The organism is Antrihabitans auranticaus (assembly GCF_016481275.1).
Taxonomy (GTDB): Bacteria; Actinomycetota; Actinomycetes; order Mycobacteriales; family Mycobacteriaceae; genus Antrihabitans.
On the sequence record NZ_JAEMNW010000001.1, the window covers coordinates 749,730 to 805,678 of the forward strand.

Sequence of the window (55,949 nt, forward strand, 5' to 3'; positions counted from 1 at the left end):
CCCGGCGGCACCACATCGCGTCTCCAAGACCGAACGGTGGGCGGCACGGGTCGGCGACAATCCGTGGCCGTGGGCGGTGAGCGCGCTGCTGATCCTGTTGCTGCTTGCCGCACCCGTCCTGCAGATGCGCACCTGGCCCCAGGACGCGGGCAGTCAGCCGACGTCGAACACCGCCAGGCTGGCCTACGATCTGGTCGACGCGGAGTACGGGCCCGGCGCCAACGGACCGTTTCTCCTCGCGGTCGACCTCCAGCAGGTCTCCGAGCCCGACTTGAATGCACTCGTCGCGAAGTTCGCCGCCGACAGCGGTGTGGCAGGCCTGGCACCGGCGATTCGCAACGCGGACGGAACCGCCGCGGTCGTCGCCATCCAACCCAAGACCGGTCCGCGGGACGCGGCCACCACCGAGACTCTCGAACGGTTGCGTGGTCAGTTGCCGAACGGCGCGCACATCACCGGTATGACGGCAATTTTCGCGGACATTTCGGCACGCCTGGCCGAACGGCTCTGGCTGGTCATCTGGGTCGTAGTCGCGCTCGCGGTCGTCCTGCTGACGTGCGTCTTCCGCGCGCCGATCGTTGCACTCAAAGCGGCCGCGATGAACCTGCTTTCGGTCGCTGCCGCGTACGGCGTGATGGTGGCGGTATTCCAATGGGGTTGGGGCGCAGAGCTACTCGGGCTCCCCCACTCGGTTCCTGTATCCAGCTGGGTGCCGATCCTGATGTTCACCATTCTGTTCGGACTCTCGATGGACTACGAGGTGTTCCTGCTCGCACGGGTCCGGGAACTCTGGCTGAAATCGGGAGATCCGCATTCCAGCGTCATTCAGGGACTCGGGTCGACCGGACGGGTCATCACCAGTGCAGGCGCCATCATGATCGCGGTGTTCGCCGGGTTCGCGATGGATCCCGACATCACGGTGAAAATGATGGGCGTCGGCCTTGCCACAGCGGTGCTCGTCGACGTGACGATCGTGCGAATGGTGCTGGTGCCGGCGACGATGTCGATTCTCGGCAAGGCGAATTGGTGGATCCCCGCGTGGCTCGATCGCATCCTTCCGACGCTCGACGTCGAAGGGTCACACGGCGAAGCGGATCCCGCCCCCGAACCGAAGTCGGTGCCGGTCAAGTAAGTCCGGAGCGTGCACATTCGCGCAGCGCACGATGCTGCACAACCCGGACCCGCCCGGCCGGCATGCCCAGCGCCGCGGCAGTATCGACGACGGACATGCCCGCGATCAACCGCAGGATCATGACCTCGCGGGCCATCGGTTCGAGATCGCCGATGAAGTCGCTCATCCGGTCGCCGGGGTGTAGGCCCTTGCCCTTCGGCCTGGTCGACAACGCCACCGTACGCGCGGTCACGCGGTACACGTGCACCGAAAACGGGCTGGTTCCATGGCGTTCCGGCTCGTACTGGCCGACAACCGATACGCATGCGCGTCTGGCGATGTCGTCCGCGATTGCCCACGTGCCGGCCTGCTCGCCGACGCGGGCTCGGCAATATCTGACGATCATCGGCCACACCGATGCCGTCACCGTGCGCAATGCTTCCCGGTCTCCCCGGGCTGCTGACTCTGCGGCGATATGCGCCGCTCGATCGGCCTCGCTCATGTGTTCCTCCCCGTCACGGCCGACGGGAATGCTCACGACGTCGGCCGACCCAGGAACCATTCTGGAACAAGATCGGTTGGCGCGCATCAGGGTTGTCCCCCATCTTTCGATACGCTAACTACCTCTTAGGGGTGATGCGGAAAGCCTGGCCGGCTTCCGCAATTGCTTTGCGTATCAGGGATTCGTAGCTGTGCGGGTCAGGGAGTGCCGCCGGACTCGAATGAATACACAGGGTCAGCGTGTCGCCGATCGTGTAGATCCCGTGTGTGACGCCCATAGCGGGTGAGAGGGCCGGAAAGCCCGCTGTGAAGCGGACCGGTCCGCCGCCGAAACGCAGATTCGCCGGACCACGGTCGATGCTCGTGAGGACTGTGTTGCCCGAAACCGTGGCGGGGGTGCGCGACAGGTCGAACCGGACGACTCCTGTCCGAACGAACGCTGCGGGTGTCGCATCGAGCGATTCCCCCTGGGTTGTGATCGACGGGTGTGCGGCGCGGATTCGGCGCTGTGCGAGCTCTGCTTTGATCAACCTTGCGCGCGCGGCCAGATCGGGCTCGTGTGGAAACAGGCCGACGCCGACGTTCGAATAATTGTTGCGCGAGGTTCCGCCGACGCGGTGTGCCACCGTGACCTCTGCGCCGAGCCGGCCGGGCACCTCCGCCCCGCGATCCCTCAGGTAGGTGCTGATGGCAACCGAGAGCGCGGTCAGCGCCACGATCGTGACGGTGAAGTCGGCGCTTCGCAGGGCAGCCAACGGCACGACGACGACGTTGGCGCTGTGCAGGCCGTCGGGTCGCCGATTGAAAGCCACGAGTTCGCGCCCGGGCATTTTCGGCGGGAGCTCACCCCGCTCCGCAAGTGCAACCGATTCGCGGTAGGCGCGTCCGGCCTTCACTCCGGCCGCGATCATGCGGCCGAACTGCACCGGCGCACGGACGACGGATTCGGCGACGAGGGCGGCTGCCGACGGCGTCGATTCCCGGACGAAGTCCACGCTCTCGTCCGGGCCGAACAATGCTCGCGCAAGCATGGCGGATCCTTGACCGTCGACAAGCGCGTGCGAGATCTGCAGCACGACGACGACCGCCGGACCGGTGCACTCGGGAGCGTCCCGTACGTCGGTGAAGACGTGCAGCCGCCACGGGCTCACGGTCGGATCGACCGTAGTCGCCAAGAGCCCTCCTATGCGGGCCAAGCAACCCGACCACGTCGAGTCTGCCGGTCGCTGGACGACGACGTCGTCCGGCACGATCTCGCGCGGCACCCAGTGCGGGTAATCGAGATTCCAGGGAACATTTTTGATTCGGACGTTCAGGTCTGCGATCCGCCGAGCTCGCTGGAGAAAAGCCGAGCGCAGTTCCGCCGAATCGAGCGTCGGCGAATCGAAGCAATACAGCAGAAACTGATCGTTCGGCAGCTTCGCCGACATCCAGTACATCAACGCATCGCGTGCGCGCAGGCGTGTCACGTCGTCACCGTAGCCAGTAAGCTGGCGTCTACTCGACGTCGAGGAGTAAGTGCTTTGAGTGTTGCGACCGTATCCACGGGAGTCCGGCGACCCTATGTGGATATCGCAGTCGTCATCGGCGTCCTCGTCTGCACGAATCTGATCGCGCATTTCACCACGTGGTGGGCAAGTCTCGTCGCGGTTCCGATTGCAGCGGCGGCGCTCGTCGTACTGACGCGCAAACGCGGCCTCGGCTGGGCCGAACTCGGCCTCGCTCGCGCGCATCTCAAAACGGGCGCCTGGTACGCGCTCGGGGCAGTCGTCGTGGTCGCGTGTGTCGTCGCCATCGGCGCTGCTCTGCCGATCACCCGGCCGATGTTTCTCGCCGACCGGTATGCCACCGTTTCGGGCGCTCTGATCGCGTCGATGATCGTCATCCCACTCCAGACCGCGATCCCGGAGGAACTTGCCTTCCGCGGTGTCTTGCAGGGCACGCTGTCACGCGTCTACAGCTTTCGCGGCGTAGCCGCTGCGGGTTCGCTGATGTTCGGGCTGTGGCACATCGCCTCGTCGCTCGGCCTGACCGCCAACAATCACGGGCTATCCGCGCTGTTGGGCGGCGGTGTGGCCGGACAGGTCGCGGGTATCGGTTGTGCTGTCGCCGCGACTGCCGCAGCCGGCTTCGTCTTCACCTGGCTGCGCCGCCGCAGCGGCAGCTTGCTGGCTCCGATCGCGTTGCACTGGTCCGTGAACGGCATCGGCGCGCTCGCTGCCGCGGCGGTGTGGCAGACGTCGATGGGCTAGCGCGCCAGCAGTCGAACGTGGCGTGGTTCGAGCTCGTCGAGAGTGCCCACGCCGAGCAGTTTCATCGTCCGGACGATCTGGCTCTGCAGGATTTCGATCGTGCGGTCGACGCCGGCTTCGCCACCGGCCATCAACCCGAAGAGATACGCCCGCCCGATCAGTGTGAACCGCGCGCCGAGTGCGAGCGCCGCGACGATGTCTGCGCCGTGCATGATGCCCGTGTCGATATGCACCTCGAGATCCTTGCCCACCTCCCGAACGACGTCGGGCAACAGCTGGAGCGGAACCGGCGCACGGTCCAATTGACGTCCGCCGTGATTCGACAGGACTATTCCGTCGATGCCGACAGCCGCGAGTTGTCTGGCGTCGTCGATGTTCTGCACGCCTTTGACGACCAACTTCGCGGGCACTCGTTCCTTGATCCACGCGAGGTCGTCGAACGTGATCGTCGGGTCGAACATGTGGTTCATCAGTTCCGCGACGGTGCCCGGCCAGCGGTCGAGCGAGGCGAAGGCCAACGGTTCTGTCGTCAGGAAGTCCCACCACCATCGTGGTCGGCGCGCGGCGTCCAAGGCCGCCGACATCGTGATCGACGGCGGCACGGTCATGCCGTTTCGGGCATCGCGCAGGCGCGCACCCGCGGTTGGCGAATCGACGGTCACGACGATCGTGTCGAACCCGGCGGCCAACGCCCGATCGACGAGAGCCAAGGACCGCTCTCGGTCCTTCCAGATGTAGAGCTGAAACCAGTTTCGGGCGCCGGGGCCGGTTGCGGCCGAGACGTCCTCGATTGCGGTAGTGCCGAGCGTCGAGAGCGCGAAGGGTATGCCTGCGCGTTCGGCCGCGTGCGCTCCTGCGATCTCGCCTTCGGTGTGCATCATGCGGGTGAAGCCCGTGGGGGCAATACCGAACGGCAATGCCGACACCGCGCCGAGTACGGACCGCGTCGTATCGGCAGCCGACACGTCACGAAGAATGGACGGGCGAAACTCGATGTCCGCGAACGCTTGTCGCGCGCGGGCGATGCTGACCTCGGCATCCGCAGCACCGTCGGTGTAGTCGAATGCGACCTTCGGCGTCCGGCGGCGCGCCAACTCACGCAGGTCCCAGATCGTCTGCGCGCGAGCCAGTTTGCGAGCGTGGCCGCCGAACGGGCGCTCGAACTTCAGCAAGGGGGCAAGTTCACTCGGCCTGGGTGCGCGGCGTTTCGTCACAGACCAACCCTAGGTCGCGCCGATCGGCAGCCACGGTGGAGCCAGCTTCGCCGCCCCCGGCCCGGGCAGCACCTCGACCTCGTGCGCGATCAAGTCGTCACCGCAGTGCTCGCAGACGACTCGCGCCTGGGTGCGTTCGCCGCAGGTCCGGTGCAGCAATTCCGTTGGCGGACCGTAGATCAGGCCGGTGTGCTTCTCGCCCCACTTCAGCATGGCGGCGATGACCGGGTACAACTCGAGCCCCGCTTCGGTGAGCCGGTATTCACTGAGCGTGCGCCGCTCACCCTCGGCATAGGTGCGGCGCTCGAAGATTCCGAAGTCGACCAGCTTCTGCAATCGCTCGGTCAGGATGTTTCGCGCGATGCCTGTGGCGCGCTGGTAGTCCTCGAAGGTCCGCGCACGAAAGTACGCGGCTCGCAGTATGGCGATCATCCACCGCTCACCGAGAACGGCAGCTGTTCGCGACAACGCACAGTTGACCGCCAACAGTTCGTCGTGCTTCATGAAATCCACCCTACAGGGAGTTGCAAAAAGCAACTACGAGTCTTACCGTCTAGTTTCATGTTGCAACGACGCACACTGGCCATTGCCGCGACCTGCGCGGGAGGATTTCTCGCCTTCCTCGACACGACGATCGTCAACGTCAGCTTTCCGAGCATCGCGGAATCGTTCCCCGACGCCGAGCGCGCCGACCTGTCGTGGGTGCTGGACGCGTACTTCATCGTCATCGCAGCCCTACTGGTGCCGGCAGGCGCGATTGCCGACCGCTACGGCCGCAAGCGTGTATTCCTCATCGCCATAGTGGGATTCGTCCTCACATCCATCTTGTGCGCCGTCGCGCCGACATGGGAACTGCTCGTCGGGGCGCGAGCCCTGCAGGGCGCATCGGCCGCAGTCCTCACTCCGGTCTCGATGGCCCTGATGCTCCCCGAATTCACGGCAGCGAGGCGCGCAACCGGAGTCGGCATCTGGGGCGCCGCAGCAGCTTTCGCCGCCGCCGCGGGTCCGCCGCTGGGCGGCGTGATCGTCCACCTCGCAGACTGGCGCTGGATCTTCCTGGTCAACGTGCCGATCGGCCTGGTCGTGCTGGTCATCGGCCGGAGCGCCTTGCTGGAGAGCGTCGACGAAGAGGCCACCGGCCTCCCCGACCTGCTCGGTGCCGCCTTGACGATCCTCGGCCTCGGCGTTCTCGCTCTGGCGATCGTCGAAGGTGGTACCTGGGGCTGGAGCAGCCCGGGAATCGTCGCGTCGTTCGTGATTGCCGCAGTATTGAGCGGGGTTGTCGCGTGGCGGTGCAGCACCCACCCGCGCCCGATCATCGATCCAGAACTGTTGCGCGTACCCAGTTTCCGGGACGCCAACATTGCCACTCTGCTATTCGCGATGGCCTTCTTCTCGACACTGCTCGGCAACATCCTGTTCCTGACATCCGTCTGGCAGTTCACCGTCCTCGCCGCGGGTCTGGCCGTTCTTCCGGGACCGCTCGCATCGACCGTGGTTGCCGGTCCGGCAGGTCGCCTCGCCGACCGATTCGGGCATCGGGCCGTGATCGTCCCCGGCGTAATCTTCTATGTCGCAGGACTTCTGGTGCTCAGAAGTGCCGGACTAGACACCGATTACGTCGGCGTCTGGCTGCCCGGCCAGATCCTGACGGGCATCGGCATCGGACTTGCCTTCCCGACCCTCGGCGCCGCGGCGCTGACAGCCATTTCGCAGCGGCAGTTCGGTACGGCGAGCGCCGTGTCGTCGGCGTTCCGGCAGTTCGGCGCAGTGCTGGGGACCGCGATCCTCGTTGCCATCGTCGGCTCCCCGCTGACGTTGGCCGCCGCGAACGATGCGTCCGACCGGGCCTACATCTTCAGTGCGGCAGCAGCATTGGCAGCGGGCCTGATCACGCTGACCCTGCGGCGGATACCGGAGCCGAAGGTCGTCGAGGTCAGCGATCCTGAGCCGCTAGCTGCGCGCTGACCTGCCCAAGCGCATCGTGAGGGCCGACAAGAGTGACAAGATCGTCGGCCTGGAAGACCGAGGTCGCGGTTCCGGGCAGCGCCGCATCGCCACGCAGTACCGTCAGAACGATCACCGACTCCGGAATCTCGCACTCGCCCAGAGCTTTACCGACGAAAGGCGAGTTCTTGCCGACCCTGACGTCGAGGAGGTCGGCGTGGGGCGACAGACTCGCGAATCTGTGGACATCCGCTGCCGCTGCCGTCCGGTAGCCGTGCACGATTTCGCGGGCGCCGACGATTCCACGGATCTTGCGGTCGTCGTCGAGCACGGTCACCCAGCGATGTCCTTGCGGCAGAGCGTCGACGGCATCAGCGAGATTGCCTTCGACACTGACCGTCGGGGCACTGACGTCGACACTGCGCCCGATCGGCTCGTCGGGGGCCCGACCGTACAACTCCCCCGGCGCGACGGTCCCGACGAAGCGCTCGTTGGCATCGACGACCGGTGCACCGGGTAGGTCCGCCATCGCCTCGATTGCGTCGACAACGAGCATCGACGACGTGAGGACCAACTTCGGCGGCGACATCGCGTCGGCAACCTCCAGTCGGCTGAGCAACGGGAGTTCTCGTTGCAGGCGTGCCGATCTCGCGTCGTCCCGGTTCTCGAGTTGCGACCGGTAGATCGTGTCTCCGGACCGCCGCACGATCAGATAGGCAAGCCCGACCGCGAGCATCGCCGGCGGCACAACGGTCAGGCTGCCCGTCATCTCGGCAACCATCACCATCACCGCAAGCGGGGTTCGGGCGATCGCGCCGAAGGACGCCATCATTCCGACGATCACGAAGGGCGCGGGACTGTCCGGCACACCGGGCGCGAACGGCTCGAGAATTCGCCACACGGCGGCACCGGTGAATCCGCCGATCACCAAGCCCGGACCGAAGATTCCGCCCGATCCGCCGGTACCGATCGACAACGAGGTCGCGACGATCTTGGCCAGTGGCAGCACCAGGATCAACCACAGCGGCATCGCGAGCAGATCCGTGCGTTCCATCGCTTTCTGCACCCACCCGTACCCACTGCCGAGAATTTCCGGCAGTCCGAGAGCGAGCAGGCCGACCAGCAGTCCGCCGATGGCGGGCTTGATAATCCGGCTGCCGGGCAAGCGGTGGGTGATGTCGACTGTCAAGTAGAACGTCTTCGCGAAGAGGAGCCCGACGAAGCCGGCGAGAATTCCGATGACCGCGAACCACACCAGTTGCAGCGGCTCGTCGAAGCGGTACTCCGTTCCGACATAACCGAACAGCGGATCGAAGCCGAGGAACACGCCGTAGACCGAGTAACTGACGATCGATGTGATGAGCCCCGGAACGATTGCCTCGAAGTCGAAATCGTCGCGATAGATGATTGCGCCGCACAGCAATGCGCCACCGAGGGGGGCACCGAAGATCGCCCCGATGCCGGAACCGATGCCAATCGCGACAGCGATCCTGCCGTCCTTCGGTGTCAGGTCGAGCGTCCGCGCGAGCAACGAACCGAAGCCAGCCGAGATTTGGGCGGTCGGCCCTTCGCGTCCCGCCGAGCCACCGGAGCCGATGGTGATCGCGGACGCGACGAGCTTCACGAATACAGCTCGCATCCGGATCATTCGAGGATTGGTGTTGACCGCCTCGATCGCGGCGTCGGTGCCGTGCCCCTCGGCCTCGGGCGCGAACGTGAACACGATCAACCCGGAGACCAGTCCGCCCGCGGCGACCAAAAGGGGGATCGCCCACGGCCGCGTGAAGTCACCGCTACCCGCCCCGCCGCCGTCACCCACCGGCGTCGGTGGCGTGTATCCGCCGATGGTCTCGAGCAGGAAGTGCGTCGACTGTGTGAGCGCTACAAAGAAGACGACGGCGCCCAGACCAGCGATTACGCCGATCAGCGTGCCGAGCGCCAACCACTTTTGCAGGTAACTCGTACGCCTTGTCCAGCCACCCGTGGCGGTCCCTACCAGTGCAAGTTTCTGCCTTACGGCCGTCGTGACCGGAGCTGCCATGCTGCACTGTAACGCGTCAGCGCAGGTCACACGGTGCCAGCGGCCTCCGCGACGCGCCGATACGCCCGTGCGAGCGACTCGATCGTGTCGTGTGCGTTCAACCCGCTCGGGTTGGGCACCACCCACAACTGCGCACCTGCGAAGTCGCTTTGCCGACCGGCTTTCGCGCCGCGAACCTGAAAAGCCGTCCGATACGCCGTGATGCCCAGGATCGCGACGACGCGCACTTTCGCCGACGCGACCGTGGCTGCGAGCACGTCGACACCGGCACGCAGTTCCTCCGCGGTCAACTCGTCGGCGCGCGCGGTTGCCCTGGCGACGAGGTTCGTGATTCCGATGCCGCGGCCGATGAGGTATGCGGTGTCGGTCTCCGACATCCCGTCCGCCGGCGCAATCGGCCGCTCGATGATGCCTGCCTGCAGCAATGCGGGATAGAACCGGTTTCCGGGTCGCGCGAAATGTGCGCCGGCCGCGGCCGTCCACAAGCCCGGATTGATGCCGACGAACAGCAGTGTGCAGCCGGGACCGATGAGGTCCGGCACTGTGGCATCGCGATACGACTCGAGTTCGTCGCGCCGGATCGCCATTCCCGAGACCTTTCCCTTGGCTATCGATCGGGCTTACAGTGCACCTGTGAGCGCATACCTCAACGGCGAGGATCCACTGCCCATCATCGTGCCCGATGTTTCCGGCCACGACGCGACCGCGCGCGGCCTCCCTGCCATCGACCAGCTTTCGCTACGCGACCGGGCAATCGTCAGATCGTCGGCAGCTGCCGATGTCGTCCTGCGAACCGCGGCGGCGACCATGGTGAGCACTGCCCTGGCACCCCTGGCGCTGAACCCATGGGCCGCAAGGCGACAACGCGAAGAGAGCCTGTTCTACGCCGACATCGCCGCGCAACATGACGCGGGCGTTTCCTTCCCGCGCCCGACGGTCAGGCCCCGCATCGTGCGCCGACGGGCAAACGCGCTCGCGCGCAACCTCGCTCACGGTACCGTCGAGAACCTGACGTTCGAAAGCACGTACACGCCGATCAACCCAGTTATGCGCCCTACGTGGCAGGGCCTGCAGCGCAACAACATTGCCCACGCCCAGCACTGGCGTCATCTGGACGGTCCGCGACCGACTCTGTGCGTGATCCACGGCTTCTTCGCCTCGCCTTATCTGGTCAACAGCATGTTCTTCCAGCTGCCGTGGTTCTACAAGTCCGGTTTCGACGTGCTTCTCTACACCTTGCCGTTCCACGGCGCGCGCGCCGAGCGGTCTTCGCCGTTCAGCGGCTACGGCTACTTCTCCCGTGGGATGAGCGGCTTCGCCGAATCCATGGGCCAGGCCGTGCACGACTTCCGCATCTTCGTCGACCACCTCGAATCGATCGGGGTGCAGAAGGTCGGAGTCACCGGAATCTCGTTGGGCGGCTACACCAGCGCCCTGCTCGCGACGGTCGAGGATCGGCTGCAAGTCGTGATCCCGAACGTTCCCGTAACCGACCCGGCGACTTTGCTGGACACGTGGTTCCCGGCCTCGAGCATCGTCGAGTTCGGTCGCCGAATCACCGGCACCGATCGCGCCGAGTACGAGGCAGGCATGGCCTACCACAGCCCGCTCAATTACCGGCCCGTCGTCGCGAGGGACAGTCGGCTCATCATCACCGGTCTCGGTGACCGACTCGCGCCACCGGAGCAGTCCGACAAGCTGTGGCTGCATTGGGACAAGTGCGCGCTGCACTGGTTCCCGGGCAATCACATCGTGCACATCAGTCAGCCCGACTACCTGCGCCGAATGACCCGATTCATGCGACGAAACGACTTCATTCCCGACGAGTGGCGTACGCGCGTCGCCTAGAAGAGCAGGTACCCGGCCAGCCCTAGTCCGCACAGGCCTACCGCGATCCGAAGTACTTCGGGTGGAATCACTTTGACGACAGGCGGTCCGCACCAGCCGCCGGCAAGCGCGCCCAGGGAGAGTGCCGCTGCGGCGACCCAGTGGACCGGACCGAAAATGGCAAATCCCAGTGCGGCAACCAGATTCGCGATGCCTAGCAGAAAGCTCTTGAGAATCGTTGCGCTCCACATGGTTTCCGTGGTGAAGATCAGCATCAGCGACAAATAGATGACGCCCGCACCCGCGCCGAAATAGCCGCCGTAGATTGCAATGACGAACACGGCGATCGCCACCAGACGCGGGAAGACGGCCTCGCCGATATGGCGCCTGACAACCGGCTGGACCAGCAACGCGATCGACGCGAAAGCGACGAGGAACGGCACCACCGACTCGAACGAGCCCTCCGGCGCGACCAGCAGAACCAGCGCACCCGTCAATCCGCCGAGCGCTGCATAGATCGCCCACCGCACCAACGTCGTGCCGCGCCCGACCAATTCCCGACCCGAATTCGCGGTGGAACCGACGCCTACCGCGACCATGGCGACGGTGTTCGTGACATTGGCAGTGACCGGCGACAGACCGGCGGCCAACAGGGCCGGGTACGACACGATCGATGCCATGCCGGTGACGAATCCGACGAGTCCGGTGAAGAACCCCGCGACCACCAGAAGAAGGAAGCCGACGGGAGACACAGATTTCTACTCTACGGAACAGGCTGGAGAATATTCACTAGAACGGCCTTGTTTTGAATACAGATCTGTTTCACACTGGTTGGCATGACCTCGAGCAGCACGCGCCGATACGACTCGACCCTCCGCCTGGAGATGGCCGAGCAGACTCGCGCGGCAATACTCGCGGCAGGGAGTCGACTGTTCATCGAGCGCGGGTGGGCGGGAACCTCGATGCGCGACGTCGCAAAGCGGGCCGGCTGCTCCGTCGAAACCGTCTACAGCAGCGTCGGCAACAAGCGGGACCTCCTCAAAGTTGCGCTCGACGTCGCCGTCGTGGGCGACGACGATCCGCGGCCACTGGTCGAACGCCCTGAATTCCAGGCCATGTCGGAGGGCTCGCTCGCAGATCGCGCCGCCGCAGTCGGACGGCTGCTGACGTGGATCCACCGACGGACCGCGCCGCTGAACCGCGTGCTCGACCATGCCGCGGCAGCAGATCCTCAACTCGTGGAGCTGGCCGAGAAAACCCGCGCTGACGAACGGGTTTCGGTCCGGACAGGCGTCATCGCTGTGGCGCAGAGAGCCGTCACAGAGGCGGAAGTCGACGCCATGCAGGCCGTGATGAGCAACGACGTCTACCTACTACTCACCGTCGGGTCCGGTTGGTCCGACGAGCAATACCAAAACTGGGTGGCCGACACAGTCGTGCGGTTGCTCGACCTTCGCGAGGAGTGACAGCCATGACGACAGAGACCGACCTCGACGCACCGGCTGATACCCGCGTCATGGGAATCGTGCACAAGGCCTTGCGTCGCGACCTGATTCGGGCAACCGAGGCGCTGACTACCGCGCCCTACCCGTTCGACGCCCAGCGGATCGCAATCGCCGACCATCTGCAGTGGATGATGCGGTTCCTGCATCGGCACCACTCGTCGGAGGACGAACACTTGTACCCGTTGGTTCGTGGGCGAAACGCTGCGGCAGCCGAACTGCTGGAGTCGATGGATTCCGATCACAGGTCGATCGAGCCTGCGATGGACGCGCTCGTCTCCGCAGCCGGGTCGTATCGAGATTCGGCAGCACTCCGCCAACAGGTGGTCGAAGCGATCGACAAGCTGGCCGATGTCCTGTTGCCGCACCTCGACCGCGAAGAGAACGAGATGATGCCCATCGTGTCGTCGACGATTACCGTCGCGGAGTGGGACCACTGGGACCAGGAGTACAACGTCAAACCGTTACCGCCGCTGGAGCTTTCGGACAGTGGCCTGTGGATCATGGACGGCCTCGACGACTCCGAGCGCACAGTGATCACGGACCTCGTACCCGCGATACCGCGGTGGATTATTCTCAACATCATGTCGCGGCGCTACCGGCGCGCCGCGTTCCGACGCTGGCGGACAAAGGAATTCACGTCTTTGCGGGCACCATTGCGGGGGCGCGTCGAGGCGGACGTGGCTGCGACGCCGGAGCAGGTCTGGGCCGTCCTGCGCGATGTCACACGGGTCGGCGAGTGGAGCCACGAATGCCGCTCTGCCCATTGGCTTTCCGGATCATCGGCAGCTGCGGTCGGCGCGCGGTTCCGGGGAAAGAGCAAGTCCGGATTCATGCGCTGGAGCAGACCCTGCACGATCACGTCCCTGACACCCGCCCGAGAGCTGGTGTGGGAGACACACGGTGGGATCTACGGCGACAACACGGAGTGGCGCTACGAATTGGAACCTACCGACTCAGGCACCCGGATCGTCCAGTCCTTCCGCGTCCTGAGCCTGCCTGTCTGGTTCGACCGCCTCATCTGGCGGATGGTGCCTCGTCACCACGACCGCACCGACGCCCTGCGGGGAGACCTCTCTCGCCTCGGCGAGCTGGCCGCACGGGCGGACTGAAGGAATTGCCCCGGAAAACGGTGCTTTTGCTTCAGCCTTGCACAAGAGCCGACATCACCTCGGCGAGAACGACGTCCGGCTCGTATGTGACGTGATGCCAGGTGAATCGCAGTACACGCCAGCCTGCGTTCACCAACGTGTTCTGCCGCTCCAGGTCGTGTGCGAACCGGTCGGCGTCACGGTGCCACGCCCAACCGTCGACCTCGATAGCGAGGCGCTGCTCGGGAAAGGCAACGTCGATCTCGAAACCACGCGTCTTATAGTGCGCCTCCCAGCCTGTTACCCCTGCGCGACGCAGAATCTCCTGAAATCTGCGCTCGGCTTCGGACGCTCCGCCCTCACCTGCGGCCGCGAGGAGCGCTGCGGCTTTGGCAGCGCCACTGCGCGTCGAGTTGCGCTCGTGCACTACCTCGAGCATCCGCAGACTGGTGCGCTTCTGCAGTGCGCGGTCCATCATCACCGACCCACTCCGCAATTCGACAGCAGCCTCGAGAACCGTCAGCGGAAGGATCGTCACAGGCATTGACCGCACCGTTTTCGTGTCGATGCTGTGCAGATCGCGATGCCTGAGACGAACATTCGAACTGCGTCTGAGCCGGCGATGTGTGGGGATCGTGATCCAATGCTTGTGCGGCGGCCGGTCGATCAACTTCTGCCACCACGCTGCACTGGGGCCATATGCGACGGCGCCCTCGCCGGCGGCGTAGACGGCGGCCCGCAAGGAAACCGCGGAAGTCCTTTCCCGATCCGCTCGGATGAAGACACCGGAATGCAGTCGTGCCCACTCGCCCGACGAGACACGCCGGTTGACGGCCGTGCTGGACATGCCGGCGTCGCGAGCCTGTGCGAGCGTGACAACGCCGTCCTGCAGGGCCATCGTCCTGTGAATTTCTTTCGGGGTCACAGTGTGCTTGGACGCACGCTGATCCCGCGAGGTTCCTTGTGTTCGCCACTCTGAAGCAAAAGCACCGATTTCCGGGGCTTTTGCTTCACTCTTGCCGAGGGTGGCCCACTCCTACCCCACGGGTATCTGGATTCGGGGTCGAGAGCGGGCCAAGCTCGAGGGATGACTACACGCCGTCTCGCGGTTGCGCTGACTCCGATGGAAACCCGCCGCGACGTCATTGTCGAAACAGCCCTGCTCGCCGAGCGACTCGGGTACGAGGTCTTCTCCCTCGCCGAAGGCTGGGGTTACGACTCGACGCTGCTGCTGACCGAGATCGCGATGCGCACCGAGCGGATCAAACTGCTGCCGGGTGTTCTGTCGGTATGGAGCCGCTCACCCGCGACGCTGGCGATGGGCGCGTCGACGCTGCACGAAATCAGTGGTGGGCGGTCGATCCTGGGGCTCGGCACGAGCAGTCGCGCATTGACGGAAGGACTGCACGACCTCGAATTCACGGGGTGGACCAGCAAGTTGCGCGAGGTCACGACGGCTGTCCGGACGATGCTGGACGGCGGCAGGGCGCCGATCGACGACTCTCGCACCGCGCGGGCCCTCAAGCTCGGCCTCTCCCCCAAGCCCGACCTCCCGATCTGGATCGCGGCGAGCGGCAAGACTGCAATCGAGGCCACAGCCGACCTCGCCGACGGCTGGTATCCGCTGTTTCTGACGCGGGAACGGCTGCGCAAGACTGCTGCCGAAATCAACGCGCGCCGAGGCGATCGCGCACCGATCACCGTCGTCGCCGGGCCCTTCGCCGTCGCCGACCCCGATCCTGTTGTCGCACGCAACATTGCGGCGAGTTGCCTCGCCTGGTACATCTGCGCGATGGGCGACGGGTACGCGCGGCTCATCGCCGGACAGGGTTTCAGCGCTGAGGTCGACGCCATCCGGGTTGCCAATCCGCGCCCGAGCCCGACCCACTCCGTGGTTCCGCCCGAGGCCCGTTCCGCCCTCGATGCACTGACCGCGTATGGCACCCCTACCGAACTGAAGGCGCAACTGGACGGATGGTCGACCGACGCCGACATCCTCGGTATCGTGCTTCCTGCTGGAATACCCTGGGAGACAATCGAAGCCACGCTGACGGCGGCGGTCTAGAGTTTCCCGGCCGCCATCCCGATCCGGCCCATCACGCCGAGCCACCCGAACGCTTCGGGGTAGACGACGGGCTTGCCGCTGGTGACGAAGCCGACCGCCAGTCCGCGACTCGGATCCGAATAGCCGACCACGTTGGTGTAGCCGAGGTGCCCATATGCGTTCTCCGAGTCGGTACCGAAGAGGCTGAGCCGTTTGCCACCGAGCATGAAGCCATAGCTGTACCCGATCGGGAAGCCGAGCGTGAAGTCGACGCGCTGATACGACTGCTTCACAACGGCTTTCCCGATCGTTTCCGGCTCGAAGATCCGGACGCCGTCGAGCTCCCCGCCGCGGCGCAGGAGCTCGTAGAAGCGGGACAACTCGTCCGCGGTCATCACCACGTTGCCGCCGGGGACGACCGCCGTCAGAAATCGCGGGTCATTGCTCATCTCGACGGCCTTGTTGACGCTGGTACCGAGCAGCCGCGTCAACATCGTCGACACCGGAGGAAGAACGGGGAAACCCGTCACGTAGTTCGTCGCGACGGCCTGCAAATCCTCTTCCGCGACGCCGTAATTGCCCCACCGAAAGCCGAGCGGTTCGCAAATTTCGCGGGCGAGAACGTCGTGAATGTTGGAACCCGTCACGCGTTGGACCACTTCGCCCATGATCGCGCCGCCACTCAGCGCGTGGTACGCCTGCAGGCTGCCCGCCTTGCTCTGCGGTTTCGCATCGCACAGTGCTTCGAGAATGACCGCACGGTCTTGCACCGCTTCGAGGTTGACGACCTCCGACGGATGCAGTGGGACACCCGCACGATGGGACAGCACGTGCCCGATAGTGATGTCGCCCTTGCCATGTCGGCCGAACTCCGGAATGAAGTCGACGATGCGATCGCTCATCGAGAACTCGCCCCGCTGGGCGAGCAGATGGACGACCATCGCCGTGACTGCCTTGGACGCCGAGTACAGGAGGAACGGCGTGGCCGTCGTCGCTCGAACTTTCGGGGTGTCGGGTTTGTCCTTCGGACCATTGCCGTGCGCGTAGCCGATCGATCGATGCAGGACGACGTGGCCGTTGCGACGCACGCACAGTCCCATCGCAGGATGCGCTCCGCCGCGATAGACGTCGACGACCCCATCCCAGATGTCGTCGATGCCCTTTTGGGTCATTCCGGCGGCCGCTGGATCTTCTTCATCGCCGATATCGGTGACCAAAGCGATGTCGTCCGGCGTTCTGGACCGCCGCAACGGGTCGGGAAGGTAGGGCAGTCTCGGCACCGTCGGCAGTCGCACGATTTCGATCGTAGTTTCTCGAGCCGCCGCGATGGATCATGTTTGCTATGACTGCGAAAGCCGGCCATGACAGTTCGGGGGTGATGCTCGGTGGCGTCTACCGCGACGAGTCCGAAACCCAGCACGAGGCGGCCGCGGTCGGCTACCGACTGATCGGTCCGGCGCTCGCCGATGTGAACCTGCCGGACGACCCCATCGTCATCGCGGACTTCGGTGCCGCGAACGGCAACAACAGCTTGCGGCCGCTGAACCTCGCGCTCGATTCGCTGTCGAATCGCAAGGTGCTCGTGCTGCACACCGACCTGCCGAACAACGACTTCGCGACCCTCTTCGACGTCGTCGAACACTCCCCCGACTCGTACCTTCGGGACCGCAGCGGCGTTTTCCCGCTTGTGTCCGGACGCTCCTTCTACGAGCGGGTTCTTCCCGAATCGACGCTGACGTTCGGCTGGAGTTCGTCGGCGCTGCATTGGTTGAGTTCGGCGCCGGGCCCGATCCCCGACCACTTCTTCGTTCATCGGTCGGCGGACCGGTCTGCGGTCGACGCATATCACCAACGCTCACAACAGGACTGGTCGGCATTTCTCGCGCACAGAGCCGCCGAACTCGTGTCCGGCGGCGGGCTGGTGATCGTCGATGTGCTGCGCGACGACGATGGCCTGATGGGTGCCGAGGCCTTGTTCCAATGCCTTGCCGACACACTCGCCGAAGAGCATGCGAACGGCAGGATCACCGACGACGAATTCGCACGAGTCGTGTACCCGACATGGTTCCGCTCGGTGGCCGACATCGAGGAACCGTTTGCGCCACGTTTTGCATGCGATGCAGGCGAACTCGAACTGCTCGACTGCGTCACGACGACACTGGCCGACCCGTTCGCCGCGCTTCTGACAAGTGACGACGTCGGCGCGTATGCGGCGAAGCATTCCGGATTCCTGCGCGCTTTTCTGACCCCGAGCTTCGAGTCGGCGCTCGACCCTGCTCGCGACTCGACAGCGAAGACCACTCTTCTCGATGGCGTGTGGCGCCGCACGGCCGAGTTGATCGCGGGGGCGCCACGCTCGGTTGCGCCCGCATACAAGCTCTCGGCCGTGCGGATCCGGAAGGTCTAGCTGGACGGAATCTCGAAGTTCGCGAACAGCACTGCGGCCAGGCCCAGCGCGACCACGATGTTCACCACCGTCGCGGACCCGAAGACAACCAACGGCCGCCACCCGGCGTCTCGCAGGCCCCTCGCGGAGAACTGCAGCCCGATGGAGACGAACGCGAATATCAAGAACCACGTCCGGAGGTCGTTGATGATCGTGATGTCGGCCTTCCCGCCGTCGGCGTACTTCACCCACAGGGTTCCGACGATCGACGCCGCGATAAATCCGAGCACGAACTTCGGGAAGCGCTCCCAGAAGTCGCGAACGGTTGGGCGCGGCGAGTTCTCGGTGCGGTCCACGCGCAAGGCGAAGTAGGCCGTCAGCGCGATGGCGACGAAGCCGATCAGCGCGTTTTGCGTGGTTTTGACGATCGTCGCGATTGCCAGCGCATCTTCGCCCACGATGGCGCCGGATGCCGCAACTGCCGCCGTCGTGTCGATGTTGCCGCCGATCCAGGCACCGGCGACGACGTCGGACAAGCCGAATACGCCTGCCAGCCAGGGCAAGATGAAGATGGACGGCAGAGCGAAGACGATGACCAGCGATGCCGCGTAGGCGAGCTGCTCACGCTTGGCTTGCACGGCGCCGGCGGCAGCGATCGCGGCACTGACACCGCAGATCGACACTGCCGCCGACAGCAAAGCACGCAGCTTCTCATCGAGGCCGAGCACGCCGCCGAGCCACCACGTGAAAAAGAACACCGCGCTGATCAGCAACAGGGCCTGGATGATCGCCGGCCCGGCAGCCGTTGCGAGCACGGACAGATTGATCGACGCACCGAGCAGCACCAGCCCGGTCTTGATGAAGAACTCGGTACGGAAGCCTTCCGCGAGCCGCTCGCGTAGATCGAGTTTGCTGAGCACAAAGTTGCCGACCAAGCCGAGAATGATTGCGTAGACGGGGAACTCGATGGATTTGGCAACTCGTTCGAGTGCAGTTCCATCTGCCCAGCCGGGTGCGCGGTCCTCGATGAGTCGTGTCAGGGCGCCGAGCACGAACACGACGGCGACGCCCCCGACCGCCAGGGTGTGCTTCGTCTCGATCCGCTTGTTCGCCAGGGAGATGCTCATGGGATCACGCCGGCGGGGATGAGCCCGATGAACACGAGCGCGATGAGGGTCAGGCCCGCGATCACCGCGGCCCAATCTTCGGTGAACCAGGAGCGCGGGGGCTCGGCACCGGTCTCGTTGTCAGTCATGGCCTAGACAACACCAATCGTGGCCCGCGCAGTCACGGTTTATGCGCGACCTGATCCGAAGCGCGCGTGACGCACGGGGCAGTCGAGGTTGTGGCCCCGGCCGAGCGGGTCACCACGGCGGCGAAACGCCCGTGATCCCGCGACCACAGCCCACTCGAAACGGTCAACCACCCCCGCCCGGAGCGAAGCGCAGGGCACATGTCGTTGACACAAGATCCGAATTAGCGTTCACTTCTTGCATGGCCTACCGCCGAACCCCCGCTGTCCGGAAGCGTCTGGACGAGACGCGCGTCCGGATTGTTACTGCCGCAACGAGGTTGGTTGTGGAGGCCGGGTACGGCGGCTGCTCGGTCGCGGCTGTCGCGGAGGCTGCGGGGGTCGGGACGGGCACCATCTACGGGTTCTTCCCGAGCAAGGGCGAGTTGTTTGCCGAGGTGTTTCGGCACCGCGTATCGCGTGAGGTGGCTGCCGCTTCCGATGCGGGGCGGCAGGCGCTCGAACAGGGGACGATCCGCGATTCGATCATGGCGTCGGTGAGCACCTTCTGCTCACGCGCGATGCGATCACCACGCTTCGCGTACGCGCTGATGGTGGAACCTGTCGACGCTGCCGTCGGCGCCGAACGCCTCGCGTTCCGGGACACGTTCAGCGACCTCCTGGCGAGCGCGATCGCGATCGGGATCGCCAATGGCGAACTGGTCGAACAAGATCCGCGGGTTACCGGCGCGGGAATCATCGGGGCAATCTCGGAGGTACTCATCGCGCCTTTGGCGCACGGGGTTGCCGAACCAGAGGTCGTGGCCCAATTGCTCGCATTTGTCGACCGTGCTATCGGCCACTCCGAAGGGAAATCTGTTGACTGACTACGCGAACCACTCCGGCATGCGTCCGGCCGCCTGGCGCGATGACCTCACAGCAGGGCAGGACTCACTGTTTGCCGACCGGCCGAGTCCGGCTGCCGAAATCACCTACCGCACACTGACATACGAGGTCACGGGCCGTATCGCCCGCATCACCTTCAATCGGCCCGAGCAGGGCAACGCGATCACCTCGGACACCCCGATCGAGTTGGCGGCGGCCGTCGAGCGCGCAGATCTCGATCCACGAGTGCACGTGATGGTTGTTTCCGGCCGAGGCAAGGGGTTCTGCGGCGGGTACGACCTCTCGATCTTCGCGGAGAACGGCTTCGACTCCGGAGACCAAGATCCCACCGGGACTGTGCTGGATCCGATCGTGCAGGCGCGCAATCACAATCCGTGGGGAACGTGGGATCCGATGGTCGACTACGCGATGATGAGTCGCTTCAACCGCGGCTTCGCGAGCCTGTTGTACGCAAACAAGCCAACGGTAGCGAAATTGCACGGCTTTGCCATCGCCGGCGGCACCGACATCGCCCTGTACGCCGACCAAATAATCTGTGCGGACGATACGAAGATCGGCTATCCACCGACGCGAGTCTGGGGTATCCCCGCGGCCGGGATGTGGGCACACCGGCTGGGCGATCAGCGGGCGAAACGGCTCCTCTTCACTGGTGACTGCCTCTCCGGCAAGCAAGCCGAAGAGTGGGGCCTGGCAGTCGAAGCTCCACCCGCAGACCGCCTCGATGAGCGCACCGAGGAACTGCTGCAACGTATTGCGCGGATGCCGATCAATCAGCTGATCATGGCGAAGCTCGCTTTGAACAGCGTCCTGCTGGCACAGGGTGTCGCCAATTCCGGAATGATCAGCACTGTGTTCGACGGCGTCTCGCGCCATACGCGCGAGGGCTACGCCTTCCAACTTCGTTCGGCAACAGCAGGTTTCCGCGAGGCAGTGCGAGAACGCGACGAGCCCTACGGTGACTGGAAACGCGCACAATTCGAGAAGGGCGAGAAATGACCACGGTGAACGTTGCCAAAGACGGACCGGTAACAACGATCTCGATCAATCGCCCCGAGGTCCGGAACGCGGTCGACGGTGCGACGGCTCAGGCGCTTGCCGATGCCTTTCGCGAGTTCGACGCCGACGCGGACGCGTCCGTAGCGGTTCTGTACGGCGAGGGCGGGACCTTCTGCGCCGGAGCAGATCTCAAGGCGATCACCAGTGGTGGGGGGAACCGCGTCGCACCCGACGGCGACGGCCCGATGGGGCCGACGCGGATGAAACTCGGCAAACCGGTGATTGCGGCGATCAGCGGCTACGCTGTCGCGGGTGGACTCGAACTTGCGATCTGGGCGGACCTCCGCGTTGCCGAAGATGACGCGGTCCTCGGCGTCTTCTGCCGACGTTGGGGGGTGCCGTTGATCGACGGTGGCACGATCCGGTTGCCGCGGCTGATCGGGTCAAGTGTGGCAATGGATCTCATCTTGACCGGACGACCGGTGGGCGCCGACGAAGCGCTGCGGATCGGACTCGTCAACCGCAAGGTCGCGAAGGGCACAGCACTGGCCGAGGCGCAGAAACTGGCCCGCGAGCTGGCGGCATTCCCCCAGGTCTGCATGCGTCAGGACCGCCTGTCCATGCTCGAACAGGATGGCCTGGCCGAAGACCAAGCCATCCTGAACGAGCTACGCCACGGCTCGATTTCCCTGCAGAACGGAACCCTCGACGGCGCCACCAAATTCGCCGGCGGCGCCGGAAGGCACGGTTCGTTCACCGAGCACCAGCAGGCTTAGCCTGCCTGGCGTTGTTCGCGGACTTCCAGATCCGCCACCGGATCCGGTTCGGCGAAGCCGGGTCGCGCAGTACCGGCGAATGCGTACAGCCACGACGCGATCGCCGCGAAGCGGTTCCGGAACCCGACCAGGTAGAACAGGTGCACGGCCAACCACGCGAACCAGGCGATGACGCCGCGGAACTTGATGTGGTCGTTCAGCTTTGCGACGGCGCTGAACCGGCTGATCACCGACATGCTGCCCTTGTCCCAGTAGGAGAATTCGGCCGCGGCCTTCTTCTTCCCACGGATGATGTCGGCGGCATGGCGTGCTTCTTGCATCGCGACAGGAGATTGCCCCGGGTAGCCCTTCAGCGACGTCATATCGCCGACGGCATAGATATTGTCGTATTCACCGACGGTGAGGTCGTCGTTGATCAACAACCTGCCCGCACGGTCGGTCTCGACGCCCGTGGCCTCTGCCAGCACCTTCGCGAAACCGCCGGCCTGCACGCCCGCCGACCAGACAACCGTGTCAGCGGCGATCCGTCGTGTGGTTCCGCCCGGTCCCTTGACGGTGACAACACCCGCATCGATCGCGGTCACAAAGGTCTCCAGCAGCACCTCGACGCCGCCCTTGACCAGGGACTTCTTCGCGTACTCGGACAGGCTGCCACCGAAGGGCGGCAGTACCTCACCCACACCCTCGACGAGGGTGACGGACACTTCCTGCCGGTAGTAGCGCTTCGCGAGTTCCTTGATCTGGCCGGCAACCTCGACGCCGGTTGCACCGGCGCCGACGATGACGAAGCTCAGCAGCTTGCGACGACGGTCCTCGTCGGCGCTGCGCGCTTCGGCGAAGACACGTTTGATCTGCGCACGAAGCAATCGTGCGTCGTCGATCGTCTTGAGCGCGAAGGTCTGCTCCGCGAATTCGTCATGCCCGAAGTACGACTGTGCCGCACCGGTCGCCGCAATGAGCGAACCGTACGCGATCTTGTGCCGTTTACCGTCTGTCTCGTACGTCACAACAGCTGCAGCGGGGTCGATGTCGACGACTTTGCCGAGCCGAACGTCCGCATCCTTGTTGCGGCGCTGAAGGACCGTCTTGATCTGCGGTGCGATCTCGTCGGACTTCAAGACACCCGTTGCGACCTGATAGAGCAGCGGCTGGAACAGGTGCTCCGGTGTGCTCGAGATCAGCACATAGCTGATACCCGACTTGGTCAGTTGCTTCGCCGCTGCCAACCCACCGAAACCCGATCCTACGATGACTACCTCTGCGCGCTCCATGAGAATCCTCCCTTTCACTCATGACCAACCTCCATGTAGCCACCAGATATTTCGCTACACAAACGCATCTTTCAGATGACTCTTATCTCGATTCGTCATGAATAGAATCGTGGACGTGGAACTACGACAGCTCACGTACTTTGTCGCGGTCAGCGAAGAACTCAGCTTCAGCCGTGCCGCGGCCCGTTGTTTCATCTCGCAGTCCGCGATCAGTCACCAGATCACTCGACTCGAACGCGACCTCGACGTTCAACTCTTCGAGCGCACCACTCGATCGGTTGTTCCCACCGAAACCGCGGCGCGGTTGCTGCCGCTGGCGAAGCAGATGCTCGGCCTCGAAACCGCGATCTACGCGGCTGCCCGCTCGTCGAATCAGCGAATCCGGCTGGCGGCGAACATGTCCTTTGCCACCCAATCGCTTTCGGCGATCTCGCGGGTGCGCGCGGACAACCCGGACACCGAAATCGAGTTCGTCATAAAGAGTTTCCGCCAGCGCATCGCCGCGGTCGCGGACGGCGACTGCGATCTCGCTCTCATTCGCGGGACCGTCGACCGACAGGGACTGCGCGTCGAACATCTATGGACCGAAGATCTGACGATCGCGACAGCAGCCGCACATCCGTTGGCGGCCAACACCGAGGTCACGTTGGGCGAGTTGCTCACCTACCCGCTTCTGCTGCCACCCGAGCGCGATCAGGTGTTGCTACACAACGTGATTCGTGCTGCATTCGCGGATCTCGGTGCGGTACCGAACTACGGTCCGCCGATTCCGCCCGACCACACCGCAACCCTCGAGCTCATCAATCGACCCGACTCGTGGACCGTGCTGTACGCCGACCGCCCGACCGCCGGAATTGCCCTTCTCGAGGAGGCCGATCGACGCTTGCGCATTCCGGTCTCTGCCGTCATCAGCGCCGACGCTCGGCCGTCCAAGATTTTGCGCGAGTTGCTCAGCGCTCTGCGCGGTACCTGATCACGCGCTCATGGAAACCGTTCTCGCGTGCGGATACTCGGCAGAACGGCGCTGGAAGGAAAGGATGCTCGGATTCTGGATCACACCGTTGCGGATCTCGATCGCACGGCGGATCGTCTCGTCTCGATCCCACTCGGAGGGACCGCTCAGCACGGTCCGAAGGTAGGGCACGACCGCTTCGCTGATTTCCCAGGTGGCGGAGTTCCAGAGGTAGGACGGGCTGTGATCCACCGCGTAGTAGACGACGTTGTTTCCGACGACGAACGTCGGTTCATCGAAGGTGGTCGGCTTCGCCCAGCTGAAGCCCATTGCCTCGTCACATGACACGTCGACGATCATCGTGCCGGAAGCGAGCATCGGCAGGTCCTCGTCGGCAAGAAATGTCAACGGCGAATCCGTGTCCTGCAGAACACAGTTCACGATGATGTCGTGCTGCGCGAGAAATTCCGGCAGGGGCACGAGTCCGTCGTCGGTATGGACACGACTGCACCGCGTATTCGTATCGTCGTGGTCGACCTGCACCATTCGCGCCGACGGAATCGGCGACGCGACCGCACTGATGCCACGCACGGTCAACACGTCGACATCGTGCACACCGTGCGCGTTCAGTGCTGTGATAGCGCCACGAGCAGTCGCACCGAAGCCGATGACCACTGCACGCAAGCGCCGACCGTAATTGCCCGTCGTCCCCGCCAGGGAAAGCGCGTGCAGCACCGAGCTGTAGCCCGCCAGTTCGTTGTTCTTGTGAAAAACGTGCAGGCTCAGCGAGCCTGACTCGGTCCAGTGGTTCATCGCCTCGAAGGCGATCAGCGAGAGCTTGCGGTCGATAGCAAGCTGGGTGAGCCGCTCGTCCTGCACGCAATGCGGCCAGCCCCACAGAATCTGGCCGTCGCGGAATTCGGCGAGGTCCTCCGCTTGCGGCTTGGCGAGCAGGATGACGTCACAGTCCTCGATCAGCTCACCTCGCGGCTTGATTCCGGCGACAAGATTGCCGAGCTCAGCGTCGGATACCCCGAAGTACTCGCCGTAGCCCTGCTCCACATAGATGCGTTCGCGCAGTTCAGGGTCGATTCGCTCGAAGTGCTGCGGATGAATCGGCAGACGATGTTCGTTCTCTTTGCGCGATTGCGACATTATTCCGAGCTTGTACATGAGATCCCCTTGGGTTACCGATGCACACCCAGAATGCTTCGAATCGGAGGTGGCGCAGTCTTGAATGACCGCGCACGAACGCCGCCGATACGTCGAGCCTACCCGTGCTGTGCCGTCGGCACGACCAGAGTACGGGTGCCAGCATGGTGTTGACACGGCACCATTGTGGTGCCATATTGGTGCCATGAATCTTTCGCCCTACGTCGAGAACCTTCGCCGCGAGCTGGCGGTCGCATCCGAAGCCGGCGGCGAGGAGTCCCGGGCTCTCGCCGAACGCCTCAGCGCCGCTTTGGAATCCGCTACTCGCCTGACCCTCCTCGACGCGCTGACGGCAGCGTCGGACGAGATCACACGCGATATGGCACCTGGCTCCGTCTATGTCAGGCTGCGCGGCCGCGACGCCGAATTCGTCGTCACACCCCCACCTGCACCGCACGAGCCCGCGCCGACTCTCACCACTTCGGCCGTCGTGATCGATTCCGATGACACCAACATGGTCCGCATCAACCTGCGCCTACCCGAGCAGCTCAAACAGCGTGTCGAAGAGGCCGCCGGCGGCGAGGGCATGTCAGTTAACGCGTGGCTCGTCCGCGCGGCGACCGCAGCCCTCGATCCCGGCGCGTCACGCACCGAACGCAAGAGCGCGTCCAGCAGCAATCATTTCTCCGGCTGGGTCCGCTAGCACCCCTCCGGCTCCACTTTTGCACACGAGAAGGGCACAGCCATGCCAACTTTCGATACACCCGAACCCGTTTCCGTCGCAATCGAACTCGCAGTCGGTGACGCCCGACTGACGGCGGGCGACCGCGTCGACACCGTTGTCGAGGTCCTCCCCCGCAACTCGGCCAAGAAGGCAGACGTCAAGGCGGCCAACGAGACAACTGTCGACTTCGCCGGTGGCCGCCTCCGCATACACGGACCCAAGGCCGGCATCTTCGGCTCGGTCGGATCGATCGACGTGACGATAGAAACGCCGTCGAAAGCCCAACTCGACGTCGATCTTGCGGTCGGTTCGCTGCGCGCGAACGGTACGTTCGGCGATTGCCGCGTCACGAGCGGCGTCGGCAACGTGCACCTGACCGACGCCGGAGCCCTTCACGTGAAGACCGGCGCCGGCGATGTCACGGTCGGCCGGGTCGGCGGGCGCGCAGAGGTGACCACCGGATCCGGCGACGTACAGATCACGCGGATCGACGGGTCGGCAACGATCAAGAACTCGAACGGGCGCAGTTGGGTCGGCACAGTCACCGGAAATGTGAACGCAAAGTCGGCAAACGGCAGCATCGTCGTCGACAGCGCACACGGCACCGTCTCGGCGAAGACTGCCAACGGCAGCGTCCGGATCGGCGAAGTAGTCCGGGGCTCGGTCCTGCTCGAAAGCGCAATGGGCGAAATCGAAATCGGCGTCCGCAAAGGCACCGCCGCGTGGCTCGACGTGAGCACCAAGTTCGGCAATGTGCACAACACACTCACGCAGGCCGCTGGACCGGAGACGAGCGACGAGACCGTCGAGGTCCGCGCCCGGACCGCGTACGGCGACATCGTCATCCATCGGACAGGAAGGGCAAGCAAATGACCACTACCCAATTCGCCATCGCCGCAGCGGGACTCCGCAAATCCTATGGTGCGAAGCTGGTTCTCGACGGCATCGATCTCCACGTTGCCGAGGGCACGATTTTCGCGCTCCTCGGCCCGAACGGCGCGGGGAAGACGACCGCGGTCCAGATTCTCTCGACCCTGATCGAACCGGACGCCGGCGTTGTGCGCGTCGCGGGACACGACGTGGCTGCGGATCCGGAATCGGTGCGGTCGGCGATCGGCGTCACCGGTCAGTTCTCAGCCGTCGACAACCTCTTGACGGGCGAGGAGAACCTCCTTCTCATGGCGGATCTGCATCACCTGCCGCGAGCGCAGGGCCGCGCCCGCGCGGCCGAGCTGCTCGAACAGTTCGACCTGATGGAGGCGGCGACGAAGACAGCCGTCACATATTCGGGTGGCATGCGACGCCGGCTCGACCTCGCCATGACGCTCGTGGGCGCACCCCGCATCATCTTCCTCGACGAACCGACGACCGGGCTCGACCCGAGAAGCCGTCGCAACATGTGGCAGATCATCCGCGATCTCGTTGCCGACGGCGTGACGATCTTCCTCACGACTCAGTACCTCGAGGAGGCCGACCAGCTCGCCGACCGCATCGCTGTGCTCGACCACGGCACGCTCGTCGCGGAAGGCACTCCGGCCGAGCTGAAGCGTTTGGTCCCCGGCGGGCACATCAGCCTCCAGTTCGCGGATGCGGACGAACTCGAAGCAGCGGCGCACGCCCTCGGCGCTGTGGCCCGCGACGACGCCGCACTCACCTTGGCGGTCCCCAGCGATGGCGCCGTCCAATCGCTGCGCACGGTGCTCGATCGACTGCATTTCGAATCCATTGCAGTCGAGAGCCTTTCGATTCACACGCCCGATCTCGACGACGTATTTCTCACTCTCACAGGCACAGCGAAGGAAGCGGTCCGATGAGCACTCTCACCTACGCGGTCAGCGACTCGGCAACGATGTTGCGGCGCAACCTGAAACACGCCAAGCGGTATCCGGCCCTCTCCCTCAGCACCGCCGGCATGCCGGTGATATTTCTGCTGCTGTTCGTGTACGTCTTCGGCAATGCGCTCGGTGACGGCATCGGGGGCGGCGGCCGGGCGGGCTACGTCAACTATCTCGTCCCCGGCGTCATCATGATGACCGTCGCGTCCGGCACGATGTCGACGGCGATCTCGGTGTGCACCGATATGGCCGAAGGTATCGTCGCCCGCTTCCGCACTATGGCGATATTCCGGCCGTCGCTGATGACGGGTCACGTGATCGGCAGCATGATTCAAACGCTCGCCAGCCTCGCAGTCGTCTTCGGAATCTCGGTACTGGTCGGCTTCCGTCCCACTGCCACACCTGTCGAATGGCTCGCGGTGTTCGGCTTGCTCGCGGCGCTGACATTTGCGCTGACCTGGCTGGCGGTAGCGTTCGGCCTCGTCTCGAAGACGCCGGAGGGTGCGAGCAACCTGCCGTTGCCGCTGACGCTTCTGCCGTTGATCGGAAGCGGCTTCGTCCCAACGGATTCGATGTCGAGCGGCCTGCGCTGGTTCGCGGAGTACCAGCCGTTCACTCCAGCGATCGAGACCTTGCGCGGACTGCTGATGGGCACCGAAATCGGCAACAGCGCCGTCATCGCCCTCGGGTGGTGCGTCGCGATCACACTGATCGGATACTTCTGGTCGCGAAGTCTTTTCAATCGCCCCATCTAGCGAACACCCCTACCCAGCGTGCACTCTGAAAAGGCCACCATCGCAAGGGAGACAGATGACCGACCTACTCCACGCCGGCGTCGAAGGGCAGGCAGCGGCAATCCGCGCCGATGACGTGAGTGCAACCGAACTCACGGACCTGGTTCTCGGTGCCATTCGCCGACTCGATCCGATGGTGAATGCCTTCTCCGAGGTGCTCGCCGACGCGGCGTTGGAGGACGCGGCACATTTGGACACGATCCCCGCCGCGAAACGTGGGCCACTGCACGGTATACCCATCGCCATCAAGCAGGAGAACGACGTTGCGGGGTCGGTGACTACCTTCGGTGGCCGATCCAACGTCACTCCTGCCGCACATGACAGCGAAGTGGTGCGGCGACTGCGCCGAGCGGGCGCCGTCATCGTCGGGAAGACGACGATGCCTGAGTTCGGCCTCTGGCCGCTGACCGAGTCGGAGACAACCGGCATCACCCGCAATCCCTGGAGTCTCGCCCACAGCACCGGCGGCTCGAGCGGTGGGTCTGCCGCCGCGGTCGCGTCCGGGATGGTCGCGACCGCCATCGGCGGAGACGGCGGCGGATCGATTCGCATCCCTGCTTCGTGTTGCGGGCTCTTCGGCCTGAAACCCTCTCGCGGCCGGGTGAGCACGGCCCCGAACCCGGACCTCTGGCATGCGCTAGGCGTGATCGGCCCCTTGACGAGGACCGTCATGGACAGCGCGATCGTCAACGACGTGATCGCCGGCTCACGCCCGACGGACCGCTACCACGCGCCGCCGTTGCGCGAGTCGCTGGTAAACGCCGTCGGCCGCGAGCCTGGACGTCTGCGGATCGGCGTGTCGATGAAGCCCACCGCGTTGGGCGCAGCCTGCGACGCAGAGATCGAGGCCGCGACCCGCGCTGTCGCAGAAGCCTTTTCGGCCCTGGGCCACGAGGTCCGAGAAGTCGATCCGAAATATCCCGACGTGACGATCGCGTTCGTGCCGCAAGTTTTCGGCGGAGTCCGCGAAGAAGCCGCCCGCGTAGAGCACTACGACCGACTCGAAGGGCGCACCCGCACCGTGCTGCGCCTCGGCACCTGGGCGCGCCCGTTCGTCACCCGGTACGCGGTCTCCGAGAGCAGCCGAGTCGCGGCGAAAGTCAACACGATCTTCGACGACATCGACGTGCTACTGACACCGACCTTGCCGCGCGTGCCACCCAAGACACCCGCCCTGCCCGGAAACGCGATACGGGCGTTGTTCACAGCGCTGCCGATGACCGCCTACACCGCAATGTGGAACTTGTGCGGCAATCCTGCGGCCTCACTGCCAGCGGGTTTCTCGAAGTCCGGCCTGCCGATCGGCGTCCAGATAGTCGGCAGGCCCAACGACGAGCCGACTCTCATGTCCCTTGCCGCGCAGATCGAACGGGCCGACCCGTGGGTCGGCTGTTGGCCGAGCCTCTGAACCGCGTGCTTTGATCGAAGTATGGCGATTCCTCCATACCTGCATCCGTTCGTGGTTCCGGTAGCCGAATGGCCGCGACAGCGCGAGGGCAGCATCGACGTGTACCGGCCGGCTGAGCCTGGCGGCGACCCGCTACCGGTCGTCGTCTTCGTTCATGGCGGACCGCTGCCGCCCGGTCTCGAAGTGGGCCCACGTGATTGGCCGATCTATCTCGGCTACGGCGCCCTCGCGGCCGGAAGCGGCGTAGTCGGTGTGACGGTCGAACACCGACTGCAGTCGACTCTCGAATATGCCACTGCCGCAGCCGATGTCGCCGACGCAGTCACACAGTCCCGCGAGCTGCCGGGCGTGGATCCGGATCGCGTTGCCCTGTGGTTCTTTTCGGGCGGCGGTTTACTCTCCGCCGATTGGCTGCGCAAGCCACCGCCGTGGCTACGGTGCGTCGCGCTGACCTACCCGATCCTCTCGCCGCCGCCCGGCTGGGGCGTCGACGAAAAGTTCGACCCGGCGGACGCGGTGGCAACGGTCGGCGGCCTGCCCGTCCTGTTGACACGCGTCGGCCGGGAGCGCCCCGAATTCGCCGCCACCGTCGAAGCGTTCACAGCAGCCGCGAGAGAGCACGAGGTTGACCTGGAGGTGATCGACGTGCCGAACGGCCAGCATGGGTTCGACACGTTCGATCACACAGAGGAATCGCGCGACGCGGTGGTCGAAGCAATGAAATGGGTGACGGCGACGCTACAGAAGTAACTCAGCGATCCAGCTGCTGCTGCAACCGTTCGAGCCAGGCGACCAGCGCGTCATGCTGAGACGAGTCGATGACATCGTCGGCATGGTCGGCAGCTTGGTCGATGTAATCCTGTGCTTCGGCACGGTTGCCCACTGCGATCAGGCGCTCGGCCTCTTCGAGGTCCGACCGCGCGTCGAGATTCGCAACCGTCGATTGGGCTTGCTCGTTGAACACGACTTGCTTGACCACCCACAGTGCGTCGCCGGGTCCCGAATCGAAGGAGAACGCCATCGTGGCACCTGCAACGATCGCGATCGCCGACGCAGCCGCGGCAATCGGGCGGAGGCGGCGCCACCGACCGCTACTGGCAATGCGGGCAGTACGTGCGCCGATCTCCTGATTCACCGCGTCGATCACGTCGTCGACGGTCGGCCCTGCCGGCAGTTCCGGCGAAACGATCTCCGTACGCCAGTTCGACAGCAATGTCGCCAGCTCGTGATCCTCGCCGGCAACTGGGACTAGCGGACGGCCTTTGATGATCGCTTCGATCAACTCGTCGTCGCGGTGGATCGCTGAGACGTCCGGGAAAACGTCGTCTTCGCGCGCCGAACGACGGGTGTCCTGGCTGGTCAAAACGACATCACCCGCCTCACCTATCCGCCGTCGGTTCGCGCATCGCAATGCGCGCTCGTTTTGTTAATCGTCGCGCACCGCGTGTCGTTACGGTAGCTCGAAAAGAAGATTTGCATCGACTTGACATCGGCAACGTAGCGTTTGAATCAATTTCGCGATGATCTAGGCAGATCGTGGGTACTCCACCGCTAACGTGCCGTGGACGGCGCGCCCACAGTCCTGGAGGTCGCGATGCCAAGTCTCGGTGACCGCGCACAAGCGCGGACCTTCTGGATCGTGCTGTGCAAAGAACTTGTCGGCGTGAAATACGCACTGATCCATGCCGAGCAGGACGGTCACCGGGAACTCGTGAATCTACTCCTCAAAGAGCGACACGAGATTCGGCGAATGCTCGCCGTACTGGTCGAGCAGTACCCCGAACTTTCTCGCGAGTCACACAAAACCGCACGCACCGTCGCGCAGGCACACGGCCGGCCGCATGCCTGGAACGTGCGAGCGCAGAACCCGATTCGCTGATCCCGCGGTTCGATCGCGGTTCGGTCTCGACGCCGCGTGTCTGCAAGTCTTCTCGCCCGTCGGCGGGCTAGCCTCGGGCTTCCGCGTCCGCCGAGGGGTGCCATGGGTATACGAGTTCAGGTAGGTGTCGGACCGCTGCAGTGGTCGCGACCTATTCGGATACCCCGTGCCCAGCGCAATGCATTGAACTTGATCGGCAGCCTGCTCTACCTCGTGTTGCTTGCCGCGCTGTGGCTCGGCTATGCCTTGGCACTGCTCAACAGCTGGCGTTTCGCACTCGTCCTGTTCGTTGCGATCGGGGTAGTTCTCGGCGGCGGCCTGTGGTGGCTCGGACGCCGGGCCTGGGAACAGTGGGGCGTCGGGTTAGTGGCCGGTCGCGGCTAGGGTCGCACAGATCCGATACAGCGGGCTTGCTGGATCCGCGTGGTCCAGCGCCGGTTGCCGATGCGCGCCAACAGAGTGAATCGCGCTCTCCGCAGCGTCGACAAGCGCCTTCGGTGGCGCCATGCCGGCTGCGGCGACCTCGAAAGACAGGTCCGTGATGTCGTCGACGACGTCCTCGAGGGCGAGCGCGACAGGCGAGTCGGATCGTGCAGTCGGGCTGAGTGCGGCGGGTTCGAGAGCCGCCTCTTGGAGAGATCGGCGGAACATGTGCGCGCTGTCGTATGCCGCGCGCCGCAATTTCCGGAGTGCGACCGCGGAGACTGCGGGATCGGCCGCCGCTCGAAGGTACGCGGCGACCGCCTGCGTGGTGGCGTGCAGCGGAGTGTGCGGTGCGAACAATCGCGCCGGAAGCAGCACGTACCCGATGACGACCGCGATTGCGCAGCCGATCAGCGTGTCGAGCAATCGCAACCCGGGCGCGAGCGGATTGATCTCACCGATGCTCGCGCTCAGCAAGGTCGACGTCGTGACGCCTATGACGAACAGGCCGTACACCTTCGGCGCCGCAAGGGCCGAGAGGCCCATCGCGATCGCGGCCCCTGATGCCAGCACCCAGTTCCCGGGCGCAGCGAGCAGCAGAGCGGCGGCGAGAACTGCTCCGACAACGCTGCCGGCAACTCTGTTCACCACCCGAACGAAGACGGACTGCAACTCCGGACGCACAACGACGGCGACCGTCAACGGCAGCCAGAAGGCGTGATGCTCGCCGTGGAGAACCGCCGCGGCGGCGGTCGCCACAGCCATGCAGATCGCGAGTCGAACACCAGACCCCACGGATGTCCTGCTCGTCGCGACTGCCATTACCGATCGCAGAGTCCGCGACGCTTGCACAGCTTCGGTCTCGTCGACCGATGGGTGCCGGGCGGGCCTCGTCAGCGCCGCAAGGACCAGGTTTGCGGATCGGTCGTCGGCGGCGACCGAAATAGGCTTTCCGGCTGCGACGTCTGCGGCAGCGGCACGCAGGATGTCACCCGCACCGGGCGGTTGAGCCTCGCCCCGCGCGTACAGAATGTTCGTTGCGATGGTGACGCGCCGTGCTGCCTGCGCTGCCGCTTCGATCGCGTCGACGGCGACGGTGCCGCGTCGGATGTTCAGGCGATAGGCGTAGAGCGTCGCCCGGCACTCGCCGGCGGCGTCCCCCACAGCGCGGCGCGCGCTGGGTGCGTCAGCGCCGCCGATCACGTCGAGCAATTCCGCATTTCTGAGCAGCAACGCGCTGATCGCCGCGCGCTCGCGGCGAGGTTGCCACGTGATCGATTCGGAAGCGACGATCACAGCCACGACCGCCGAGCCGATCAGGTACCAGAGGACCAGCGGCCCCAGCGTGAGCGGCGATCCGCCGAACTGCCCGTAAGCCGTACCCACGACCAGTAGCAGTGAGAACGCCGAGAACGCAGGACCGATGGCACTGACCGACCCGGCCAACAGAGCCATGACGGCGGCCACCAGCACCGCGGGACCGAGGCTGTTCGACGTGGCAGCCGCGACGGCAAAGCCCGCCACGGCTCCCGTCGCCTGCATCGCCATCGCGGTCAGCCGAGAGCGATGAGACCCGCTGATAGCGAACAGAATTGACATCGTTGCAGCGAAATACGCGACACCGATCGACGCCGGCTCCCCGAATCCGACGCCGGCGAGTGCAATGATTCCCGCCGCCGCCAGAGCGCGAATTCCCGCACCGACCGCCCACGGAGCGCCCGACGGGCGCAACGCATCCCAGGCCCGCGCCGAGGCAACGTCGTAACGGCGGGCGAAGTCGTCGGTCACGCCTTGCATTCTGACCGATCTAGCGTGCCCAGAACGCTTCCAGCTGCTTCGCAACCAATGCTGGATCCACGAGAAGCGGCGCAAGGTGGCCTGCACCCGGGACGGTTGCAGCGGATCCGCACGACATTGTCGCGACGGCTTCTGCCGCCTGCTCCCACGTCCAGCCCTCCTGCCCACCTGCGCCGACAAGCATGAGCGTGGGCGCAGTAATCGACGAAATGAGCGTGCGCACCGACCTGCGCCGAATCATCAGACACGTCATGGCACGAAACATTGCTGTGCGGTTGGCATTTCGGAACGCATCCATCGTCACGCGCGCATGCACCGGTTGGGCGGCGATCGCGTCCTTACCGAGGAGCGCGCCTTCGAGGGTTCGAGTCAACGGAGCGACCGGTCCGGCGAGGCGGTACGCCTGCACGAGCGGAACGATCCGCGTCCACCGTTCCACGAGGCCGAGCGCGTCCAGCGGGGTCCCGATCGTTACCAGACTTCGGACTCGGGCCGGCGAGGTGGCCGCGAGAACAATTCCGACGTGACCACCCAGCGCGTTGCCCACCCAGTCGACCGGCTCTGAAATCCTCAGGTGATCAAGCACTTCGACGGCCGCGGTGGCGCACTCTTCGATCGTGAAGTCGCGATCGATCGGCTCGCTGCGACCGTGATTCGGGGCGTCGATCAGGACCACGCGGCGACCCGGCGCGAGCGCGGCGACGACGAGCTCCCACGATCGCTGATCGACGAAAAGGCTGTGCCAGAACACGGTAACCGGACCGGAACCGAAAGTCGTGACATACAACTGGCCGACGGCGGTGGTGACGAGGTTCGGCATCGGACTTCCCTTCAGATTTACTTCGGAAGCCGAAGCTTCACCTTCCGAAGTATTCTCTGAAGTTGTGACATCGTCAATAGATCTGCCGAAGGACCGGCAAGCGATCGGGCAGCTGCTCGTGCGACTGCTCCGCGAGTTCAGGGCGGAGTTGGCAGCCCCTCGCGCCGAACACGGGTACGGCGATCTGCGCGACGCACACATGCAGATTTTCGGGAACATCGGCACCGGCGAGATGCGACTCACCGAGTTGGCGGCGCGCGCACAGCTCAGCCTGGCGGCGACGTCGGAACTCGTGAACGAACTCGAAACGCTCGGCTATCTCGAGCGGCGCCCGGACCCGACCGACGGCCGCGCAAAGCAAATCGTGCTGACGGCGCGTGGCCGCAAGCTGATGGCCGACGCCGGTGGGCGGGTCGGCGAAATCGAAGCCCACTGGGCGTCGATCGTCGGCGCCGAGCGCTTTCACGCGACCTGCCAGGTGTTACAGGAACTGCTCGACGGTCTCGATCCCAGTCATTGACCGGCCACCGAGACGCCGCACTCATCGAGTGCATAGTTCTGCAGGCCGACGCGCCGACCGGCAACCTGTAAAACCGCACTCTCGACGCAGCTTCGGCTGTCCACCGGACTTGCATCCGGGCCTTAGCCCGCTCGAACGAACTCGCGCGCAAACATCTCGACGCACTGGTCGAGTAGACGCCGCCAGCGGTCACCGCCGGGCTCGTTGCTCATCTGTTGCGTGACGAGCCCGCTCAACATCGCTGTCCAAGTGTCCAGAGCGGCGGGCTCGGCGATTCCGACTTCGAAGAATCGTTGCTCGAACAACTCCATCACTTGGCGCGACACCGCGTATGAGCCCTCGGACGGCTCGAATCCAGGGACTACCCGCCAGAACATCAGTTGCAGCCGAGCAGGATTGGCCACGGCAAAATCGAAGAACCAGTAGGCAATCGCCCGTAGCCGTCCAATCGGGTCGTTTGGTAGGTCCAAGATTCGGGACTGTTCGAGCAGTTCGGAGTAGGACCGCGAAAACATTTCGTCGTAGATCTGATCCTTTCCCGTGAAGTAGACGTACAGCGACGGAGCTCGGACGCCGACCGCTCCCGCCAGTTCACGCAGCGACCAACCCGTCAGACCGTGCTCGCCCGAAAGCCGCCACGCGGCCGCAACGATGTCGTCCCTAGTGGCGAGATGCCGTTGCCTGCGGTTGTCCAACGCAACTTCCTAACACTGTTCGGAAAACTCTTGCCCACTCAGATCCATGGCGATATCCTAACGGTGTTAGGAGGTTCGTGACATGACCCAGATCATGGAAATCCGACCCATCAGCCGCGAATCCGACGCGAAGGAAGTCGCGCTCGCCAGCTACGACGATCTGCTCGATCTCATCGATTCGCTTGCGGACGAAGACTGGCGCATTCCGACGGAATGTCCTGGCTGGACCGTCGAGGACATGGTTGGACACCTCATCGGTGCGGCAAAGGCGAACGCGTCGAAACGCGAAATGCTGCGTCAGCAACTGTGGGGATATCGCCACTCGCGTGATTTCGACGGCAACCCACTCGATGCGGCAAACGCACTCCAGGTCAGGGACCACGCCGACCTCACAGCAACCGAGCGAAAAGCGGCCCTGCGGACGTTAGCGTCGGACGCGGTGCGCGGTCGCATGAGCATCCCGAAGCCGCTCCGAGCCGCGAGCGTCTCAGTCGCCGGCACCGGATCCACATCGAGCATGCCCAAGAAGGCGAAGCTCGGGCACGCGATGGACGTCGTCCTGACCCGCGATGTGTGGATGCACCGAATCGATATTTCCCGGGCTACGGGCCGAGACATCGCCTATTCGGCGGTCGACGCGCGAATCGTCGAAGACGTGGTCAGCGAATGGGCGCGCGCACACAACGAGTCCTTCTCCGCTGTGCTGAGCGGACCCGCGGGCGGCACATTCGAGCATGGCAGCGGCGGACCTCGTATCGAGATGAACGCCATCGAATTCTGCCGGACGCTCTCCGGACGCGCCCACGGGACGGGGCTGCTGGCCACGAAGATCTGGTTCTAGCCGACCCCGTCAGACCACACCGAGGTAACCCAAGAACGCCGCAATACCCACAATGACAATCGGGTTGATCTTGGTGCGCACGAAGATGAGAACGCAGACGGCCGTGAGAAGGTATGCGCGCCAATCATGATCGGCTGCGCGGCTCATGACGAGGGACGTCGCCAGAATGAGGCCGACGGTTATCGGCGCGAAACCCTTCTCGACAGCCTGGCGAAATTTCGATTCTTGGGCCTTCTGCCAAAACAGGGTGACGGTGTACACCAAGCTCGCAGCGGGAACGACCATCGCAACGGCGGCAATCACACCGCCGAGAATTCCGCCGAGCACACCACCGACCGAAAGGCCCGCGCCGTAGCCGACCATCGCAACGATCAGGATGCTGGGGCCCGGCGTCGTTTGCGATATCGAGAAGAGGTCTGCGAACTGGGCGCTCGTCATCCAATGCTGCTGTTCGACGGCCCGCTGGTGCATGTCGGGCAGAACAGTGTTTCCGCCGCCGATCGACAACAACGACAGCGAGCCGAACAGCACCGCAATATCCACGAAGGTGTTCATGAGACCTTCTTTCTCGGCCATGCCCAGATGAGGCTCAACGGAGCGAGGATCGCCAAGGTCAGCATGAGTGGCCACCGCAGCAATCCGTTCAGAACGAATGCCGAGACGAAGAACAGGACCGGCACCACAGCAGTCAGGCATTTCTGCCCGGTCTTGATCACCATTGCCAACGTCAGCGCGACCGCCGCAGCCGATGCGCCGTGCAACGCGCCTTTGACGGCCGGGATCTCCTTGAAACGAAAGTAGGCGAATGCCAACGCAATAACGATCGTGACCGGTACGAGGCAGAGTCCGACAATCGCAGCGATCGCCCCCCGCAGACCGGCCAGTTTCGTGCCGGTGAACACGGCGAGATTCACCTGGTTCGAGCCCGGCAAGATGCGGCACATCGTCATCGCGGAAAGGAACTCTTCCTCAGCTAGCCATTTCTTCTGCACGACAATCACTTCGAGCGACCAGGCAGAAAGTCCGCCGCCGAACGATGCGAGCGCGATGTGGTTGAACGTCCACGCCAGTTCGACGAGTGATACACGCGGTGCGGTGACCTCACTCATGCATGAGCTGTTCGTCGTGCGGAAAGTCGTCCTCCGCATGCTGTGCCGAGCCGAGCGGATCCGGCGGGTCGTAATGATGGGAAAGATCCCAGTCGGTGTCGAAGACACCCTTCAGCCGTTGGACGATGGCCAGGTCGCCCGTTTCGATGCCGAGTTCGCGTCGGAGGTCGAACGCGCTGCGGTCGATGTTCATGGATCCGACGAGGGCGCGAGTGTTATCGGCTATGAGGACTTTGGCGTGAACGCGCAGATTCTTCTGCTTGTGCACCTTGACGCCGAATCGTCGCAGGGTCCGCAACGACGCGAACGTATCCAACATGTCCCACTCGCTGATGCCGTGCGCGCCACCGCAAAGCACGTGGACGTGCACGCCACGGTCGGCCGCCGCAAGCAGGCGTTCCAGAATGACGGCGTCGACGTACTTCGGGTGCTGCACGTCGAGACGATGCTGGGCGGAGTCGATGAATCGCGCCATGTGCAGGCGTGAATTCGAGTTGCTCCAGAGCAGCCCCTCATAGGCCGAGGGCGTCCAATCCTTGTGCTCCCAGTCGGCGTCGAAAACTTCGACGACCTGCTCGATATGGCGGGGATCCTCGGTGACGACACCGTAGTCGCGTGTTGCGGTGAAGTACTTGGTGCATAGGTTGAAGGTCGCGACCAGGGCCCTGACGCCGTCTACGACGATCGACTTCTCGTGCGTGACATAGAACTTCGGGCTGCACCACTGCACCGGGACACCGGCGGTTTCGAACGCGTCGAATGTCTCGTCGTTCGCCCGATCACCGCCCGAACGTTTCGGATTGAGCATGACGCGGACGGCGACACCACTCTTGTGCCGCTCGATCACCGCCTGGATCAACTCTGGTTCAGTGAAGGTGAATTGCTTTACGAGCAGCGACGTTTGGGCAGCGTCGATGAAGTCGCGAACTGGGCGGATTCCGTCGTCCGGCTCCACGATGAGCCGCGACGCGAGCGAAGGCATGGCGGAAAGCTAGCACCGATTCCATCGGTTTACGACGGTATAGCGCGCCGAATCTATCCGGCTGCAACGCCCTTCATGCCACCGAAGAATGCCTCCGACTCGATGAGGCCTTCATCGCTCGGCGCCTCGTGTCTGCCGAAGACGCGCTCGGCTTGTTTGCGCCGCAGGTCCATGTGCGCCAACGGTGGTATTTCGTAGCCGTACAACTTCTGGGCCTCACGCGGCGTCATCGTGACCTCCGAGACTGCCGGTATTCCCAGGACCGCCGGCATCATGATCGGCGCGGTCCCCGGCACCAGCCACGACCAGACGGCGTCATAGAGATGCAGGTTGCTGTTCACCGCTGTCATCAGCGCACGCATCGCCGTCTGGACCACTTTGTCTTCGACCGTCGACTGCGTGATGCCGAACATCTGGCGCATGTACTGCGGATACGTCGAAATCGTTGCCGCAGCGACGAATCGGCCGATGAGACTCATGATCGGCGCCGTAATCTCGGGCATGTCCTGGGGCATCGCCAGCTCGGGGTGCAGGATCATTCGCGTCATCGACTGGGCAAGCGCGGACGCAGCAAGACGGGGTCGCCACGATTCGAAGAACTCGATGACCGCTTCGCGACTGCGTGGTACGTCGTCGGGATCGATGGTCTGGCACTGCGCTGCCACGGCACACTGCGCCCAATACTGCGTTTCCTCTTCCTCGGACAGCTTGCCGGGACCGAAGATCTCATAGCAATAGAGGATCGAGTGCCACGCCGTCATATGAATCCACAGTTGGGATTCAGGCGAGTTGGAGTCGTAGCGACCGCCGGTGACGGGATCTATACCGATCCCCTTCGAGTGGACCTTCACGAGAATGTCGGCAGCCTTCGTTGCCGACGCGGTGTCGCCGCTCGCGACAAGCGCGAAGTACCGCATCGTGCGTTCGTACCGCGTTCGAGTGCGCGCGCGAACGCCGCCGGAGGCTTCGACGGACGCGTTCAGATTTGGATCCAACTGCTCGATCGTCACCGCGCGCATGAAGCCCATCAGGGCCGAACTCGGGTAGGTCCACACTTTCCAGGTCACCGAGCCAGGACCGAAAAAGCCGTAGTCAGCGGCTGGTTCGTACTTCTTTTTGATGAGGTCCAGACGCACTTCCCCCACCTTGCCGATCTTGTCGATCGCCGTGAAGACCGTGTCGATATCGAGGAGACCAGCCATTGGACCACTCCTGAATGTGCTCGAACAGGACGCCTTCGTCCTGAAACGAGCGTACGCACGAAAACCGGACTCATTGCCGGTTTTCGTGCGTATTGCCTATATCGAGACCTGCACTCGCCTAGTGCATGCTGACCGCTGCACCCTCGCGCTTGGCCGGGAGCAGCAGGGAGAGCAGTACGACGATCAGACCGCAGACCGCGCCGGCGATGAACGCCCATTGCAGCCCGCCCACGAACGCAGCGTCAGGCGGGGAACCTTGCTCCGCCAGCGCGCTGGACCGGTTCTCCAGGATCACGACCAGCGCAGCGGTACCGACCGCGCCCGCGACCTGTTGCAACGTGCCGAGCAGCGAGCTGCCGTGCGAGTAGAGGTCCGGTGTGAGGTCGCCGAGGCCGAGGGTGAAGACCGGCGTGAAGATCGCCGCCAGGCTCACCATCAGGATCACGTGGACCGCCAGGATCAGCGCGTACGGGGTATCCGCCTCGATCTGGCTGAATGCGCCGAGCGCCAAGCTCATGACGATTGCGCCCGGGATGACCAGAATCCGCGCGCCCTTCAGGTCGTAGATACGGCCCACGCGCGGACCGAGCACGCCCATCGCGATACCACCGGGCATGACCAGCAGACCGGTCTGCACAGCGGACAGACCACGCAGGTCCTGGAGGTAGAGCGGGAGCAAGATCATCGAGCCGAGGAACGCCATGAACGCGACCGCCATCAGCACCAACGTGACTGCATAGTTGCGGTGCTTGAGCGTACGAAGATCCATCAGCGGGCTTCCCGAGGACTGCAGACGCAGCTGGTATGCGACAAACGCCGCAACCAGAACCACACCGATGCCGATGATCGCGCTCAGCTGGCCACCGCTGCGGGCACCGATCTCGCTGAGACCGAAAACCAGAGCAGCGAACCCGAAACCGGCCAACGCGACACTGAGCCACGACACCGGGCCGACCTTCGTCTCCCCCACGTTCTTCAGGTGCCGCAAGCCGAACGCCGTCATGCCGGCCGCGACCGGCAGCACGAACGCGAAGATCAAACGCCACGAACCGAGTTGCAGGATGAGTCCCGAGATCGCGGGGCCGAGTGCCGGCGCCACCGAAATGGCCAGCGTGACGTTGCCCATCACTCGTCCGCGGTCCGCCTCGGGAACGACCTGCATCAACGTGGTCATCAGCAGCGGCATCATCACCGCAGTTCCGGCGGCCTGAATTCCGCGGCCGGCCAGGAGCACTCCGAACGTCGGGGCCAGTCCCGCCAGCAAGGTACCCGCGCCGAACACCACCATCGCAACCGTGAACGCGGTGCGGGTCGTGACGCGCTGCAGGAACCAACCTGTGATCGGGATGACCGCGGCCATCGTGAGCATGAAGACCGAAGACAGCCACTGCGCGGTGCGAGCCGTGACGTCGAAATCGACCATCAGCCTCGGCATCGCGTTGATCATGATCGTCTCGTTCAGGATCACGACGAACGTCGCGCCCACGAGCAGCTTGATGATCAACGGCGTTTTGCCGGTCGCAGCCTGGCTGGATTCGCCTGAGTCAGGAACTTCGACTACGTCGGTAGCGACAGTCATGAGACCCCCTAAATCGGTGTTGCGGAAGCCCCTGTGACCACCCGCTTATAGATACGTCGAACGCGGTGCCCCCAATTCGACACGACCCGCGTCTAAAAATCGAACGATTTTCGAGCGCGCCGAGGGGTACCAACCGCGCGGGCGCCGTTCGTATTCCCGCGCTCTCCTACAATCCGAGTGATGGGTGACACCACGATCCGACGCAGTTACACCGAAATTGCCGACCTTTACATTCGGCTGTTCGGTGACGTGAGCAGTGTCGATCCCGACGACCTCCGGTTCCTGGAGCGCAATTTCGGCGGCTGCGGTGGGGTCGTGCTCGACGTCGGTTGCGGGCCCGGTCACCTCACCGCATTCCTGGTAGACCTCGGTGTCACTGCCCACGGCATCGACCTGGTACCTGCGTTCATCGATTACGCGCGCGCGAATCGGCCCGAGATCACATACGAGGTCGGATCGATGAGCACACTCGACGTTCCCGACGGATCAGTATCGGGAATCCTCGCCTGGTACTCGCTGATTCACTGCGAACCGACCGAACTATCTGCGGTGCTCGCCGAGTTCCGCAGGATGCTGTCGCAGGGCGGCATGCTGGTCGTCGGCTTCTTCGAGGGCGAAGGCTCCTTCGCCCACAAGGTGACTACCGCCTACCGCTGGCAGGTCGACGAAATGTCGGCGACGTTGCACGTTGCCGGCTTTGCCGAGGCAGACCGCCTGCACCGGCCCGCGACCGACACGACGCGCCCGCACGCTGCACTCGCCGCTCGGGCGAAATAGCAACGGTCAGCCAGGCAAATCCGCCGGACTGATCGGCGCGTCGGGATCCAAAGTCGAGTTTCCTGGCTCCGGCGCAAATGCGACGCAGTTGAGCGGACGAAGGGACTCCCAATACGAACCGGATGCCGGGGCAGCGCCGGACAGCAACTCCGTGCCGTGTCGCACGATTCCATCGTCGCCGACGATGCCCGAGAAGACCCAGACGTTGTCCGGCTTGTTGTTCCACTTGATCCTGAAATTGATGACGTGACGGTTGATCTCGCCACTGATAATCGTCCCGTCGACAATGCCGCCGTCGTCGAATTTGACGCGCGCCGAACCGCCCGGCACCAGGCCCGTCGAGGTGAAAGTAACCGTCCAGGGGAAGTCGATGCCGTCGCCTCTGGCGATGAACTCCCCGTCGAAGGCGTACTGGGTACAGTTTGCGCTGGGTGGCGCGGCCTGCGCGGACGGTGTGACGGCGAGCACGGAGAACGCGGCCAACGCCGTCGCGGCCATGCACAGCCGGCTTGCTAGTGACATCGAAAATCCCTTCGGGCGTGAGGTTTTCCAAACGGGTGTTCATCGCGGCACGTCCGCTGGACTGATCGGAGCGTCGGGATCCAACGTCGTCCCCGGCTCCGGGGCGGTCGATGCGATGCAGTCGAGCGGCCGCTCGGAGTACCACAGCGCCTCGTAGCCGCCTTCGGTCTGCCGCCTTTCGTCGCCCCGGTAGACGAGGCCGTCGTCACCGACAAAGCCCAGAAAGCGCCAGTAATTGTTGGGCTTGTCCTTCCACTTGATCGTGAACTCGACTTGGCGGCCACTGATCGCTCCGCCGGTCACGGTGCCGTCGACGAAGCCGCCGTCAGCGAATTTCACCCGAGCCGGACCGCTGGGGAATTGGCCCGTGGAACTGAACGTGACTTCCCATTCGGTGGGGCTCCACCCTGACGGGTAGCCCTGCACCCGGAACTCGCCGTTGAAGGCGTATTGCGTGCACGCGGAACTCGGTGGCGCGGCCTGCGCTGGTGTCGCAACAGCGAGCATCGCCAAGGGAGCAATCGCCGCCACAGCTGCGGAAATCCAATATCTGACTGACATACCTAGAGAATCCGGCAGCGCGTCGGGCGCAAACAGTCGGCAGAGGGTTGGAAACACGCCACCCTCGACCTGCGAGCGCCTGCGCTCAACTGGTCAGGCGGAGACGATCGCGTCGACCCATGTGTCTGGCTGGTCGATGTGCAAGAAGTGCGCGGCGCCGGCCAGGGATATCAACCGCGCCCGCGGTAGCAGACGTAGGACGAACGCATCGATCGCACGAAATGCCGGGTCGCTGAGGTCGCCCTCGATCACCGTCACCGGGCAGGTGATCGAGCGAATCGCCGCTCGCGAGGGATACGGCAGGATCAGCTGATCCATCTCCCGCACGGTGCTCGCGGCGTGTCCGGTCATCTGGTCTCGCCACTCTTGCGGCAAACGGTCGTACGCGTTGCCGCCCGTCGTGTGGCTACTCGCCCACCGGTACATCGTCTGCGCCGCCGCTACCGTGTCGCGCCGCAGGTATCGCCGGGCCCAGGACTGGGCTTGCATCATGAGCGTCCCGAGTCTCGGGTGGGTCGCCACGTGCACAGCGGGCTCGGCCAGGAAGAGTTCGGTAACAGATTCCGGAAACGTCGCGGCAAGATCCAGTGCGATCACCCCGCCGGCACTCCAGCCGACGACGGCGGCGGGCGATGCCTCGAGCGCAACGAGCAGCGCGGCCGCGTCCACGGCGTGGTCGGCGATCCTAGCTCGTGGCTCTGTGGACGAACTGCCGAATCCCCTTCTGTCGTAGGCGATCACACGATAGGAACGGGCGAGCCTCTCGATTACCGGAGTCCAGAGATCGATACATGCACCGGTGCCGAGCATCAGGAGAAGGGGTGGCCCACTTCCTCGCTCCTCGTAATAGAGCTCGACTCCGTTTGCCTTCACGGTCGCCATCAGTGGGCCTTTCCAGCAGTACCGAGGAGGATGGGCTGCGCCTCAGGATCCCACGCCGATGGCCTACGAAGGCAAACTCCGCAACATCTGACTGCTCTGCCTATATCCCCCGTTTGAGCCCGACGTGGGCGGAGCGATAACCGAGGCGGGTGTAGAAGACGCGTGCACGTTCGCGGGCTTCATCCGTGGTCACCTGCGCGAGCTGTGCCCCACGTGCGCGCCCGTAGTCGTGCGCCCACTCGAGCATCGCGGTGCCGAGTCCTTTGGAACGTTCCGCGGCCGCGACTCGCAGCCCCTCGACCTGCAACCGGACCGAACCACCCCGGGAAAGTCCTGGAATGACGGTCAATTGCATCGTGGCAACGACGCGATCGGCACCGTTGCGGACAACCCCCAAATAGTTGGCACTGTCGCGAGCGACCACGTCGTAGGCAGCCTCGTATCGCTCGAGCTCTGCGCTCTCGCGATCCTGGCCGAACTGGTCGTCGGACAGCAGAGCAGCGATTGCCCCGACGTCATCGCGACTGGCGCGTTCCAGCCTGAAGGTCCGGCCTCCCACTCGCAGCAGTCCCCGAACCGAGGAGCGCGCCAGTGCCTGCAGACGAGCGACCAGCAGGTCGAGCCATGCGCCGACGTTGGCTCGCGCCTCATCCGTATCGGGATAACGACACCGCAGGTGCAGACCGGACTCGTCGAGAATGAACCACAGCATGACGCCGTCGGTGTGGATGGTTGCGCTTACGTATTGTGCGTCGAGCCCGACGGAATCGATCCGCACCGGCAGTCTCCGCAGGTCCAACCAGGAGATCGCGAACATGCCGGGAGCCACGGGCATACCGCCCCATGGCGCAAGCACGTCGGCGAGCGGCCACGAGCCAAGCTGCACAGCCTCTTTGACCGCGGCTGCCGCCGCGCGCGGTTCTGCAACCGCCGACTCGAGGACCGCGTTGGTGATGAACCAGCCGACCGAGTCATGCCAGTTGTCGTCGAAGCGGCTGTGCACGGGAAATACGGCTCGCAGCGGGGTTCCCGCCAACTCACGGGTCACCGCAGTCATTGCAACAACGGCGAGTGCGAGCGTCGAGACGCCGTCGTCACGGGCCTGCGCAGCAAACGCGGCACCGTCGTCGAGATCGAACACATCGCGCACTTCCACCCGCTCACGCTGGGGCTCGGGTGCGCCGAGGGACAGCGGAAACCGCGGCATCACGCCGCCGCTGTCCGAGATGATGTCAGCCCATCGGTGGCGCACGTGGTCCGGCGCCGCAGGCCGTTCCAGCAACGTTTGCGTGTGTTCGACGAACGCCGGCACACGGCCCGGCAACGGCTTACCGCCCGACCGTCCAGCGGTCAGCACGGAAAGCAGATCGCGCGCGATCACGAGCATCGACCACATATCGACGTGGGCGTGGTCAGCCCCGATCAACACCGTAAGTCCGGCGGCAGTCTCCAGTACGCACAGTCGGTGTGAGGGTTGCTGGTGTGGCGCACACGCGGCATCCAGAACGTCCCGCACCGCGTCGTTGACGGCTTGCCCAGGAGCTATCCGATGCTCGACCCACGCTCCCGGACCGACGTCGAGTTCGCGGAGTTCCGGTTCGCCATCCGCGCCGACCAGGAACGCCGTTCGCAGCGTGCCGTGCCGGGCGATCACAGCCAGCCAGGCATCAGCAAGCGACTCACGCCGAATGGATTGGGGCAGGCGGAAGGACAACGCCATCCAGGAACCGGGCCGCTCGCCCGCACCCACGTGGGCTCGCTGGTCGAAGGACACCGCTAGTCGCCGGTCCAGGACCGACGCAGTGACGTCGTAACCCCAAAGTCGCCCGAACGGCAGGCGCAGGTGCGTGACGTTGGTCAGCCGCATGGCAGTACCCTAGCGCCCCGGTTAACCTGATTGCTCCATCGAAACAAGGAGCCTGATGCCGACTTTCGAGGTTCCCGGAGCCGAACTCGCGGTCAGTCTGAGCGACGAAGGCGGACATCCGGTCGTGCAACTGCACGGCCTCACGTCGAGCCGAGCACGCGATCGGGTCCTCAACCTCGACCTCGGTCGTGGGCTCAGCGGAACTCGACTGCTGCGGTACGACGCACGCGGCCACGGTCGGTCGACGGGACGGAAGGTCCCCGAGGACTACCAGTGGCAGAACCTCGCCGACGACCTCCTGCGACTGCTCGATCGCTGGTTCCCGGGCGAACGGGTCCACGGCGTCGGTCCGTCGATGGGTACCGCGACGCTCTTGCACGCCGCTGCCCGCGAGCCGGACCGGTTTACCGGGCTGACGCTGATGGTCCCGCCCACCGTGTGGGAGACGCGGGCCGCACAAGCGACGAACTACCGACTTGCCGCGGCTCTCATCGAATCCGACGGCGTGGACGCGTTTCTCGCCACCGCGGGCGGAGCAATACCGCCGCCCGCAACGGTCGGTGCGCCCGAAACAGTGCCCGACGTCCCCGACGCCCTATTGCCGTCGTTGTTCCGCGGAGCCGCACTCAGCGACCTGCCCGCGCGCGACGCCGTCGCGCGAATCGACGTGCCGACGACAATCTTGGCGTGGGTCGACGACGCGAGTCACCCGCTGTCGACCGCGGAATCTCTTGCTGACTTGATCCCGCAAGCAACGCTGACCGTCGCCCACACCCCGGAAGACGTACAAATCTGGCCCAAGATCCTGAGCGAGGACGTCGCCCGCCGGGGCTGACCGACTACTTGCTGACGTTGAACCGGAATTCCACGACGTCCCCGTCGTGCATGACGTACTCCTTGCCCTCCATGCGCACCTTGCCGGCAGCTTTGGCTTTGGCCATGGATCCGGCTTCGACGAGGTCGTCGAAGGCCACGATTTCGGCCTTGATGAAGCCCTTTTCGAAGTCGGTGTGGATAACGCCCGCGGCCTTCGGTGCGGTGTCGCCCTGGTGAATCGTCCACGCGCGCGACTCTTTCGGGCCCGCGGTGAGGTAGGTCTGCAGTCCGAGGGTGTGGAAGCCCGCGCGGGCGAGGGCATGCAGCCCGGGCTCGAGCTGGCCGATCGATTCCAGCAACTCCGCTGCCGACTCGGCGTCGAGTTCGAGCAGTTCGGCCTCGACCTTCGCATCCAGGAACACCGAATCCGCAGGCGCGACCGATGCCTTCAATTCGGCAACCTTGGCCTCGTCCGTCAGGATCGACTCGTCGGCGTTGAAGACATAGAGGAACGGCTTGGACGTCAGCATCGAAAGCTCGCGCAGGTGCTCGTGGTCGAGCTTGTCCCGCGCTGAATAGAGCGTGCGGCCTTCGTTCAGAACGGTCTGCGCGGCAAGCGCGGCGTCGAGGAACGGCTTGCGATCCTTCTTGATCTTGGCTTCTTTTTCCAGTCGCGGGATCGCCTTTTCGAGCGTCTGCATGTCCGCGATCATCAGCTCGGTTTCGATCACCTCGATGTCGGACGCCGGATCGACACGACCGTCGACGTGGACCACGTCGTCGTCGGCGAACACCCGAACCACCTGGCAGATCGCATCGGCCTCACGAATGTTCGCGAGGAACTTGTTGCCGAGACCGGCACCTTCCGACGCGCCCTTCACGATCCCGGCGATGTCGACGAAGGACACCACGGCGGGCACGATCTTCTCGGATCCGAACACCTCGGCGAGCTTGTTCAGCCGCGGGTCGGGCAGCGGAACGACACCGACGTTGGGCTCGATCGTCGCGAACGGGTAGTTCGCGGCAAGCACGTCGTTGTTGGTCAGCGCATTGAACAGGGTGGACTTGCCGACGTTGGGCAGTCCGACGATTCCGAGGGTAAGGCTCACGGTATCGGGATTCTACGGGCTCATGCCCCGCACTCCCCTATCCGAGCAGCGCGACCGCCTCGACGGCGGTCAGGCAACCGGCAGTCGCGAGCCCGAGATTCGCGAGCGACGCTGCGTGAATCTCCTCGGCGGCGGCGGCCACGCAGTCGCTGATCGTGTAGGCCTCCAAGCCCAGTTCGGTCGCGTGCCTGGCCGTTTGCTCAACAGTCAGGTTGGTAGCGACGCCCGTCAGGAAGAGTGTGTCGATACCGCGCTGTGCGAGGTGCTCTGCCACATTGCTCCCCGCGAGGCCCGAAAGCTTCTGATTGTCGATGACCTCGTCCGCCTGCTCACGCATCGGCGCGATCAGTTGCGCACCCGCGGCGTCAGGCCGGAAAGACTCTTGCGCTTCGCCTACGGCGCGCATGAAACCGGTGTTGCGGACCAACGCGCCTTCACCCTCCGGCACGGTGAATCGGGTGAAGATGACGGGCACTCCGCTCGCGCGCGCCACGGTGTGAAACTGCACGGCCCGGTCGACCACACCGCTCGCTGCGACAGGCTCGGCAAGCATCGGACCGAAGAAGCCCAGTGGCTCGATCACGTTCACTTGCCAGTGCAATGCGAGGACGGCGACGCGTCTGGGATCGATTGTCATGACTTCGATCTTGCCGTGCCCGCCTCGCGCATACTAGGAAGCATGGCCGACTGGGACGGGGCAGGATATGCCCACATCAGCGCACTGCAGCGCACGATGGCGGAGTATTCGCTTGCGGCCGTCAGTGTTCGGGGTGACGAGCGAGTCCTCGACATCGGCTGCGGCGACGGTTACGTCACGCGCCTGATTGCCGATCGGCTGCCGCAGGGGTCGGTACTCGGAGTAGATCCGTCGCCGCGAATGATCGATACGGCCGTCCAGGCAAACGAACAGTCAAACGTGACGTTTCGGGTCGGTGACGTCACGACGATGACCTTCGCGCAGGAATTCGACCTCGCCGTGTCCTTCAACGCCCTGCACTGGGTGCATGAGCAAGAGACGGCGTACCGGAACATCGCGGACGCGCTCGTGCCCGGTGGTCGCGTCCTGGTCCAGTTCGTGTGCGCTGGCGATCGGCCGAGCGTCGAGCAGGTGGCGATGTACGTGACGAACGATCCTCGATGGATCGCCACATTTGCCGACTTCGCGCCACCGTTCATCCACATACAACCTGATTCACTACCGGCCATCGCAGCCGAGGCGGGCTTGGTGGTCACCGATTCGGAGGTCGTCGACCGCGAGTGGGACTTCGGTTCTCGCGAAGCGTTCGCGGAGTGGTGCACGGTCGGGTTCGCCGACTGGACCGCGCGGCTCGGCCCGGACGTCACCGACTTCGTCGATGCCGTCGTCGACCGCTACGAAGCGGTCGTGGGCCGGCCGGGACTGTTCCGCTTCTTCCAGCTTCGCGCCGAGTTGACCACTCAGAGGTAGGCCTTCTCGAGATCGGCCAGGCCGGTCTCGAGATGGGTCAGGATGTGCTGCAGATGCGGGATGCTGCGCCGGTCGCCGATGACACCGAAATCGAGGGTCCCCGCGGTGTTGGTCAACGTGATGTTGAGTGCCTGACCTTCGGTGACGACCGAAACCGGATACAGGCCGTCGAGTCGAGCGCCGTTCCAGTACATCTGCTCGCGGGGTCCGGGCACGTTCGAGATGATGACGTTGAACGACTGCCGCATGAACGTCAGCACGCCGGGCACGCGTGCGGCGAGCAGTGGCGCTGCGGCGGTCCCCGAATAGGCAAGGCCCGCAAGCGAGCTGACCGAACCGAACAATTCCTTGCCGCCGCTCATAGATGCATGCACGACTTCCAACCGGTCCCGCGCGTCGGCTTGGTCGGTGCCGAGTTTGCAAATGATCGCGCCGACGGCATTACCTGCGGCATCCTCGTTGTCGGCCGTTCGGGTCGAAATCGGAACCATGGCCGACAACGACGCATCGGGTAGCGCATTGTGCTCGAGAAGGTAGCTGCGAAGCGCGCCCGAACACATTGCCACGACTACGTCGTTCACGCTCACCTCCGCAGCTTTGCGGACCGCGATGACACGATCGATATCCCATGACTGCGCGGCGAACCGGCGCGCCCCGCCGATCGGCACGTTGAACATCGTCTTCGGCGCAGCGAACGGCGGTTCGAGGTCGGTGTCGCCGTAGGCACGTCGCAGCATGCGAACCGAATCCGGCACCAGACCGGCGAGATCGGTGACGACCTTGCCGCCGGTCCGCAGAATCGACTGGAGGTCACGCTCTTGCTTCGGCGGGCGCGGCCGCTTCTTCGCGTTCGGCAGGCTCTGCCACGGCGCCACACAGTCGTCGGCGTTGGGATCGGTCGAGAGTCTGCGTTTGAACAGTCGCAGGGCACTCACACCGTCGACGAGTGCGTGGTGGACTTTGAAGTAGATCGCCACGCGACCGTCGGCGAGCCCTTCGATGATGTGACACTCCCACAGCGGGCGGTGGCGGTCGAGAAGCGTTCCGTGCCAACGCGACACGACTGCCAACAGCTCGCGAATGCGGCCCGGGGACGGCATCGCGACGCGCCGAACGTGGTACTCCCAGTCGATCTCGTCGTCCTGCACCCACGCAAGCGAGCCGACATTCCCCAACGGCGCCGCAGGTCGTTTCAGGAAGGTCGGGTGGATGTCGTCCGTCGCGATCATGCGTTTGTAGACCTGATGCGCATAGTCGGGATCGGCGCCCTCCGGCGGTTCCAGCAACAACAAGGCACCCACGTGCATCGGATGCTCTCGCGACTCAGCGATAAGGAACATCGCGTCCAACGGATCCATAAGTTCCACAGGTGGACCTCCATCTGCCAGCAGCATCGTCGGACCAGCACGTCGACTGGACGGCCCCTGCCGATCGTACTGCGATGTGGGTACCCCGCACTGGACGAACTCATCGCGGCTTACCGTGTGCGCTACGATCGCCACTGACTACACCCGTATTCAAGACTGATCGAGGATCGCATGACCAACGCAGCCAGCAACCGCCGTCGCGCCGTGATCGTCTCGGGCGCCCGAACACCTTTCCTGCGGGCCTTCACCGATTTCACCCGGCTCGACACCATCGCATTGGCAGGAGCGGCGACGCGCGGTTTGCTCGAGCGCACGGGTATTTCGCCGGCCGAGATCGAGGCCATCGTCTGGGGCGGCGTCGTGCTGCCGAGCGGTGCACCCAACATCGCCCGCGAGGTCGCGCTCGACCTGAAGCTGCCCTTCGGCGTCGAAGGCCACACCGTCACCCGTGCCTGCGCGTCCGGGTTGCAGGCCGTGACGACCGCGGCGGCGGCGATCGAACGCGGTGAGTACGACGTGATGATTGCCGGCGGCAGCGACTCGACCAGCAACGCCGAGATCAAGCTGCCGCAGAAGGTCGTGCATGCGATGGCGCCGATCGCACTCGGCAAACCGAAGGCGAAGGACTACCTGACGGCCGCACGCCAGCTCGCACCGTTCGTCGACCTCCTGCCCCGGCAGCCGAAGATCGCCGAGCGGACGACCGGCGAAGTGATGGGTGAGTCTGCCGAGAAGATGGCGAAGATCTGGGGCGTCACGCGCGCGGACCAGGACGAGTTCGCAGCCCGCTCGCATCACCGCGCGGCGGCGGCAATCGCGTCGGGACGATTCGACGACGAGGTCGTCGCTGTAGACGCGCCCGGCGGAAAGCGAATCAGCAAGGACGGATTGGTCCGCGGGAACACGAGCGTCGAAAAGTTGGCGACGTTGCGGCCCGTATTCGCCGAGAACGGCACAGTCACGGCCGGCAACGCGAGCCCGCTGACCGACGGAGCGTCCGCGGTACTGCTCATGAGCGAAGAGAAAGCGCTCGCGCTCGGCTTCACACCGCTCGCTGCGTTCCGGTCGTGGAGCTACGTCAGCGTCGACCCTGCCGACCAGGTTCTGATCGGGCCCGCGATCTCGATGCCGCGCGCGCTCGACAAAGCTGGGCTCACGCTTGCCGACGTCGACCTCGTCGACATTCACGAAGCCTTTGCGGCACAGACTCTTTCAGTACTTGCAGCCCTGTCGAGCCACGAGTGGGCGAAGACGCGTCTGGACCGCGACGAGGCGGTCGGCGCGGTCGACATCGACAAGTTGAACGTGCACGGCGGCTCGGTATCGCTGGGTCACCCGTTCGGTGCGACCGGCGCGCGCATGGTGACGACGATGGCGAACGAGTTGCACCGCACCGGTAAGGAAACGGCGCTGCTCGGCATCTGCGCCGCGGGCGGAATCGGCGCCTCGGCAGTGCTCGAGCGAGTCGGCTGACCCGCAAAGATTACAGATTCCTTGTGTTGCATCCATTGTGTTGCGTGCGGGCCGAACAGGTTCAGACTTAGAGTGACTCCCGCATCCACTCAGGAGTAGCTCCAACAAGGAGGGGCGATGGCCGTCACGACCGAGCCGCGACCGGAGAACGACGCGAACATCGAATATCTGCGTACCGATCCGGACCTGCCACCGGTCGGCATCATCGACCGGACGCCGATCACGCCCACCAAGAAGGCGGTGTTCGCCGTCATCGCCTTGGCGGGCGCGGTCGCCTGGGCGATGATCGCGATCGTCCGCGGCGAGAACATCAACGCGGTGTGGTTCGTCATCGCTGCCGGTTGTACGTACATAATCGCGTTCCGGTTCTACGCGCGATTCATCGAATACAAGATCGTGCAGCCGCGCGACGACCGGGCGACACCGGCAGAGATCCTGGAAAACGGCAAGGACTACATGCCGATGGATCGCCGGGTGCTCTACGGTCACCACTTCGCCGCGATCGCGGGAGCCGGCCCTCTCGTCGGGCCGGTGCTCGCGTCGCAGATGGGCTACCTGCCCGGAACGATGTGGATCATCATCGGCGTCGTGTTCGCGGGAGCGGTCCAGGACTACCTGGTGCTGTGGGCATCGACGAAGCGGCGTGGCCGCAGCCTCGGGCAGATGGCACGTGAAGAACTCGGCGTCGTCGGCGGTGTGGCCGCCATCGTCGGTGTGCTGGTCATCATGGTCATTCTTCTCGCGGTTCTCGCGCTGGTCGTCGTCAACGCACTGGCCGAGAGCCCGTGGGGCGTCTTCTCCATCTCGATGACGATCCCGATCGCACTGTTCATGGGCGTCTACCTGCGCTACCTGCGGCCGGGCAAGGTCTCCGAAATTTCGTTCATCGGCTTCGGACTGTTGCTGCTTGCCATCATCTCGGGCGGCTGGGTTGCCGAAACCGGTTGGGGCGAGGACTGGTTCACGCTGTCGAAGGTGACGATCGCGTGGCTGCTCGTCGGCTACGGATTCGCTGCCTCGATCCTTCCGGTGTGGCTGCTGCTCGCGCCTCGCGATTACCTGTCGACGTTCATGAAGATCGGCACGATCGGCCTTCTCGCAGTCGGCATCCTGATCACGATGCCGGTCATTCAGGCCCCGGCGGTCTCGAAGTTCGCTACCGCGGGCAACGGACCGGCGTTCGCAGGCTCGCTGTTCCCGTTCCTGTTCATCACGATCGCATGCGGCGCACTGTCCGGCTTCCACGCGCTGATCGCCTCGGGCACGACCCCGAAGCTGCTCGAGAAGGAGTCGCACGCCCGGATGATCGGGTACGGCGGCATGTTGATGGAGTCCTTCGTTGCGGTGATGGCGCTGATCACCGCGTGCATTCTCGACCAGCACCTGTATTTCGCGCTCAACTCACCGTCGGCCGCAACAGGCGGTACGGCCGACAAGGCTGCGACCTACGTCAACGGGCTGGGTCTCGGCGGAACACCGATCACTCCGGACGAGCTGACGCAGTACGCCAAGGACGTCGGCGAGGAGTCCGTGATTTCGCGGACCGGTGGTGCGCCGACACTCGCGATCGGAATCTCCGAGGTGCTGCACGGCTTCCTCGGCGGCGCAAGTCTCAAAGCCTTCTGGTACCACTTCGCGATCATGTTCGAGGCGCTGTTCATCCTCACGACGATCGACGCCGGAACACGAGTCGCACGCTTCATGCTTTCCGACTCGCTCGGCAACTTCGGCGGACCCGTCGCACGGTTCAAAGATCCGTCGTGGCGTGTGGGTGCGTGGATCTGCTCGCTGGTCGTGGTCGCCGGCTGGGGCTCGATCCTGCTGATGGGCGTCACAGATCCGCTCGGCGGCATCAACACCCTCTTCCCGCTGTTCGGTATCGCGAACCAGTTGCTGGCCGCGATCGCGCTGACCGTCATCACGACGATCGTCGTGAAGAAGGGCCTTCTGAAGTGGGCCTGGATCCCCGGCATCCCGCTGGTGTGGGACCTCATCGTCACCATGACGGCGTCGTGGCAGAAGATCTTCTCGGCCGACCCGAAGGTCGGGTACTGGAAGCAGCACAGCATCTGCCAGGCCGCACAGGACGCAGGCAAGACCTGCCTGACGGCCAAGACGCCCGAGGACGTCGCAGCCATCGTTCGCAACACGTTCATCCAGGGCACGCTGTCGATCGTGTTCGCGACGCTGACCCTCGTCGTTGCGCTGGCAGGTGCGTACGTCTGCTACAAGGCAATTCGAGCAGGCGGATCGCAGACGACGGAATCGCCTGAAGAACCGTCGAAGATATTCGCGCCCACGGGCTTCATCCCCACCGCCGCCGAGCGTGAGGTGCAGAAGGAATGGGATGCGCTGATCGAGGCGGGCAAGGTCCGGGCACCCGGAGCCGCGCACGTGAGGGCGGTGCATTGACATGAGTGTCAAGACAGCTGCACGCTCGTTCGCTTGGTGGTTCACGTCGGTGATGGGTGACCGCGACTACTCCCGCTACGTGACGTACATGCAAGCCCGGCACCCTGGCGAGCCGATCGCCTGCGAGCGTGAGTACTGGCGTTCCCGGCACGCCGACGCTGAGCTGAATCCGCGGTCGCGCTGCTGTTAACCGCGCACAGGGTGATGGCCGATTTCCGCTAGCGCCGCGGGGTGCAGCGCTGGCACAGTGAGATTCATGACCACAGCGACCGCACCGATGCACCTCGATTTCGATAGGTGCTACCGCGCGGTGTCGTCCAAGGACTCCCGCTTCGACGGACAGTTCTTCACCGCGGTGCGCACCACCGGAATCTATTGCCGTCCATCGTGTCCCGCAATCACGCCGAAGCCTGGCAACGTCGTCTTCATGCCGACAGCCGCGGCGGCGCAGCACTCCGGATTCCGCGCGTGCCGGCGTTGTCTACCCGACGCCGCACCGGGGTCACCGCAATGGAACATCCGCTCCGATCTGGCCGCGCGCTCCATGCGGCTCATCTCCGACGGCGTCGTCGAACGTGGTGGCGTCGAAGCACTCGGCGCTGCCGTCGGCTACTCGACTCGCCAACTCACCCGGGTGCTGACCGCCGAACTCGGCGCCGGACCACTCGCGCTTGCCCGCGCGCACCGCGCCCACACCGCCCGACTGCTGATTCAAACCACACGAATGCCGATGTCGGACATTGCCTTTGCGGCCGGGTTCGCGAGCATCCGGCAGTTCAACGACACGATCCGCGCAGTGTTCGCGGTGACGCCGACACGGATGCGCGAAGAGTCCGAGCGCAAGCCGGACGTCCCCGTGGTCACCGGAACCGTGTCACTGCGGCTCCCCTACCGCGCGCCGCTCGACG

The 55,949-nt window shown here is 64.6% G+C and carries 58 protein-coding genes and 1 pseudogene (2 of these 59 cut by a window edge); 29 read left to right on the top strand and 30 right to left on the bottom strand.

Translation table 11 applies throughout. The features are described 5' to 3' along the window. Nucleotides 1-1,132: the 3' portion of an MMPL family transporter gene (locus JGU72_RS03280; protein ID WP_199682290.1), read on the top strand. 1,001 nt of this gene lie to the left of the window's left edge; 1,132 of the gene's 2,133 nt are visible here — the last part of the coding sequence; the start codon falls outside the window, past its left edge; the stop codon is at nt 1,130-1,132. On the opposite strand, the gene JGU72_RS03285 is transcribed toward JGU72_RS03280, so the two are convergent. Both JGU72_RS03285 and JGU72_RS03290 read right to left on the bottom strand, forming a co-directional pair. Beyond that, nucleotides 1,125-1,613 carry a sigma factor-like helix-turn-helix DNA-binding protein gene (locus JGU72_RS03285; RefSeq protein ID WP_199682291.1) on the bottom strand — a complete coding sequence of 163 codons (489 nt, stop codon included), beginning with the start codon at nt 1,611-1,613 and terminating at the stop codon, nt 1,125-1,127. The genes JGU72_RS03280 and JGU72_RS03285 overlap by 8 nt on opposite strands. Before the next feature lie 118 nt (nt 1,614-1,731). Continuing rightward, on the bottom strand, nt 1,732-3,081 hold the full coding sequence (locus JGU72_RS03290) for a WS/DGAT domain-containing protein (protein ID WP_307828278.1): 1,350 nt from the start codon (nt 3,079-3,081) through the stop codon (nt 1,732-1,734). A 54-nt stretch (nt 3,082-3,135) separates the two neighbouring features. Here JGU72_RS03290 and JGU72_RS03295 point away from each other — a divergent pair, with 54 nt between their 5' ends. Next, nucleotides 3,136-3,864 (top strand): CPBP family intramembrane glutamic endopeptidase, encoded by a 729-nt coding sequence (locus JGU72_RS03295; protein ID WP_233531073.1) that lies wholly within the window; start codon nt 3,136-3,138, stop codon nt 3,862-3,864. Here the strand turns inward: JGU72_RS03295 and JGU72_RS03300 are convergent. Then, complete coding sequence (locus JGU72_RS03300) at nt 3,861-5,078, bottom strand: alpha-hydroxy acid oxidase (protein ID WP_199682293.1); 1,218 nt, start codon at nt 5,076-5,078, stop codon at nt 3,861-3,863. The two genes, JGU72_RS03295 and JGU72_RS03300, sit on opposite strands and share 4 nt — an antisense overlap. Before the next feature lie 9 nt (nt 5,079-5,087). After that, on the bottom strand, nt 5,088-5,582 hold the full coding sequence (locus tag JGU72_RS03305; RefSeq protein ID WP_199682294.1) for a winged helix-turn-helix transcriptional regulator: 495 nt from the start codon (nt 5,580-5,582) through the stop codon (nt 5,088-5,090). Between the two features lie 57 nt (nt 5,583-5,639). Here JGU72_RS03305 and JGU72_RS03310 point away from each other — a divergent pair, with 57 nt between their 5' ends. Continuing rightward, nucleotides 5,640-7,046, top strand: a complete 1,407-nt coding sequence (locus JGU72_RS03310) for a DHA2 family efflux MFS transporter permease subunit (RefSeq protein ID WP_233531074.1) — start codon at nt 5,640-5,642, stop codon at nt 7,044-7,046. Here JGU72_RS03310 and JGU72_RS30530 read toward each other — a convergent pair. From JGU72_RS30530 to JGU72_RS03320, 3 genes and pseudogenes are all read right to left on the bottom strand, one after another. Further along, nucleotides 7,015-7,614 (bottom strand): TrkA C-terminal domain-containing protein, encoded by a 600-nt coding sequence (locus tag JGU72_RS30530; protein ID WP_267909164.1) that lies wholly within the window; start codon nt 7,612-7,614, stop codon nt 7,015-7,017. The genes JGU72_RS03310 and JGU72_RS30530 overlap by 32 nt on opposite strands. Before the next feature lie 51 nt (nt 7,615-7,665). Further along, nucleotides 7,666-9,066, bottom strand: a pseudogene (locus JGU72_RS03315) (chloride channel protein); the annotation flags it as partial. A gap of 26 nt (nt 9,067-9,092) precedes the next feature. Then, nucleotides 9,093-9,653, bottom strand: coding sequence for a mismatch-specific DNA-glycosylase (locus tag JGU72_RS03320; protein WP_199682296.1), 561 nt, complete (start codon nt 9,651-9,653; stop codon nt 9,093-9,095). Nucleotides 9,654-9,699: 46 nt separating this feature from the next. Here JGU72_RS03320 and JGU72_RS03325 point away from each other — a divergent pair, with 46 nt between their 5' ends. Next, a complete protein-coding gene (locus tag JGU72_RS03325) occupies nt 9,700-10,914 on the top strand; it encodes an alpha/beta hydrolase family protein (RefSeq protein WP_307828279.1) in 1,215 nt (404 codons plus the stop codon). Here the strand turns inward: JGU72_RS03325 and JGU72_RS03330 are convergent. Continuing rightward, complete coding sequence (locus tag JGU72_RS03330) at nt 10,911-11,645, bottom strand: sulfite exporter TauE/SafE family protein (protein ID WP_199682298.1); 735 nt, start codon at nt 11,643-11,645, stop codon at nt 10,911-10,913. The genes JGU72_RS03325 and JGU72_RS03330 overlap by 4 nt on opposite strands. A gap of 84 nt (nt 11,646-11,729) precedes the next feature. On the opposite strand from JGU72_RS03330, the gene JGU72_RS03335 reads away from it, so the two are divergent. Together JGU72_RS03335 and JGU72_RS03340 are read left to right on the top strand one after the other, a co-directional pair. Continuing rightward, nucleotides 11,730-12,359 carry a TetR/AcrR family transcriptional regulator gene (locus tag JGU72_RS03335; protein WP_199682299.1) on the top strand — a complete coding sequence of 210 codons (630 nt, stop codon included), beginning with the start codon at nt 11,730-11,732 and terminating at the stop codon, nt 12,357-12,359. 5 nt (nt 12,360-12,364) lie between these two features. Then, on the top strand, nt 12,365-13,507 hold the full coding sequence (locus tag JGU72_RS03340; protein ID WP_199682300.1) for a hemerythrin domain-containing protein: 1,143 nt from the start codon (nt 12,365-12,367) through the stop codon (nt 13,505-13,507). A gap of 31 nt (nt 13,508-13,538) precedes the next feature. On the opposite strand, the gene JGU72_RS03345 is transcribed toward JGU72_RS03340, so the two are convergent. Beyond that, the gene (locus JGU72_RS03345) at nt 13,539-14,384 is read right to left on the bottom strand and encodes a type IV toxin-antitoxin system AbiEi family antitoxin domain-containing protein (protein ID WP_199682301.1); all 846 of its coding nucleotides are present in this window, start codon (nt 14,382-14,384) and stop codon (nt 13,539-13,541) included. A 189-nt stretch (nt 14,385-14,573) separates the two neighbouring features. Here JGU72_RS03345 and JGU72_RS03350 point away from each other — a divergent pair, with 189 nt between their 5' ends. Beyond that, nucleotides 14,574-15,551, top strand: coding sequence for an LLM class flavin-dependent oxidoreductase (locus JGU72_RS03350; RefSeq protein WP_199682302.1), 978 nt, complete (start codon nt 14,574-14,576; stop codon nt 15,549-15,551). On the opposite strand, the gene JGU72_RS03355 is transcribed toward JGU72_RS03350, so the two are convergent. Then, a complete protein-coding gene (locus JGU72_RS03355) occupies nt 15,548-16,825 on the bottom strand; it encodes a serine hydrolase domain-containing protein (RefSeq protein ID WP_307828280.1) in 1,278 nt (425 codons plus the stop codon). The two genes, JGU72_RS03350 and JGU72_RS03355, sit on opposite strands and share 4 nt — an antisense overlap. Before the next feature lie 47 nt (nt 16,826-16,872). On the opposite strand from JGU72_RS03355, the gene JGU72_RS03360 reads away from it, so the two are divergent. Beyond that, nucleotides 16,873-17,937 (top strand): class I SAM-dependent methyltransferase, encoded by a 1,065-nt coding sequence (locus JGU72_RS03360; protein WP_199682303.1) that lies wholly within the window; start codon nt 16,873-16,875, stop codon nt 17,935-17,937. On the opposite strand, the gene JGU72_RS03365 is transcribed toward JGU72_RS03360, so the two are convergent. Beyond that, on the bottom strand, nt 17,934-19,043 hold the full coding sequence (locus tag JGU72_RS03365; protein WP_199682304.1) for a YeiH family protein: 1,110 nt from the start codon (nt 19,041-19,043) through the stop codon (nt 17,934-17,936). The two genes, JGU72_RS03360 and JGU72_RS03365, sit on opposite strands and share 4 nt — an antisense overlap. Continuing rightward, entirely contained in the window at nt 19,040-19,171 is a 132-nt protein-coding gene (locus JGU72_RS30970) for a hypothetical protein (RefSeq protein ID WP_267909134.1), read from the bottom strand. Before JGU72_RS30970 ends, JGU72_RS03365 begins: the two co-directional genes overlap by 4 nt. 239 nt (nt 19,172-19,410) lie before the next feature. Here JGU72_RS30970 and JGU72_RS03370 point away from each other — a divergent pair, with 239 nt between their 5' ends. Genes JGU72_RS03370 through JGU72_RS03380 form a run of 3 tightly spaced genes read left to right on the top strand, consistent with a single transcriptional unit; the run spans nt 19,411 to nt 21,825 of the window. After that, on the top strand, nt 19,411-20,034 hold the full coding sequence (locus JGU72_RS03370) for a TetR/AcrR family transcriptional regulator (protein ID WP_199682305.1): 624 nt from the start codon (nt 19,411-19,413) through the stop codon (nt 20,032-20,034). A gap of 19 nt (nt 20,035-20,053) precedes the next feature. Then, entirely contained in the window at nt 20,054-21,049 is a 996-nt protein-coding gene (locus JGU72_RS03375) for a crotonase/enoyl-CoA hydratase family protein (protein WP_199683180.1), read from the top strand. Continuing rightward, the gene (locus tag JGU72_RS03380) at nt 21,046-21,825 is read left to right on the top strand and encodes a crotonase/enoyl-CoA hydratase family protein (RefSeq protein WP_199682306.1); all 780 of its coding nucleotides are present in this window, start codon (nt 21,046-21,048) and stop codon (nt 21,823-21,825) included. The genes JGU72_RS03375 and JGU72_RS03380 overlap by 4 nt, the downstream gene beginning before the upstream one ends. Here JGU72_RS03380 and JGU72_RS03385 read toward each other — a convergent pair. After that, nucleotides 21,822-23,096: an NAD(P)/FAD-dependent oxidoreductase gene (locus tag JGU72_RS03385; RefSeq protein WP_199682307.1), complete on the bottom strand. Its 1,275-nt coding sequence runs from the start codon at nt 23,094-23,096 to the stop codon at nt 21,822-21,824. The genes JGU72_RS03380 and JGU72_RS03385 overlap by 4 nt on opposite strands. A gap of 115 nt (nt 23,097-23,211) precedes the next feature. Between JGU72_RS03385 and JGU72_RS03390 the strand changes: the two genes are divergently transcribed. After that, on the top strand, nt 23,212-24,069 hold the full coding sequence (locus JGU72_RS03390) for a LysR family transcriptional regulator (protein WP_199682308.1): 858 nt from the start codon (nt 23,212-23,214) through the stop codon (nt 24,067-24,069). Here JGU72_RS03390 and JGU72_RS03395 read toward each other — a convergent pair whose 3' ends face one another. Further along, nucleotides 24,070-25,203: a N(5)-(carboxyethyl)ornithine synthase gene (locus JGU72_RS03395; protein WP_233531080.1), complete on the bottom strand. Its 1,134-nt coding sequence runs from the start codon at nt 25,201-25,203 to the stop codon at nt 24,070-24,072. 202 nt (nt 25,204-25,405) lie between these two features. Here JGU72_RS03395 and JGU72_RS03400 point away from each other — a divergent pair, with 202 nt between their 5' ends. The 6 genes from JGU72_RS03400 to JGU72_RS03425 are packed head-to-tail and all read left to right on the top strand — an operon-like array spanning nt 25,406 to nt 30,711. Further along, nucleotides 25,406-25,903 (top strand): hypothetical protein, encoded by a 498-nt coding sequence (locus JGU72_RS03400; RefSeq protein WP_199682310.1) that lies wholly within the window; start codon nt 25,406-25,408, stop codon nt 25,901-25,903. Nucleotides 25,904-25,945: 42 nt separating this feature from the next. After that, nucleotides 25,946-26,797 carry a DUF4097 family beta strand repeat-containing protein gene (locus JGU72_RS03405; RefSeq protein WP_199682311.1) on the top strand — a complete coding sequence of 284 codons (852 nt, stop codon included), beginning with the start codon at nt 25,946-25,948 and terminating at the stop codon, nt 26,795-26,797. Further along, entirely contained in the window at nt 26,794-27,738 is a 945-nt protein-coding gene (locus JGU72_RS03410) for an ATP-binding cassette domain-containing protein (RefSeq protein ID WP_199682312.1), read from the top strand. The genes JGU72_RS03405 and JGU72_RS03410 overlap by 4 nt, the downstream gene beginning before the upstream one ends. Continuing rightward, nucleotides 27,735-28,514 carry an ABC transporter permease gene (locus tag JGU72_RS03415; RefSeq protein ID WP_199682313.1) on the top strand — a complete coding sequence of 260 codons (780 nt, stop codon included), beginning with the start codon at nt 27,735-27,737 and terminating at the stop codon, nt 28,512-28,514. Before JGU72_RS03410 ends, JGU72_RS03415 begins: the two co-directional genes overlap by 4 nt. 55 nt (nt 28,515-28,569) lie before the next feature. After that, nucleotides 28,570-29,961: an amidase gene (locus tag JGU72_RS03420; RefSeq protein ID WP_199682314.1), complete on the top strand. Its 1,392-nt coding sequence runs from the start codon at nt 28,570-28,572 to the stop codon at nt 29,959-29,961. 21 nt (nt 29,962-29,982) lie between these two features. Next, a complete protein-coding gene (locus JGU72_RS03425; RefSeq protein WP_199682315.1) occupies nt 29,983-30,711 on the top strand; it encodes an alpha/beta hydrolase in 729 nt (242 codons plus the stop codon). A gap of 1 nt (nt 30,712) precedes the next feature. On the opposite strand, the gene JGU72_RS03430 is transcribed toward JGU72_RS03425, so the two are convergent. Beyond that, the gene (locus tag JGU72_RS03430; protein WP_199682316.1) at nt 30,713-31,324 is read right to left on the bottom strand and encodes an anti-sigma-D factor RsdA; all 612 of its coding nucleotides are present in this window, start codon (nt 31,322-31,324) and stop codon (nt 30,713-30,715) included. Between the two features lie 231 nt (nt 31,325-31,555). Here JGU72_RS03430 and JGU72_RS03435 point away from each other — a divergent pair, with 231 nt between their 5' ends. Beyond that, nucleotides 31,556-31,840 (top strand): hypothetical protein, encoded by a 285-nt coding sequence (locus JGU72_RS03435; protein WP_199682317.1) that lies wholly within the window; start codon nt 31,556-31,558, stop codon nt 31,838-31,840. A 102-nt stretch (nt 31,841-31,942) separates the two neighbouring features. After that, entirely contained in the window at nt 31,943-32,224 is a 282-nt protein-coding gene (locus JGU72_RS03440) for a hypothetical protein (protein ID WP_199682318.1), read from the top strand. Here the strand turns inward: JGU72_RS03440 and JGU72_RS31195 are convergent. Further along, nucleotides 32,204-34,051, bottom strand: coding sequence for an FUSC family protein (locus JGU72_RS31195; protein ID WP_199682319.1), 1,848 nt, complete (start codon nt 34,049-34,051; stop codon nt 32,204-32,206). The two genes, JGU72_RS03440 and JGU72_RS31195, sit on opposite strands and share 21 nt — an antisense overlap. A gap of 19 nt (nt 34,052-34,070) precedes the next feature. Next, a complete protein-coding gene (locus JGU72_RS03450; protein ID WP_199682320.1) occupies nt 34,071-34,880 on the bottom strand; it encodes an alpha/beta fold hydrolase in 810 nt (269 codons plus the stop codon). A 64-nt stretch (nt 34,881-34,944) separates the two neighbouring features. On the opposite strand from JGU72_RS03450, the gene JGU72_RS03455 reads away from it, so the two are divergent. After that, on the top strand, nt 34,945-35,400 hold the full coding sequence (locus JGU72_RS03455) for a MarR family winged helix-turn-helix transcriptional regulator (RefSeq protein ID WP_307828281.1): 456 nt from the start codon (nt 34,945-34,947) through the stop codon (nt 35,398-35,400). Nucleotides 35,401-35,522: 122 nt separating this feature from the next. Here JGU72_RS03455 and JGU72_RS03460 read toward each other — a convergent pair whose 3' ends face one another. After that, the gene (locus JGU72_RS03460) at nt 35,523-36,095 is read right to left on the bottom strand and encodes a TetR/AcrR family transcriptional regulator (protein WP_199682321.1); all 573 of its coding nucleotides are present in this window, start codon (nt 36,093-36,095) and stop codon (nt 35,523-35,525) included. Nucleotides 36,096-36,177: 82 nt separating this feature from the next. Here JGU72_RS03460 and JGU72_RS03465 point away from each other — a divergent pair, with 82 nt between their 5' ends. Continuing rightward, a complete protein-coding gene (locus tag JGU72_RS03465; RefSeq protein ID WP_199682322.1) occupies nt 36,178-36,936 on the top strand; it encodes a maleylpyruvate isomerase family mycothiol-dependent enzyme in 759 nt (252 codons plus the stop codon). Between the two features lie 9 nt (nt 36,937-36,945). Here the strand turns inward: JGU72_RS03465 and JGU72_RS03470 are convergent, their stop codons facing one another. The 5 genes from JGU72_RS03470 to JGU72_RS03490 form a co-directional block, all read right to left on the bottom strand. After that, nucleotides 36,946-37,491, bottom strand: coding sequence for a chromate transporter (locus tag JGU72_RS03470; RefSeq protein ID WP_199682323.1), 546 nt, complete (start codon nt 37,489-37,491; stop codon nt 36,946-36,948). After that, complete coding sequence (locus JGU72_RS03475) at nt 37,488-38,045, bottom strand: chromate transporter (protein ID WP_199682324.1); 558 nt, start codon at nt 38,043-38,045, stop codon at nt 37,488-37,490. Before JGU72_RS03475 ends, JGU72_RS03470 begins: the two co-directional genes overlap by 4 nt. Beyond that, complete coding sequence (locus tag JGU72_RS03480; protein ID WP_199682325.1) at nt 38,038-39,027, bottom strand: phospholipase D-like domain-containing protein; 990 nt, start codon at nt 39,025-39,027, stop codon at nt 38,038-38,040. The genes JGU72_RS03475 and JGU72_RS03480 overlap by 8 nt, the downstream gene beginning before the upstream one ends. A 53-nt stretch (nt 39,028-39,080) precedes the next feature. Next, nucleotides 39,081-40,229 carry an oxygenase MpaB family protein gene (locus JGU72_RS03485; RefSeq protein WP_199682326.1) on the bottom strand — a complete coding sequence of 383 codons (1,149 nt, stop codon included), beginning with the start codon at nt 40,227-40,229 and terminating at the stop codon, nt 39,081-39,083. A 118-nt stretch (nt 40,230-40,347) separates the two neighbouring features. After that, on the bottom strand, nt 40,348-41,808 hold the full coding sequence (locus tag JGU72_RS03490) for an MDR family MFS transporter (RefSeq protein ID WP_199682327.1): 1,461 nt from the start codon (nt 41,806-41,808) through the stop codon (nt 40,348-40,350). Nucleotides 41,809-41,988: 180 nt separating this feature from the next. On the opposite strand from JGU72_RS03490, the gene JGU72_RS03495 reads away from it, so the two are divergent. Next, nucleotides 41,989-42,585 carry a class I SAM-dependent methyltransferase gene (locus tag JGU72_RS03495; RefSeq protein WP_199682328.1) on the top strand — a complete coding sequence of 199 codons (597 nt, stop codon included), beginning with the start codon at nt 41,989-41,991 and terminating at the stop codon, nt 42,583-42,585. A 6-nt stretch (nt 42,586-42,591) separates the two neighbouring features. On the opposite strand, the gene JGU72_RS03500 is transcribed toward JGU72_RS03495, so the two are convergent. The 4 genes from JGU72_RS03500 to JGU72_RS03515 form a co-directional block, all read right to left on the bottom strand. Beyond that, a complete protein-coding gene (locus JGU72_RS03500) occupies nt 42,592-43,107 on the bottom strand; it encodes a hypothetical protein (protein ID WP_199682329.1) in 516 nt (171 codons plus the stop codon). A gap of 39 nt (nt 43,108-43,146) precedes the next feature. Then, complete coding sequence (locus JGU72_RS03505) at nt 43,147-43,668, bottom strand: hypothetical protein (RefSeq protein WP_199682330.1); 522 nt, start codon at nt 43,666-43,668, stop codon at nt 43,147-43,149. A gap of 93 nt (nt 43,669-43,761) precedes the next feature. Next, a complete protein-coding gene (locus JGU72_RS03510) occupies nt 43,762-44,550 on the bottom strand; it encodes an alpha/beta fold hydrolase (protein ID WP_199682331.1) in 789 nt (262 codons plus the stop codon). A gap of 100 nt (nt 44,551-44,650) precedes the next feature. Continuing rightward, nucleotides 44,651-46,417 carry a GNAT family N-acetyltransferase gene (locus JGU72_RS03515; RefSeq protein ID WP_199682332.1) on the bottom strand — a complete coding sequence of 589 codons (1,767 nt, stop codon included), beginning with the start codon at nt 46,415-46,417 and terminating at the stop codon, nt 44,651-44,653. 55 nt (nt 46,418-46,472) lie between these two features. Here JGU72_RS03515 and JGU72_RS03520 point away from each other — a divergent pair, with 55 nt between their 5' ends. Continuing rightward, nucleotides 46,473-47,252 carry an alpha/beta fold hydrolase gene (locus JGU72_RS03520; RefSeq protein WP_199682333.1) on the top strand — a complete coding sequence of 260 codons (780 nt, stop codon included), beginning with the start codon at nt 46,473-46,475 and terminating at the stop codon, nt 47,250-47,252. Nucleotides 47,253-47,256: 4 nt separating this feature from the next. On the opposite strand, the gene ychF is transcribed toward JGU72_RS03520, so the two are convergent. Together ychF and JGU72_RS03530 are read right to left on the bottom strand one after the other, a co-directional pair. After that, a complete protein-coding gene (gene ychF / locus JGU72_RS03525; RefSeq protein ID WP_199682334.1) occupies nt 47,257-48,342 on the bottom strand; it encodes a redox-regulated ATPase YchF in 1,086 nt (361 codons plus the stop codon). Between the two features lie 37 nt (nt 48,343-48,379). Further along, a complete protein-coding gene (locus JGU72_RS03530; RefSeq protein ID WP_199682335.1) occupies nt 48,380-48,979 on the bottom strand; it encodes a cysteine hydrolase family protein in 600 nt (199 codons plus the stop codon). A gap of 42 nt (nt 48,980-49,021) precedes the next feature. Between JGU72_RS03530 and JGU72_RS03535 the strand changes: the two genes are divergently transcribed. After that, nucleotides 49,022-49,789 (top strand): class I SAM-dependent methyltransferase, encoded by a 768-nt coding sequence (locus tag JGU72_RS03535; RefSeq protein ID WP_199682336.1) that lies wholly within the window; start codon nt 49,022-49,024, stop codon nt 49,787-49,789. On the opposite strand, the gene JGU72_RS03540 is transcribed toward JGU72_RS03535, so the two are convergent. Further along, nucleotides 49,780-51,156 carry a WS/DGAT/MGAT family O-acyltransferase gene (locus JGU72_RS03540; protein WP_199682337.1) on the bottom strand — a complete coding sequence of 459 codons (1,377 nt, stop codon included), beginning with the start codon at nt 51,154-51,156 and terminating at the stop codon, nt 49,780-49,782. The genes JGU72_RS03535 and JGU72_RS03540 overlap by 10 nt on opposite strands. A gap of 171 nt (nt 51,157-51,327) precedes the next feature. Here JGU72_RS03540 and JGU72_RS03545 point away from each other — a divergent pair, with 171 nt between their 5' ends. The 4 genes from JGU72_RS03545 to JGU72_RS03560 form a co-directional block, all read left to right on the top strand. Next, entirely contained in the window at nt 51,328-52,629 is a 1,302-nt protein-coding gene (locus JGU72_RS03545; protein ID WP_199682338.1) for an acetyl-CoA C-acyltransferase, read from the top strand. Between the two features lie 117 nt (nt 52,630-52,746). Beyond that, nucleotides 52,747-55,041 carry a carbon starvation CstA family protein gene (locus JGU72_RS03550; protein WP_199682339.1) on the top strand — a complete coding sequence of 765 codons (2,295 nt, stop codon included), beginning with the start codon at nt 52,747-52,749 and terminating at the stop codon, nt 55,039-55,041. 1 nt (nt 55,042) lies between these two features. Continuing rightward, nucleotides 55,043-55,231, top strand: a complete 189-nt coding sequence (locus JGU72_RS03555; RefSeq protein WP_199682340.1) for a YbdD/YjiX family protein — start codon at nt 55,043-55,045, stop codon at nt 55,229-55,231. Between the two features lie 87 nt (nt 55,232-55,318). Continuing rightward, nucleotides 55,319-55,949, top strand: the start of a protein-coding gene (locus JGU72_RS03560; protein WP_199683182.1) for an AlkA N-terminal domain-containing protein. Its footprint extends 812 nt past the window's final position; 631 of the gene's 1,443 nt are visible here — the first part of the coding sequence; it begins with the start codon at nt 55,319-55,321; its stop codon lies off the right edge, out of view.

Coding starts and splice junctions, on each gene's coding strand:
- JGU72_RS03285 (WP_199682291.1), bottom strand. CDS start 1,613: ATGAGCGAGGCCGATCGAGCGGCGCATATCGCCGCAGAGTCAGCAGCC.
- JGU72_RS03305 (WP_199682294.1), bottom strand. CDS start 5,582: ATGAAGCACGACGAACTGTTGGCGGTCAACTGTGCGTTGTCGCGAACA.
- JGU72_RS03310 (WP_233531074.1), top strand. CDS start 5,640: ATGTTGCAACGACGCACACTGGCCATTGCCGCGACCTGCGCGGGAGGA.
- JGU72_RS30530 (WP_267909164.1), bottom strand. CDS start 7,614: ATGTCGCCGCCGAAGTTGGTCCTCACGTCGTCGATGCTCGTTGTCGAC.
- JGU72_RS03320 (WP_199682296.1), bottom strand. CDS start 9,653: ATGGCGATCCGGCGCGACGAACTCGAGTCGTATCGCGATGCCACAGTG.
- JGU72_RS03335 (WP_199682299.1), top strand. CDS start 11,730: ATGACCTCGAGCAGCACGCGCCGATACGACTCGACCCTCCGCCTGGAG.
- JGU72_RS03340 (WP_199682300.1), top strand. CDS start 12,365: ATGACGACAGAGACCGACCTCGACGCACCGGCTGATACCCGCGTCATG.
- JGU72_RS03345 (WP_199682301.1), bottom strand. CDS start 14,384: ATGGCCCTGCAGGACGGCGTTGTCACGCTCGCACAGGCTCGCGACGCC.
- JGU72_RS03350 (WP_199682302.1), top strand. CDS start 14,574: ATGACTACACGCCGTCTCGCGGTTGCGCTGACTCCGATGGAAACCCGC.
- JGU72_RS03360 (WP_199682303.1), top strand. CDS start 16,873: ATGACTGCGAAAGCCGGCCATGACAGTTCGGGGGTGATGCTCGGTGGC.
- JGU72_RS03365 (WP_199682304.1), bottom strand. CDS start 19,043: ATGAGCATCTCCCTGGCGAACAAGCGGATCGAGACGAAGCACACCCTG.
- JGU72_RS30970 (WP_267909134.1), bottom strand. CDS start 19,171: ATGACTGACAACGAGACCGGTGCCGAGCCCCCGCGCTCCTGGTTCACC.
- JGU72_RS03370 (WP_199682305.1), top strand. CDS start 19,411: ATGGCCTACCGCCGAACCCCCGCTGTCCGGAAGCGTCTGGACGAGACG.
- JGU72_RS03375 (WP_199683180.1), top strand. CDS start 20,054: ATGCGTCCGGCCGCCTGGCGCGATGACCTCACAGCAGGGCAGGACTCA.
- JGU72_RS03380 (WP_199682306.1), top strand. CDS start 21,046: ATGACCACGGTGAACGTTGCCAAAGACGGACCGGTAACAACGATCTCG.
- JGU72_RS03385 (WP_199682307.1), bottom strand. CDS start 23,096: ATGGAGCGCGCAGAGGTAGTCATCGTAGGATCGGGTTTCGGTGGGTTG.
- JGU72_RS03395 (WP_233531080.1), bottom strand. CDS start 25,203: ATGTCGCAATCGCGCAAAGAGAACGAACATCGTCTGCCGATTCATCCG.
- JGU72_RS03400 (WP_199682310.1), top strand. CDS start 25,406: ATGAATCTTTCGCCCTACGTCGAGAACCTTCGCCGCGAGCTGGCGGTC.
- JGU72_RS03405 (WP_199682311.1), top strand. CDS start 25,946: ATGCCAACTTTCGATACACCCGAACCCGTTTCCGTCGCAATCGAACTC.
- JGU72_RS03410 (WP_199682312.1), top strand. CDS start 26,794: ATGACCACTACCCAATTCGCCATCGCCGCAGCGGGACTCCGCAAATCC.
- JGU72_RS03415 (WP_199682313.1), top strand. CDS start 27,735: ATGAGCACTCTCACCTACGCGGTCAGCGACTCGGCAACGATGTTGCGG.
- JGU72_RS03420 (WP_199682314.1), top strand. CDS start 28,570: ATGACCGACCTACTCCACGCCGGCGTCGAAGGGCAGGCAGCGGCAATC.
- JGU72_RS03425 (WP_199682315.1), top strand. CDS start 29,983: ATGGCGATTCCTCCATACCTGCATCCGTTCGTGGTTCCGGTAGCCGAA.
- JGU72_RS03435 (WP_199682317.1), top strand. CDS start 31,556: ATGCCAAGTCTCGGTGACCGCGCACAAGCGCGGACCTTCTGGATCGTG.
- JGU72_RS03440 (WP_199682318.1), top strand. CDS start 31,943: ATGGGTATACGAGTTCAGGTAGGTGTCGGACCGCTGCAGTGGTCGCGA.
- JGU72_RS03450 (WP_199682320.1), bottom strand. CDS start 34,880: ATGCCGAACCTCGTCACCACCGCCGTCGGCCAGTTGTATGTCACGACT.
- JGU72_RS03465 (WP_199682322.1), top strand. CDS start 36,178: ATGACCCAGATCATGGAAATCCGACCCATCAGCCGCGAATCCGACGCG.
- JGU72_RS03470 (WP_199682323.1), bottom strand. CDS start 37,491: ATGAACACCTTCGTGGATATTGCGGTGCTGTTCGGCTCGCTGTCGTTG.
- JGU72_RS03475 (WP_199682324.1), bottom strand. CDS start 38,045: ATGAGTGAGGTCACCGCACCGCGTGTATCACTCGTCGAACTGGCGTGG.
- JGU72_RS03480 (WP_199682325.1), bottom strand. CDS start 39,027: ATGCCTTCGCTCGCGTCGCGGCTCATCGTGGAGCCGGACGACGGAATC.
- JGU72_RS03485 (WP_199682326.1), bottom strand. CDS start 40,229: ATGGCTGGTCTCCTCGATATCGACACGGTCTTCACGGCGATCGACAAG.
- JGU72_RS03490 (WP_199682327.1), bottom strand. CDS start 41,808: ATGACTGTCGCTACCGACGTAGTCGAAGTTCCTGACTCAGGCGAATCC.
- JGU72_RS03495 (WP_199682328.1), top strand. CDS start 41,989: ATGGGTGACACCACGATCCGACGCAGTTACACCGAAATTGCCGACCTT.
- JGU72_RS03500 (WP_199682329.1), bottom strand. CDS start 43,107: ATGTCACTAGCAAGCCGGCTGTGCATGGCCGCGACGGCGTTGGCCGCG.
- JGU72_RS03505 (WP_199682330.1), bottom strand. CDS start 43,668: ATGTCAGTCAGATATTGGATTTCCGCAGCTGTGGCGGCGATTGCTCCC.
- JGU72_RS03510 (WP_199682331.1), bottom strand. CDS start 44,550: ATGGCGACCGTGAAGGCAAACGGAGTCGAGCTCTATTACGAGGAGCGA.
- JGU72_RS03515 (WP_199682332.1), bottom strand. CDS start 46,417: ATGCGGCTGACCAACGTCACGCACCTGCGCCTGCCGTTCGGGCGACTT.
- JGU72_RS03520 (WP_199682333.1), top strand. CDS start 46,473: ATGCCGACTTTCGAGGTTCCCGGAGCCGAACTCGCGGTCAGTCTGAGC.
- JGU72_RS03530 (WP_199682335.1), bottom strand. CDS start 48,979: ATGACAATCGATCCCAGACGCGTCGCCGTCCTCGCATTGCACTGGCAA.
- JGU72_RS03535 (WP_199682336.1), top strand. CDS start 49,022: ATGGCCGACTGGGACGGGGCAGGATATGCCCACATCAGCGCACTGCAG.
- JGU72_RS03545 (WP_199682338.1), top strand. CDS start 51,328: ATGACCAACGCAGCCAGCAACCGCCGTCGCGCCGTGATCGTCTCGGGC.
- JGU72_RS03550 (WP_199682339.1), top strand. CDS start 52,747: ATGGCCGTCACGACCGAGCCGCGACCGGAGAACGACGCGAACATCGAA.
- JGU72_RS03555 (WP_199682340.1), top strand. CDS start 55,043: ATGAGTGTCAAGACAGCTGCACGCTCGTTCGCTTGGTGGTTCACGTCG.